52 protein-coding genes, 3 tRNA genes and 1 riboswitch (2 of these 56 cut by a window edge) are annotated in these 55,822 nt (G+C 70.0%); of the genes, 34 read left to right on the top strand and 21 right to left on the bottom strand.

Translation table 11 applies throughout. The annotated features are described in order from the left end of the window. From ABZ470_RS02425 to ilvC, 10 genes are all read left to right on the top strand, one after another. Nucleotides 1-350: the final stretch of an AAA family ATPase gene (locus tag ABZ470_RS02425; protein ID WP_362909455.1), read on the top strand. The gene continues 739 nt to the left of window position 1, outside the view; only the last 350 of its 1,089 coding nucleotides appear in the window; its start codon lies off the left edge, out of view; its stop codon occupies nt 348-350. Further along, nucleotides 347-913, top strand: a complete 567-nt coding sequence (locus ABZ470_RS02420; protein WP_352010220.1) for a hypothetical protein — start codon at nt 347-349, stop codon at nt 911-913. Before ABZ470_RS02425 ends, ABZ470_RS02420 begins: the two co-directional genes overlap by 4 nt. A 171-nt stretch (nt 914-1,084) precedes the next feature. Then, nucleotides 1,085-2,590, top strand: a complete 1,506-nt coding sequence (gatB, locus tag ABZ470_RS02415) for an Asp-tRNA(Asn)/Glu-tRNA(Gln) amidotransferase subunit GatB (RefSeq protein WP_362909453.1) — start codon at nt 1,085-1,087, stop codon at nt 2,588-2,590. 198 nt (nt 2,591-2,788) lie between these two features. Further along, nucleotides 2,789-3,157 carry an SH3 domain-containing protein gene (locus ABZ470_RS02410; protein ID WP_352010222.1) on the top strand — a complete coding sequence of 123 codons (369 nt, stop codon included), beginning with the start codon at nt 2,789-2,791 and terminating at the stop codon, nt 3,155-3,157. A 241-nt stretch (nt 3,158-3,398) separates the two neighbouring features. Next, nucleotides 3,399-5,504, top strand: a complete 2,106-nt coding sequence (locus ABZ470_RS02405; RefSeq protein ID WP_362909451.1) for a VanW family protein — start codon at nt 3,399-3,401, stop codon at nt 5,502-5,504. Nucleotides 5,505-5,554: 50 nt separating this feature from the next. Continuing rightward, the gene (locus ABZ470_RS02400) at nt 5,555-6,463 is read left to right on the top strand and encodes a 2-hydroxyacid dehydrogenase (RefSeq protein WP_352010224.1); all 909 of its coding nucleotides are present in this window, start codon (nt 5,555-5,557) and stop codon (nt 6,461-6,463) included. Nucleotides 6,464-6,823: 360 nt separating this feature from the next. After that, on the top strand, nt 6,824-9,484 hold the full coding sequence (locus ABZ470_RS02395; RefSeq protein WP_362909449.1) for a GGDEF domain-containing protein: 2,661 nt from the start codon (nt 6,824-6,826) through the stop codon (nt 9,482-9,484). 295 nt (nt 9,485-9,779) lie between these two features. After that, a complete protein-coding gene (locus ABZ470_RS02390) occupies nt 9,780-11,543 on the top strand; it encodes an acetolactate synthase large subunit (RefSeq protein WP_352010226.1) in 1,764 nt (587 codons plus the stop codon). Nucleotides 11,544-11,607: 64 nt separating this feature from the next. Next, nucleotides 11,608-12,132: an acetolactate synthase small subunit gene (gene ilvN / locus ABZ470_RS02385; protein WP_184720112.1), complete on the top strand. Its 525-nt coding sequence runs from the start codon at nt 11,608-11,610 to the stop codon at nt 12,130-12,132. A gap of 49 nt (nt 12,133-12,181) precedes the next feature. Further along, entirely contained in the window at nt 12,182-13,162 is a 981-nt protein-coding gene (ilvC, locus tag ABZ470_RS02380; protein ID WP_352010725.1) for a ketol-acid reductoisomerase, read from the top strand. 90 nt (nt 13,163-13,252) lie between these two features. Here the strand turns inward: ilvC and ABZ470_RS02375 are convergent, their stop codons facing one another. Continuing rightward, nucleotides 13,253-14,032: a CAP domain-containing protein gene (locus tag ABZ470_RS02375; RefSeq protein ID WP_362909447.1), complete on the bottom strand. Its 780-nt coding sequence runs from the start codon at nt 14,030-14,032 to the stop codon at nt 13,253-13,255. A gap of 173 nt (nt 14,033-14,205) precedes the next feature. On the opposite strand from ABZ470_RS02375, the gene ABZ470_RS02370 reads away from it, so the two are divergent. Beyond that, nucleotides 14,206-15,591, top strand: coding sequence for an MFS transporter (locus tag ABZ470_RS02370; protein WP_362909445.1), 1,386 nt, complete (start codon nt 14,206-14,208; stop codon nt 15,589-15,591). On the opposite strand, the gene ABZ470_RS02365 is transcribed toward ABZ470_RS02370, so the two are convergent. Then, nucleotides 15,572-16,117 (bottom strand): DUF1707 and FHA domain-containing protein, encoded by a 546-nt coding sequence (locus ABZ470_RS02365; RefSeq protein ID WP_352010229.1) that lies wholly within the window; start codon nt 16,115-16,117, stop codon nt 15,572-15,574. The genes ABZ470_RS02370 and ABZ470_RS02365 overlap by 20 nt on opposite strands. 88 nt (nt 16,118-16,205) lie before the next feature. Between ABZ470_RS02365 and ABZ470_RS02360 the strand changes: the two genes are divergently transcribed. Genes ABZ470_RS02360 through ABZ470_RS02350 form a run of 3 tightly spaced genes read left to right on the top strand, consistent with a single transcriptional unit; the run spans nt 16,206 to nt 20,052 of the window. Next, the gene (locus tag ABZ470_RS02360; RefSeq protein ID WP_362909443.1) at nt 16,206-16,733 is read left to right on the top strand and encodes a PadR family transcriptional regulator; all 528 of its coding nucleotides are present in this window, start codon (nt 16,206-16,208) and stop codon (nt 16,731-16,733) included. Further along, nucleotides 16,730-17,437 (top strand): ABC transporter ATP-binding protein, encoded by a 708-nt coding sequence (locus tag ABZ470_RS02355; protein WP_362774174.1) that lies wholly within the window; start codon nt 16,730-16,732, stop codon nt 17,435-17,437. Before ABZ470_RS02360 ends, ABZ470_RS02355 begins: the two co-directional genes overlap by 4 nt. Then, nucleotides 17,434-20,052, top strand: coding sequence for an ABC transporter permease (locus ABZ470_RS02350; protein ID WP_362909441.1), 2,619 nt, complete (start codon nt 17,434-17,436; stop codon nt 20,050-20,052). Before ABZ470_RS02355 ends, ABZ470_RS02350 begins: the two co-directional genes overlap by 4 nt. Before the next feature lie 51 nt (nt 20,053-20,103). Here ABZ470_RS02350 and ABZ470_RS02345 read toward each other — a convergent pair whose 3' ends face one another. Next, nucleotides 20,104-21,048 carry a hypothetical protein gene (locus tag ABZ470_RS02345; RefSeq protein WP_362909439.1) on the bottom strand — a complete coding sequence of 315 codons (945 nt, stop codon included), beginning with the start codon at nt 21,046-21,048 and terminating at the stop codon, nt 20,104-20,106. A 208-nt stretch (nt 21,049-21,256) separates the two neighbouring features. Between ABZ470_RS02345 and serA the strand changes: the two genes are divergently transcribed. Both serA and ABZ470_RS02335 read left to right on the top strand, forming a co-directional pair. Next, a complete protein-coding gene (gene serA, locus ABZ470_RS02340) occupies nt 21,257-22,846 on the top strand; it encodes a phosphoglycerate dehydrogenase (RefSeq protein WP_352010246.1) in 1,590 nt (529 codons plus the stop codon). Between the two features lie 276 nt (nt 22,847-23,122). Further along, nucleotides 23,123-23,314, top strand: coding sequence for a hypothetical protein (locus ABZ470_RS02335; RefSeq protein ID WP_362909437.1), 192 nt, complete (start codon nt 23,123-23,125; stop codon nt 23,312-23,314). 57 nt (nt 23,315-23,371) lie between these two features. Here the strand turns inward: ABZ470_RS02335 and ABZ470_RS02330 are convergent, their stop codons facing one another. Further along, nucleotides 23,372-24,079, bottom strand: a complete 708-nt coding sequence (locus ABZ470_RS02330) for a C40 family peptidase (RefSeq protein ID WP_362909435.1) — start codon at nt 24,077-24,079, stop codon at nt 23,372-23,374. After that, nucleotides 24,067-24,281: riboswitch (cyclic di-AMP (ydaO/yuaA leader) on the bottom strand. (Overlaps the previous gene by 13 nt.) 148 nt (nt 24,282-24,429) lie before the next feature. On the opposite strand from ABZ470_RS02330, the gene ABZ470_RS02325 reads away from it, so the two are divergent. From ABZ470_RS02325 to cimA, 3 genes are all read left to right on the top strand, one after another. After that, nucleotides 24,430-25,476, top strand: a complete 1,047-nt coding sequence (locus ABZ470_RS02325; protein WP_352010248.1) for a 3-isopropylmalate dehydrogenase — start codon at nt 24,430-24,432, stop codon at nt 25,474-25,476. A 182-nt stretch (nt 25,477-25,658) separates the two neighbouring features. Next, a complete protein-coding gene (locus ABZ470_RS02320) occupies nt 25,659-26,753 on the top strand; it encodes a branched-chain amino acid aminotransferase (protein WP_352010249.1) in 1,095 nt (364 codons plus the stop codon). A gap of 450 nt (nt 26,754-27,203) precedes the next feature. Then, a complete protein-coding gene (gene cimA, locus ABZ470_RS02315) occupies nt 27,204-28,784 on the top strand; it encodes a citramalate synthase (RefSeq protein ID WP_362909432.1) in 1,581 nt (526 codons plus the stop codon). Between the two features lie 60 nt (nt 28,785-28,844). On the opposite strand, the gene ABZ470_RS02310 is transcribed toward cimA, so the two are convergent. The 3 genes from ABZ470_RS02310 to ABZ470_RS02300 all read right to left on the bottom strand — a co-directional run bounded on the left by ABZ470_RS02310 (nt 28,845) and on the right by ABZ470_RS02300 (nt 32,941). After that, nucleotides 28,845-30,473 carry a heparinase II/III family protein gene (locus ABZ470_RS02310; protein WP_362909430.1) on the bottom strand — a complete coding sequence of 543 codons (1,629 nt, stop codon included), beginning with the start codon at nt 30,471-30,473 and terminating at the stop codon, nt 28,845-28,847. A 447-nt stretch (nt 30,474-30,920) separates the two neighbouring features. Continuing rightward, nucleotides 30,921-31,535 carry a cysteine hydrolase family protein gene (locus tag ABZ470_RS02305; RefSeq protein WP_362909428.1) on the bottom strand — a complete coding sequence of 205 codons (615 nt, stop codon included), beginning with the start codon at nt 31,533-31,535 and terminating at the stop codon, nt 30,921-30,923. A 449-nt stretch (nt 31,536-31,984) separates the two neighbouring features. Next, a complete protein-coding gene (locus ABZ470_RS02300; protein ID WP_362909426.1) occupies nt 31,985-32,941 on the bottom strand; it encodes a helix-turn-helix domain-containing protein in 957 nt (318 codons plus the stop codon). 71 nt (nt 32,942-33,012) lie between these two features. Between ABZ470_RS02300 and ABZ470_RS02295 the strand changes: the two genes are divergently transcribed. Next, nucleotides 33,013-33,609: an HD domain-containing protein gene (locus ABZ470_RS02295; protein WP_352010254.1), complete on the top strand. Its 597-nt coding sequence runs from the start codon at nt 33,013-33,015 to the stop codon at nt 33,607-33,609. A 62-nt stretch (nt 33,610-33,671) separates the two neighbouring features. Here ABZ470_RS02295 and ABZ470_RS02290 read toward each other — a convergent pair whose 3' ends face one another. Genes ABZ470_RS02290 through ABZ470_RS02260 form a run of 7 tightly spaced genes read right to left on the bottom strand, consistent with a single transcriptional unit; the run spans nt 33,672 to nt 36,713 of the window. Next, nucleotides 33,672-34,076 carry an antibiotic biosynthesis monooxygenase gene (locus ABZ470_RS02290; RefSeq protein WP_362909424.1) on the bottom strand — a complete coding sequence of 135 codons (405 nt, stop codon included), beginning with the start codon at nt 34,074-34,076 and terminating at the stop codon, nt 33,672-33,674. A 41-nt stretch (nt 34,077-34,117) separates the two neighbouring features. After that, on the bottom strand, nt 34,118-34,681 hold the full coding sequence (locus ABZ470_RS02285; RefSeq protein WP_362909422.1) for a hypothetical protein: 564 nt from the start codon (nt 34,679-34,681) through the stop codon (nt 34,118-34,120). A 5-nt stretch (nt 34,682-34,686) separates the two neighbouring features. After that, a complete protein-coding gene (locus ABZ470_RS02280) occupies nt 34,687-35,460 on the bottom strand; it encodes a DUF6286 domain-containing protein (RefSeq protein ID WP_352010257.1) in 774 nt (257 codons plus the stop codon). Beyond that, nucleotides 35,457-35,861 carry an Asp23/Gls24 family envelope stress response protein gene (locus tag ABZ470_RS02275; RefSeq protein WP_352010258.1) on the bottom strand — a complete coding sequence of 135 codons (405 nt, stop codon included), beginning with the start codon at nt 35,859-35,861 and terminating at the stop codon, nt 35,457-35,459. The genes ABZ470_RS02280 and ABZ470_RS02275 overlap by 4 nt, the downstream gene beginning before the upstream one ends. Then, on the bottom strand, nt 35,858-36,046 hold the full coding sequence (locus ABZ470_RS02270; protein WP_352010259.1) for a hypothetical protein: 189 nt from the start codon (nt 36,044-36,046) through the stop codon (nt 35,858-35,860). Before ABZ470_RS02270 ends, ABZ470_RS02275 begins: the two co-directional genes overlap by 4 nt. Then, a complete protein-coding gene (locus ABZ470_RS02265) occupies nt 36,043-36,309 on the bottom strand; it encodes a hypothetical protein (protein WP_352010260.1) in 267 nt (88 codons plus the stop codon). Before ABZ470_RS02265 ends, ABZ470_RS02270 begins: the two co-directional genes overlap by 4 nt. Beyond that, entirely contained in the window at nt 36,306-36,713 is a 408-nt protein-coding gene (locus tag ABZ470_RS02260; RefSeq protein WP_352010729.1) for an Asp23/Gls24 family envelope stress response protein, read from the bottom strand. The genes ABZ470_RS02265 and ABZ470_RS02260 overlap by 4 nt, the downstream gene beginning before the upstream one ends. Nucleotides 36,714-37,046: 333 nt before the next feature. Here ABZ470_RS02260 and ABZ470_RS02255 point away from each other — a divergent pair, with 333 nt between their 5' ends. Beyond that, nucleotides 37,047-37,823, top strand: a complete 777-nt coding sequence (locus tag ABZ470_RS02255) for a fumarylacetoacetate hydrolase family protein (protein WP_352010261.1) — start codon at nt 37,047-37,049, stop codon at nt 37,821-37,823. A gap of 28 nt (nt 37,824-37,851) precedes the next feature. Next, entirely contained in the window at nt 37,852-39,183 is a 1,332-nt protein-coding gene (gene gltX, locus ABZ470_RS02250; RefSeq protein WP_362909646.1) for a glutamate--tRNA ligase, read from the top strand. On the opposite strand, the gene ABZ470_RS02245 is transcribed toward gltX, so the two are convergent. Beyond that, nucleotides 39,077-40,405: an MATE family efflux transporter gene (locus ABZ470_RS02245; RefSeq protein ID WP_362909420.1), complete on the bottom strand. Its 1,329-nt coding sequence runs from the start codon at nt 40,403-40,405 to the stop codon at nt 39,077-39,079. The genes gltX and ABZ470_RS02245 overlap by 107 nt on opposite strands. Before the next feature lie 55 nt (nt 40,406-40,460). Here ABZ470_RS02245 and ABZ470_RS02240 point away from each other — a divergent pair, with 55 nt between their 5' ends. Then, entirely contained in the window at nt 40,461-41,000 is a 540-nt protein-coding gene (locus ABZ470_RS02240; RefSeq protein ID WP_362909418.1) for a PadR family transcriptional regulator, read from the top strand. A 469-nt stretch (nt 41,001-41,469) separates the two neighbouring features. Here ABZ470_RS02240 and ABZ470_RS02235 read toward each other — a convergent pair whose 3' ends face one another. Then, nucleotides 41,470-43,446: a M3 family metallopeptidase gene (locus ABZ470_RS02235; protein WP_362909416.1), complete on the bottom strand. Its 1,977-nt coding sequence runs from the start codon at nt 43,444-43,446 to the stop codon at nt 41,470-41,472. 199 nt (nt 43,447-43,645) lie between these two features. On the opposite strand from ABZ470_RS02235, the gene ABZ470_RS02230 reads away from it, so the two are divergent. The 3 genes from ABZ470_RS02230 (at nt 43,646) to ABZ470_RS02220 (ending at nt 43,943) form a co-directional block, all read left to right on the top strand. Next, nucleotides 43,646-43,717: transfer RNA gene (locus tag ABZ470_RS02230), tRNA-Gln, on the top strand. A gap of 62 nt (nt 43,718-43,779) precedes the next feature. Then, nucleotides 43,780-43,855 (top strand) — tRNA-Glu (locus ABZ470_RS02225). A gap of 15 nt (nt 43,856-43,870) precedes the next feature. Then, a tRNA-Glu gene (locus ABZ470_RS02220) sits at nt 43,871-43,943 on the top strand. Between the two features lie 165 nt (nt 43,944-44,108). Here the strand turns inward: ABZ470_RS02220 and ABZ470_RS02215 are convergent. Both ABZ470_RS02215 and ABZ470_RS02210 read right to left on the bottom strand, forming a co-directional pair. Then, nucleotides 44,109-45,854, bottom strand: a complete 1,746-nt coding sequence (locus ABZ470_RS02215; RefSeq protein WP_362909414.1) for a hypothetical protein — start codon at nt 45,852-45,854, stop codon at nt 44,109-44,111. Nucleotides 45,855-45,905: 51 nt separating this feature from the next. Continuing rightward, on the bottom strand, nt 45,906-46,622 hold the full coding sequence (locus ABZ470_RS02210) for an IclR family transcriptional regulator (RefSeq protein WP_352010266.1): 717 nt from the start codon (nt 46,620-46,622) through the stop codon (nt 45,906-45,908). A 69-nt stretch (nt 46,623-46,691) separates the two neighbouring features. On the opposite strand from ABZ470_RS02210, the gene leuC reads away from it, so the two are divergent. The 4 genes from leuC to ABZ470_RS02190 all read left to right on the top strand — a co-directional run bounded on the left by leuC (nt 46,692) and on the right by ABZ470_RS02190 (nt 49,345). Continuing rightward, the gene (leuC, locus tag ABZ470_RS02205) at nt 46,692-48,071 is read left to right on the top strand and encodes a 3-isopropylmalate dehydratase large subunit (RefSeq protein ID WP_352010267.1); all 1,380 of its coding nucleotides are present in this window, start codon (nt 46,692-46,694) and stop codon (nt 48,069-48,071) included. A 12-nt stretch (nt 48,072-48,083) separates the two neighbouring features. Next, complete coding sequence (leuD, locus tag ABZ470_RS02200; protein WP_352010268.1) at nt 48,084-48,671, top strand: 3-isopropylmalate dehydratase small subunit; 588 nt, start codon at nt 48,084-48,086, stop codon at nt 48,669-48,671. Next, the gene (locus tag ABZ470_RS02195; protein ID WP_352010269.1) at nt 48,650-48,904 is read left to right on the top strand and encodes a hypothetical protein; all 255 of its coding nucleotides are present in this window, start codon (nt 48,650-48,652) and stop codon (nt 48,902-48,904) included. The genes leuD and ABZ470_RS02195 overlap by 22 nt, the downstream gene beginning before the upstream one ends. 141 nt (nt 48,905-49,045) lie before the next feature. Beyond that, nucleotides 49,046-49,345 carry an HU family DNA-binding protein gene (locus tag ABZ470_RS02190; protein WP_352010270.1) on the top strand — a complete coding sequence of 100 codons (300 nt, stop codon included), beginning with the start codon at nt 49,046-49,048 and terminating at the stop codon, nt 49,343-49,345. Nucleotides 49,346-49,420: 75 nt separating this feature from the next. On the opposite strand, the gene ABZ470_RS02185 is transcribed toward ABZ470_RS02190, so the two are convergent. Further along, nucleotides 49,421-49,636 carry a hypothetical protein gene (locus ABZ470_RS02185; protein WP_362909412.1) on the bottom strand — a complete coding sequence of 72 codons (216 nt, stop codon included), beginning with the start codon at nt 49,634-49,636 and terminating at the stop codon, nt 49,421-49,423. 18 nt (nt 49,637-49,654) lie between these two features. Continuing rightward, complete coding sequence (locus ABZ470_RS02180; RefSeq protein ID WP_362909410.1) at nt 49,655-50,410, bottom strand: TetR/AcrR family transcriptional regulator; 756 nt, start codon at nt 50,408-50,410, stop codon at nt 49,655-49,657. A gap of 199 nt (nt 50,411-50,609) precedes the next feature. Between ABZ470_RS02180 and ABZ470_RS02175 the strand changes: the two genes are divergently transcribed. Next, the gene (locus ABZ470_RS02175; RefSeq protein WP_352010273.1) at nt 50,610-52,067 is read left to right on the top strand and encodes an MFS transporter; all 1,458 of its coding nucleotides are present in this window, start codon (nt 50,610-50,612) and stop codon (nt 52,065-52,067) included. Nucleotides 52,068-52,157: 90 nt separating this feature from the next. On the opposite strand, the gene cofC is transcribed toward ABZ470_RS02175, so the two are convergent. Beyond that, nucleotides 52,158-52,844 (bottom strand): 2-phospho-L-lactate guanylyltransferase, encoded by a 687-nt coding sequence (cofC, locus tag ABZ470_RS02170; RefSeq protein ID WP_362909408.1) that lies wholly within the window; start codon nt 52,842-52,844, stop codon nt 52,158-52,160. Nucleotides 52,845-52,910: 66 nt separating this feature from the next. Here cofC and ABZ470_RS02165 point away from each other — a divergent pair, with 66 nt between their 5' ends. The 3 genes from ABZ470_RS02165 to ABZ470_RS02155 form a co-directional block, all read left to right on the top strand. Further along, entirely contained in the window at nt 52,911-53,624 is a 714-nt protein-coding gene (locus ABZ470_RS02165; RefSeq protein WP_352010275.1) for a lysophospholipid acyltransferase family protein, read from the top strand. Nucleotides 53,625-53,644: 20 nt separating this feature from the next. Beyond that, the gene (locus ABZ470_RS02160) at nt 53,645-54,655 is read left to right on the top strand and encodes an NAD(P)H-dependent glycerol-3-phosphate dehydrogenase (protein WP_352010276.1); all 1,011 of its coding nucleotides are present in this window, start codon (nt 53,645-53,647) and stop codon (nt 54,653-54,655) included. A 148-nt stretch (nt 54,656-54,803) separates the two neighbouring features. Beyond that, on the top strand, nt 54,804-55,822 hold the 5' portion of the coding sequence (locus tag ABZ470_RS02155; RefSeq protein WP_352010277.1) for an aminotransferase class I/II-fold pyridoxal phosphate-dependent enzyme. The gene runs 232 nt beyond the window's last position; 1,019 of the gene's 1,251 nt are visible here — the first part of the coding sequence; its start codon is at nt 54,804-54,806; its stop codon lies off the right edge, out of view.

Here is a 55,822-nt window from a genome sequence, read left to right as displayed (position 1 = left end):
TGCACGACCCCGACCACCCGGGCACCCTGCTGGTCGAGGAGATCGAGAACGGCGTGCACCCGACGCGGCTCGGCGAGCTGCTGCGGCGGGTCAGGCAGCGGATCACCCGGCCGGGGGGCGTGGAGCCGCACCGGCAGGTGATCCTCACCACCCAATCGCCGGTGGTGGTCGCCGAGACCTACCGGGCCGACCCGGACGCGCTGACCTTCCTGGACACCGCGGTCCGCGTCGATCCCGACAGGGACCGGGTCTCCCGGGTGACCGTGGCCAAGTCCGTCCAGCCGGACGGCGAGCCGGGCACGTTCGTCTCGCCACGGCAGGTCGGCAAATACCTCGGGACGGCGGCATGAGCCGTCCGCTGGTACCCGGCCTGATCGCCAGGGGAGAGGTCGAGGAGGGCTTCCTCGGCATCGTGATCTCCCGCCAGCTGCGCGAGCTGACCTGGATGTCCCCGCACACGGTGGACGTCGGGGCCACGGAGGTCGTCTCCTCCGGCAGGGAGGGCGTGGTCACGGCGCTTGAGGAGCTCGCCGCCGACTGCCACCTGCTGTTCACCCACGAGAGTGAGCGTGAGCGCGGCAAGGGCGACGGCGTCCGCTACCACTCGCACTACCTGGTGCCCGTCATCGGCCTGGGGGAGACGGAGCGGTGGCTGCTGGCCGACCGGGCGATGTGGGCCCGGCTTGAGGGCAGCGACCTCGGCCTGCTCCCCGCCCGTCCCCGTGACGCGGACAGGATCACCGACCCGGAGGCCGTGCTGGCCGCGACCGTTCCTCAGCGGGGCAAGCCGATCGGCGACTACCTCCAGTACGCGGGGCGCAACATGGACCTCGCCGTGCTGGCCCAGGTCCCCGGATACGCCGACTGGGTCGCCGAGACGAGGAACGCACTGAAAGGACTTGGTTACCTGTGAGCGGGAGGAGTCCCGGCACAGCGGGCGGAGCGGCGCGCAGGACGCGGGCGCTCCGCGGAGTGAACGAGGAGGGTGATCGACCGATGAGCGCGCGAGAGCCCGACGCAGCGGGCGGAGCGGCGCGTGAGGTGCGAGTCTCCCGCCCAGTCAACGAGGATTGGTGAACAATCGATGAGCACGGAAACGCTGATGCCGTACGACGAGGCGCTTGAGCGCTTCGAACCGGTGCTGGGCCTGGAGACGCACGTCGAGCTGGGCACGGCCTCGAAGATGTTCTGCGGTTGCCCGACCACGTTCGGCGCCCCGCCCAACACCCAGGTGTGCCCGGTCTGCCTGGCGCTGCCCGGGGCGCTGCCGACGGCCAACGCCGCCGCGATCGAGTCGACGATCCGCATCGGCCTTGCGCTCAACTGCTCCATCGCCGAGTGGTGCCGCTTCGCCCGGAAGAACTACTTCTATCCGGACATGCCGAAGAACTACCAGATCAGCCAGTACGACGAGCCGCTCTGCTTCGACGGCTACCTCGACGTCGAGGTGGACGGCAAGACCGTGCGGATCGAGATCGAGCGGGTCCACCTGGAGGAGGACACCGGCAAGTCCACCCACGTGGGCGGCGCCACCGGGCGCATCCACGGCGCCGACTACTCGATCGTCGACTACAACCGCGCGGGCATCCCGCTGGTCGAGATCGTCACCAAGCCGATCCCGGGCACCGACCGGCTCGCCCCCGAGGTCGCCCGCGCCTACGCCACCGAACTGCGTGAGGTCATGCGCGCGCTCGGCGTCTCCGACGTGCGCATGGAGGAGGGCTCCATGCGGTGCGACGTGAACGTCTCCCTCATGCCGCGTGGCGCGACCGAGTGGGGCACCCGTACCGAGACCAAGAACGTCAACTCGCTGCGCAGCGTCGAGCGTTCGGTCCGCGGTGAGATCTCCCGTCAGGCCGCGATCCTGGCCGACGGCGGCGTGATCATCCAGGAGACCCGGCACTTCCACGAGGACACCGGCACCACCACCTCGGGGCGTTCGAAGGAGGAGGCGCAGGACTACCGCTACTTCCCCGAGCCCGACCTGGTGCCGATCGCGCCGGACCCCGCGTGGGTCGCCGAGCTGAAGGCCGCGCTGCCCGAGCTGCCGCGCGTACGGCGCCTGCGGCTCCAGCGGGAGTGGGGCGTGTCCGACCTGGACATGGAGTCCATGCACAACATCGACGCCATCGACCTGGTCGAGGCGACCGTCGCCGCCGGGGCCCCGCCCGCCGACGCCCGCAAGTGGTGGATGGGCGAGCTGGCCCGCAGGGCCAACGAGGCGGGCGTCCCGCTCGGTGAGCTGGCGATCACCCCCGACCAGATCGCCAGGGTGTGCGCGATGGTCGCCGGGGGAGCGCTGAACGACAAGCTGGCCCGCCAGGTGCTCGAAGGCGTGCTGAACGGCGAGGGTTCCCCCGACGAGGTGGTCGCCGCGCGCGGCCTGCAGATCGTCAACGACGAGGGTGAGCTTTCGGCGATCATCGACCAGGTGCTGGCGGACAACGCCGCCGCTGCGGAGAAGGTCCGCTCCGGCAAGATCGCCGCGGTCGGCGCCCTGGTCGGCGGCGTCATGAAGGCCAGCAGGGGCAAGGCGGACGCGGCCCGCGCCCGTGAACTCCTGCTGGAGAAGCTCGGCGTCTCCGAGTAGTCCCTGCCGGAGGCAGTCAGGTTTCGGCCGGCTTCGGCCGACGAAAGGCCCCACCGATTTGGTGGGGCCTTTTTGTTATCTGGAAATCACTTTCTCCCACTAAATGTGCATTGACTGGGGTTGTTAACTTCTTGCACAGTAATCACATTAATCTCCCCCTTCTCTCTGGTGCCGCACAGCCCGAGATCGGAGAATTCCATGAAGAGACAACTGGCGCTCCTCGCCGTGCTCTCGGCCGCCGTCTGCGGGACGTCGGCCGTCGTCACCCCGGCGCAGGCCGCCGTTTCCGCCGTCACGAGCGCCCGGGCGATCGACGCCATGGTGATCGCCAACGGCGTCCGGCTGAGATCGACCCCCGGCGGAAGCTGGGTGGTCGGCTACCTCTACTACGGGGATTACGGACAGATCCTCAGCGTCAGTTCGGGCACCTGGTGCCAGTTCAGACTCGGCGGAAGGTCGGCCTCGGGACTACCCGCGGGAACCGTCGGATGGGCCTCCTGCTCATACTTCGCCACCGAGGACGGAGTGCGTTTCTCGCAGACGGCCGTCGACGCGCTCGGCGCCTGACAGGGGCCGAGCCCGCCGTACGGACTCATCTCCAGGCCCCGTACGGCGGGCCCGGCTCGGGGTGCGGAAAACCACTCCGACGGTGCCGGAAAAGGCGGGAAAGGGCCCTTGCGAAGCACGAACCATGCCGCAAACCCGCCATGCCGAGGTGATTTGTTACCGCTCACCAAGGGTGCCCGCGGACGGTTGTGGTTTAGGGTTGCCGGAAGCAGAGGTCACGAAGCAGGAGGAGCCTGAGGAAGTGCGGAACGGAGCGTCGACAGATCCGCCGACCGACCCGTTCGCGGCGGTGCCCCTGCCCTCGCATCCCGTTCCCCCGGGCGCCCGTGACCCCGCCCAGCCGCCGGGAAACAGGCCCAAGGGGCGTTCGAAGCTGCCCCCCGGCGTCTCCCCCGACATCTTCGGCCCCACCGGTTCGCCCGGCCTGCTCGGTCCCGCCGGTTCTCCCGGCCCGCGCGGCGCCGGCGGACAGCAGGGCCCCATGAACCCCGGCGCACCGGGATCCCCCGGTTCGCCCGGCCTGCCGCCGCCCGCCCCCAAACCGGAGCCCTGGCGGATGGCGGCCCCCCAGGACAAGGCCGCCCCGTCGCGTCAGGAGCCCGTACCCGGTGACGCGGGACCTCCCCGGGGAGGGTCACCCCGCACCGAGGGGACACCCGCACGCCGTGGCGGACGCGGGCTGCTGCTGACCCTGCTGCTCCTGCTGGTGCTCGGCTGCCTCGCCTACGGCATCCCCGCGATCGTCATGGCGGGCAAGATGCTGCCCGGCACCAACGTCAGGGGCGTCGACATCGGCGGGCTGACCGCCACCGAGGCCGCCGAACGGCTCAGGGACAAACTCGCCGCCCCCGCCACCAGCGCGATGACCCTGCGAGCCGCGGGCAAGGAGTACACCCTCGACCCCGAGGAGGCCGGGCTGGAGTTCGACGTCGTCGCGACGATCGACCAGGCGCCGAGTGACTTCCCCTCGCCGGGAGAGGTCTGGCGGGCCCTCACCGGGACCAATGACCTGAACCCCAAGATCTCCGTCGACCCCGAACTCATGAAGAACGCCGTCAAGGGACTGGCGAGAAGGATCGACCTCAAGGTCAGGGACGGCGAGGTCACCTTCAAGGGCACCCGGCCTGTGGCCGTGGCCCCCAGGGACGGCCGCAAGCTGGAACAGGAGGCGGCGGCGGACGCCATCGCGAAGGCCTTCCTCGGCTCGCCCGGAGCCGTCGACCTGCCCGTCTCGGTGATCAAGCCGAAGGCCACCCCCGAGGCGGTCGAACAGGCCAAGACCGCGGCGGCCAAGGCGCTCTCCGGCCCGGTGACCCTGGTCCGCGGGGACAAACAGGTGCGAATGACGGTCGAGACCCTCGCCGCCCACCTGTCCTACGAGCCCGGGCCGGAAGGTGAGATGCGTCCCGTCTTCGACGCCAAGGGCGCCGTCGCCGACCTGGAGAACGGTCTCGTCGACCCCGGCCTGGCCCCCAGGGAGCCCACCTTCGAGATCGTCGGCGACAAGCCGAAGCTGGTCCCCGGGCACAAGGGGCAGGGTGTCGACACCGGAAAGCTCGCCGACGACATGGCCGCCATGCTCGCCAAGGGCGGCGAACGGAGCGTCCAGGTCACGCTCACGACCGTCGAACCGAGACTCTCCGAGGCGCAGGCGCGTGCCCTCGGCATCAAGGAGAAGATCAGCGAGTTCACCACCCCGTACGTCTGCTGCCCGCCCAGGGTGACCAACATCAGGACCCTGGCCAAGATCATGGACGGCTACATCGTCAAACCCGGCGAGACCTTCTCCCTCAACGGCGTCATCGGCGAACGCGACACGGCCCGGGGGTTCGTCCCGGCGCCGATGATCCAGGGAGGCAGGCTGATCGACTCGGTCGGCGGGGGCATCTCCCAGTTCGTCACGACCATGTACAACGCGGTGTTCTTCGGCGGCCTCGAAGACGTCCAGCACGTGCCACACGAGTTCTACATCTCGCGCTACCCGGCGGGCCGTGAGTCCACGGTCTCCTGGCCGGAGCCCGACTTCCGCTGGCGGAACGACTCCAAGTACGGCGTGCTGGTGAAGACCTCCTACACCGCGAGCGGTGTCACGGTCGCCTTCTGGAGCACCAAGCGCTACGACATCGAGTCGATCTCCTCGGAACGTTACAATCTCACGCCGTTCAAGAGCGTGACCGAGAGCGGCCCGGGCTGCATCCCCATGGAAGGCCAGCAGGGCTTCACGATCGACGTCTGGCGGATCTTCAAACAAGACGGCGAAGAGATCAAACGCGTCAAGCAGACCACCGTCTACCGCCCCGAACTAAACCTGAAGTGCGTGGCGGGCGGAACACCCCAGACGGAGTGATTTGCGGCGCCGAAGGCGCCGCAAAGAGGCACAGCGCAATAATCGGGGCCATGAGAATCTGGGTCCCCTCGCAGGCCGCGGCTGATGTTCTTCGTGATCTCCCCGATGTGGAGTGCGTCGTCTACGACGGGACCGGGCCGACGCCCGAGGGGATCGGGGAGGTGGAGGTCTGGGTTCCGCCGTTGATCCCGCCCTCGCTGGTTCCCGAACTGCTCGGTCGGATGCACGGGCTGCGGTTGCTGCAGACGGTCACCGCCGGGGTCGACGCCTACCGGCCCCACCTGCCCGAGGGCGTGGTGCTGTGCAACGCGCGGGGTGTGCACGACGCGGGTACCGCGGAGTGGGTGGTCGGGGCCATGATCGCGGTGCTGCGGGAGTTCCCGGGGTTCGCCGCGGCCCAGGGGCGGGGGGAGTGGACCTACCACCACACCGGGGTGCTGGCCGACTCGACCGTGCTGGTCGTCGGGTACGGCTCGATCGGCCAGGCGCTCGAACGGCGGCTCGAAGGCTTCGAGGTGGACGTCGTACGGGTCGCGCGGACGGCGCGGGAGGGCGTTCACGGGCAGGACGAGCTGCCCGAGCTGCTGCCGAAGGCGGATGTGGTCGTGCTGCTGGTGCCCGCGACCCCCGCGACCACGGGACTGGTCGACGCGGCCTTCCTGGCGTCGATGCGGGACGGCGCCCTGCTGGTGAACGCGGCCAGGGGCGGGGTCGTCGACACCGACGCGCTCGTGGCCGAGCTCGAACGGGGCAGACTGGTCGCCGCACTCGACGTGACCGACCCGGAGCCGCTTCCCGCCGGTCACCCGCTGTGGTCGGCACCCGGGGTCTTCATCACCCCGCACGTCGCGGGAAGCACCCCCGCCTCGGGGCGGCGCCTGCTGAGGTTGCTGCGCTCGCAGCTGCTGAGACACCTCGCCGGAGAGCAGCTTAAAAACGTGATCACCGGTTCGTACTGACCGGGAAAGGATTCCCGACCGTGGCTGCCTCGTGACCTGGGGTGCGTACGGTGAATTACTGCGAGTCCGATCGCTCGCGCGGTTATCGGATCGGTGACGACTCCGGCGTTGTCACCATCCGCGTCAGCCGGAGAGCACACACTGATCGTGTGCCGTCGTGGGACGCGGAGGACGAAGGACGACGCGTTCTCGACGGCAACGCGGGCACGGCAAACGGAGACCGCCGCGCACGCGAGACGAACCGAAACCGATGGGCAGACGACATTGATCCGCTGGCGTGACCCCCGGGTAGCGCTGACCGCCGCGGCCTTGACCGGCGTGGCGGGGCTGGTTGCCGCCTTTCTCAGTGGTGCTGCCGTTGTGATCGTCGGCGCGGTCGCGGGCGTTACGGCCGCGGCGTTCGCCGCGTTCTCGCTGTTCGCCGCCGCGCGCCGTCCGTCCGACCGGGCCAGCGCGCTGGCCTGGCGCTGGCTCGCCGCGGGCAGCGCCACCTGGCTGGTCGGCATCGCCGTACGGCCGCTGGCCGACGGGACGCCCTTCGTGGTGACGTTCGCCGATCTGGTCCTGCTCGCGGGCACCGCGATGCTCGCCGTCGGCACCGGTCTGTGCGCGGTCAGACAGGCGCGTGGTCAGGCGCTGTTACGGGACCTGGCCGACGCCTATGTCTGCGCGGCCTCGCTCTTCGTCATCGGCTGGGTGTCGTTGTTCGGCCCCGCCTACCGCGACGCGGGTGACGCGGGGACTTTCGCGGTCACCCTCGCCTCACCGTTGCTCTGCCTGGTCCTGGCCTGCGCGGTCGGCCCGGCCGTCGTGCCCGCCAGGCGTTCGGCCTGGCCGGTCGGGCTCGCGGCGCTGGCCGTACTCGCGGCGGTCACCGCCTCGGAGACCGTCACCGCGCTGGCCAGACTGACCGGTGACGAGCCGCCGCTGGGCCAGGTGTGGCTGGCGCCCGCGGCCTTCCTGCTGCTCGCCGCGGTCGCGTGGAGTGACCGTACGACCCGCCCTGACATCTCCGGCGAGGACCGGGACGGGGCGGCGGGCGACGCCATGGCGGAGGCCGTGGCGGAGCCGGGGGAGCAGCAGGAGGCCGAGTCCTCTGCGGCGGAGGGCGAGACGGAGGAACTGGTCGGGCAGACGGCCTCCTCGCTGCTGTCCGCCGCGCCGCTGGTCCTGGTCGTGGTCGCCGCCGTGGTCGTGCTCCTGCGGGTGCTCGGCGGTGGCGTCCAGGGGCCGGTGCCGGTCCTGGCGCTGGTCTCGGTCTCGGTCGTCGTCGTCCTGGTGCTGCGGCTGTTCGTCGTGCTGATGGAGACCGGCCGGATGCGGCGCCTGGTCGATCTCGGGGAACGGCAGCTGCACGACTTGGCGGAGAGCACCGGGGACGTGGTCCTGGTGTGCGACTACGAAGGCGTGGTGCGTGAGATCGGCGAGGGCGTCGAGACCACGTACGGCTACCGCCCCGAGGACATCGTGGGCAGGAGGATCTTCGACTACATCCACCCGGAGGACGTGCCCGCCATCCAGGTGGCGATGCGCGCGATGAGCCTGGACGAGGAGCCCGCCGAGAACGCGGGGACCTGCATGGTCGCCTGCCGGGTCAGGGCGTCGGACGGCACCTGGCGGCCGACGGAGTCGGTCGCGACCCGCCGGGTCCGCGGCGAGGAACTGCTGCTGGTGACCACCAGGGACGTCAGCGACCAGGAGGCCCTGCGCAACCAGGTCGCCCATCTGACCTTCCACGACGGTGTCACCGGGCTGCCGAACCGGGCCTACTTCGAGGAGCGAACCCGGGAGGTGCTGGCCCGTCCCGGCGCGGGCGCCGCGGCCGTGGTCTTCCTCGATCTGGACGGTTTCACCGCGGTCAACGACTCGGTCGGCCACGCCAGCGGCGACTACCTGCTCGGCCAGGCGGCCCGCAGGCTGCGCGCGGCCGTACGGGCCGACGACACGCTGGCGCGGTGGGGCGGGGACGAGTTCGCGGTGCTGCTCGAAGGGGCGACGGACGCCCAGACGGCGGTCGACCTGGCCGAGCGCCTGGTCCGCACGGTCTCCTCGGAGCCGTTCCGGGTGGCGGACCGCGACGTCGCGCTGACCGCGAGCGTGGGGGTCGCCTTCGCCGACGAGGACGTCTCCTCGGCCGATCTGATCCGTAACGCGGACGTGGCGATGGCCCGCGCGAAGGAGCTGGGCGGGCGCCGGGTCGAGGTGTTCGCCGCGCACATGCACACCGATGTGGTCAGGCGCCTCGAACTGGCCGCCGACCTGCAGCGGGCGCTGCTGGAGAACCAGTTCGCCATCGAGTACCAGCCGGTCGTCGACCTGGCCACCTCACGGGTCACCGCGGTCGAGGCTCTGGTGCGCTGGTGGCGGGGGAGCGCCTTCGTGCCGCCCGAGCTCTTCCTCGGCCCGGCGGAGGACACCGGCCTGATCGTGCCGTTGAGTGAGTGGATCCTGCGTGAGGCCTGCCGGGAGGTCGCCTCCTGGCACGCCTCCTCGTGGAAGATCGGCCTGTCGCTGAACCTGTCGGCCCGCCAGATCATGGCGCCGCGCTTCGTGGAGAGCGTCGAGTCGGCCCTGTCGGAGAGCGGCCTGCCGCCCAGCGCGCTGACCCTGGAGGTCATCGAGGAGATGCTGGTCGAGGACGCCGAGGAGACCGTCAACCGGCTCTCCGAGCTGCGTGAGCTGGGTGTACGGCTGGCCATCGACGACTTCGGCACCGGTTACGCCTCGCTCGCCCTGCTGCGGCAGCTCCCGGTCGACATGATCAAGATTGACCCGTCGTTCGTCTCGGGTCTCGGACGCGACGAGACGCTGACCCTGCTGACCCGCACGATCGTACGGCTCGGCCACGATCTCGGCCTGATCGTGGTCGCCGAGGGCATCGAGCGTCAGGAACAGCTCGAACTGCTGCGCGAGATGGGGTGCACCAGGGGGCAGGGCTTCCTGGTCGCGCGGCCGATGGCGGCGCGCGGGGTCGACTCGCTCATGCACACGGACATGCCGAGCATGCCGAGTGGCGTCTGACGGACCGGCCAGCTTTGAAGGCCGTTTTACCTGGTCAGCGACCGGGGGTGGGAAAGGCGCCGTCCAGGTTCCCGTATTTTTCCGTCTCGTATCGTGAGATCGCCGTCCCATGAATTTGACGTGGGCCCGGTACGTCGGCCATGGTGGACCCATGCATCACCGTGGGATTCTCGTAGTACTTCGCCGGCGCGCGGGCCGATAGCGAAGCACCTCGTCCTGCGCGCCGCCCCAGATCCGCCATCCCCGGCGGGATGGGGCATTTTTTATGCCGTTGTAGAGATCGACCCCATCAAACATGCTCAGCCACACAAGGAACGAGCCGATGACCGAACAGATGACAGGAGCCCAGGCCCTCGTGAGGGCACTGGAGAACGTCGGAGTCGACACTGTGTTCGGGATTCCGGGCGGCGCGATTCTTCCCGCCTACGATCCCCTATACGACTCTGTCAAGGTCCGGCACGTGCTCGTACGGCACGAGCAGGGCGCCGGACACGCCGCCCAGGGCTACGCCCAGGCCACGGGCAAGGTCGGGGTCTGCATGGCGACCAGCGGCCCGGGAGCGACCAACCTGGTCACGCCGATCGCCGACGCCTACATGGACTCGGTCCCGATCGTCGCCATCACCGGCCAGGTGACCAGCGCGGCCATCGGCACCGACGCCTTCCAGGAAGCCGACATCTCCGGCATCACCATGCCGATCACCAAGCACAACTTCCTGGTGACCGACCCGGCCGACATCGCCAGGACGATCGTCGAGGCCTTCCACATCGCGGGGACGGGCCGTCCCGGGCCGGTGCTCGTGGACATCTCCAAGGACGCGCTGACCAACAAGACCGTCTTCCAGTGGCCCCCGGTGATGCAGCTCCCCGGCTACCGCCCGGTGACCAGGCCGCACTCCAAGCAGATCCGCGAGGCGGCCAAGCTGATCGCCGAGTCCAAGCGTCCTGTCCTGTACGTGGGCGGCGGCGTGCACAAGGCAGGGGCGGCCGGGGAACTGCTGGAGTTCGCGGAGCTGACCGGCATCCCCGTGGTCACCACGCTGATGGCGCGCGGCACCTTCCCCGACAGCCACCGCCAGCACCTGGGCATGCCCGGCATGCACGGCTCGGTGCCCGCCGTCGGCGCGCTGCAGCGGGCCGACCTGCTCATCGGACTCGGTGTCCGTTTCGACGACCGCGTCACCGGCAACCTGGACAGCTTCGCGCCGTACGCCAAGATCGTCCACGCCGACATCGACCCGGCGGAGATCTCCAAGAACCGGCACGCCGACGTCCCGATCGTCGGCGACTGCAAGGAGGTCATCACCGAGCTGATCAACGCGGTGCGCAACGAGAGCCGCAAGGGCGACTACAGCGAGTGGTGGAGCCAGCTCGACGCCTACCGGGAGACCTACCCGCTGGGCTACACCGAGTTCGAGGACGGCTCCATCGCCCCGCAGTACGTCATGCAGCGGCTGAGCGCGGTCGTCGGCCCCGACGCGATCTACACCGCGGGCGTCGGCCAGCACCAGATGTGGGCCTCCCAGTTCATCGGCTACGAGAACCCCGGCTCCTTCATCAACTCCGGCGGCGCGGGCACGATGGGCTTCGCGGTCCCCGCCGCGATGGGGGCGAAGATGGGCAGGCCGGACACCACGGTGTGGGCCATCGACGGCGACGGCTGCTTCCAGATGACCAACCAGGAACTGGCCACCTGCGCCATCGAGGGCGTGCCGATCAAGGTCGCGATCATCAACAACGGCAACCTCGGCATGGTCAGGCAGTGGCAGACGCTCTTCTACAACCAGCGCTACTCCAACACCAACCTGCAGACGGTCCGCCGCATCCCCGACTTCGTGAAGCTCGCCGAGGCCTACGGCTGCGTCGGCCTGCGCTGTGAGCGCCCGGAGGACGTGGACGAGGTCATCAAGAAGGCCATGGAGATCAACGACGTGCCCGTCGTGATCGACTTCGTCGTCCACGAGGACGCCATGGTCTGGCCGATGGTCGCGGCCGGGACCAGCAACGACGACATCAAGTTCGCCCGTGACATGGCGCCCGTCTGGGACAGCGAGGACTAGCGGTGGGCGAGCGGACCGACAGGCACAGCGGTGTTCCGGCGGACGGCCGGGCGAAGGGAATGGCATGAGCAGGCACACGCTCTCCGTGCTGGTCGAGAACAAGCCGGGCGTGCTCGCGCGCGTCGCGGCGTTGTTCAGCCGTCGCGGTTTCAACATAGACTCGCTGGCGGTCGGGCCGACCGAGCACGAGGACATCTCCCGGATGACCATCGTGGTCAACGTCGAAGACCTCCCGCTTGAGCAGGTCACCAAGCAGCTCAACAAGCTGATCAACGTGCTCAAGATCGTGGAGCTCGACCCGGCTCAGGCCGTGCACCGTGAACTCACCCTGATCAAGGTGCGGGCCGACGCCGAGAACCGTTCGAGCGTGCTTGAGTTGGTCAACCTCTTCCGGGCGCGCTGCGTGGACGTGGCTCCGGACGCCGTGACGATCGAGGTCACCGGCACTCCGGACAAGCTGCAGGCCTTCATCAAGCTGCTGGAGCCGTACGGCATCAAGGAGCTTGTCCAGTCGGGCATGGTGGCCATCGGCCGCGGTGCCCGTTCCATCACCGACCGTTCTCTCCGGGCCCTGGACCGGAGCGCGTAGACCGTACGAGCCGTACGGGAAAACCCGAAAGGTTAAGAGAGTGACTGAGATCTTCTACGACGACCAGGCCGACCTGTCGATCATCCAGGGCCGGCACGTGGCCGTCCTGGGCTACGGCAGCCAGGGCCACGCCCACGCGCTCTCCCTGCGCGACTCCGGCGTGGACGTCCGGGTCGGCCTGCCCGAGGGCTCCAAGAGCCGCGAGAAGGCCGAGGCCGACGGCCTGCGCGTCGTGTCGCCCTCGGAGGCCGTCGAAGAGGCCGACCTGACCATGATCCTCGCGCCGGACCACATCCAGCGCCACCTCTACGCCGAGCACGTGGCCCCGAACCTCGTCGAGGGCGACGCGCTGTTCTTCGGCCACGGCCTGAACATCCGCTACGGCCTCATCGAGGCGCCGGAGGGCGTCGACGTGGCCATGGTCGCCCCCAAGGGCCCGGGTCACCTCGTCCGCCGCCAGTACACCGCCGGGCGCGGTGTGCCCTGCCTCGTCGCCGTCGAGAAGGACGCCAGCGGCAACGCCTGGGACCTGGCCCTGTCCTACGCCAAGGGCATCGGCGGCACCCGCGCGGGCGCGCTGAAGACGACCTTCACCGAGGAGACCGAGACCGACCTGTTCGGTGAGCAGGCCGTCCTGTGCGGTGGCGTCTCCGAGCTGATCAAGGCCGGGTTCGAGACCCTGATCGAGGCCGGCTACCAGCCCGAGGTCGCCTACTTCGAGTGCCTGCACGAGATGAAGCTGATCGTCGACCTCATGTACGAGGGCGGCATCCACAAGATGTACTGGTCGGTCTCCGACACCGCCGAGTACGGCGGCTACTCCCGTGGCCCGCGCGTGGTCACCAAGGAGACCAAGGAGGAGATGCGCCGCATCCTCGCCGAGATCCAGTCGGGCGAGTTCGCCAAGGAGCTCGTCGAGGAGTTCGACAGCGGCCAGAAGAAGTTCACCGCCTACCGCGAGGAGCTGGCCGAGCACCCGATCGAGAAGACCGGCGCCAAGCTGCGTCCGATGATGAGCTGGCTCAAGTAGCGGGGCCCGTCAGAGCGGTCGCCGTACGGCCCGCGTCCCCGCGACGGTTCACGTCACGGGGGCGCGGGCCGTACGCGTCTCCCGCCGGGGTCAGTGCCTGGCGAAGTCCTGTGTCCAGTAGACACGGCCGCGCGGGCTGGTGGCCATGCCGATCCCGATGTGGGTGTAGGAGCAGGTCATGATGTTGCGCCGGTGACCCGGGCTGTTCATCCAGGCCTTGACCACCTCGGCCGGGGTCCGCTGGCCCCAGGCCATGTTCTCCGCCCACGCCGACAGCGGGCTGAACCCGGACGCCTTGATCCGGTCGGTCATGGTCCTGCCGTCCTTGGACGTGTGGTTGAAGTAGTTGTTGGCCGCCATGTCGGCGGAATGCCCCTGGGCGGCCGAACGCAGCCGGGAGTCGTCCCTGAGGGCCGGGCAGCCTCCGGCCCGTCGTTCGGCGTTGGTCAGCCGGAGCACCTCCTGGACGGCCTTGGGGACACCGCACGACAGGGCGGCGTTCTTCGAACGGCCGGTGTTGCCCTGGTCGTCGGTGACGACGGCGTAGTAGACACCGGAGACGCACGGCGCCGTCACGGTGACCCGTCCGTTGACGCCCCGCAGGGAGGCGCTCCTGACGGTGGGGTCGGTGCCGGTCCTCTCCTGCATGATCCGGATGCGGACCAGGGCGCTGCCGATGCAGCCGACCCGGATGGCGGAGGCCTGGATCTTCCCTGCGGAGGACACGGCCGGGGCGGCGGCGTAGACACGGCACTCGGCCTGCCGTACCTGCGGCGCCGTCACGGCCTCGGCACTCTGGGCGGTGGCGCTCGGCGCGCCGAGCGCCACCAGGCCCCCGGCACAGGCGAGTATCCCCAGAGGTCTGCGCATGGTGGTTCCTCCAGATCGTTGGGCGCTGGATGGGTTCCGCATTCTGCCGGGGGCGTGCCGTCCGTGTCACCACGTCGCGGCCGACGATCACGGTCTCCGGCCCGCGCGACGATCCGGAAACGTTTCCGCCCTCCGGGAGCGTCACCCGGGAGACCGTGCGCTTGAATGTGGCCATGGTCACGCCGGCACCCGTCCCCGCACCCCTGATCGTTCCCCGTGCGGTGCGCGTCGGCTACGGTGTCGGCTCGGTCTGCACTGGAACGTTCTCCACGGTCCCCGGTCTGCTGCTGCTGTTCTACATGACCAACGTGCTGGCGGTTCCCGCGTGGGCCGCCGGGCTCGTGGTCTTCCTGCCCAAGCTGTGGGACATGGTCCTCGACCCCTGGGTGGGGCGCCGCTCCGACCACACGGTCTCCAGGTTCGGCGCGCGCCGTCCCTGGATGCTGCTGGGCGCGCTCACCCTTCCGGTGACGTTCGCGCTGATGTTCGCCGGGCCGCCGCTCACCGGTCTGCCCGCCGCGCTGTACGTCGCGGTCTGCTATCTGGCCACCGCGACCGCCTACGCCTTCTACGAGGTGCCCTACAAGGCGATGGCCGCGGAGATGACCGACGACTACCACGAGCGTTCCGCGCTGCTGCAGTGGAAGATGGTCTTCGTCGGGGGAGCGATCCTGCTGTCGGGCTCCGTCGCTCCGGCGGTCGCGGGCGACGAGGTCTCCGGCTACCGGCTGATGGGCCTGCTCGTCGCGGCCGTGTTGCTGGCCTCCATGCTCGCCTCCTTCTTCGGTACGGCCCGCGTTCCCGCCCCCGAGGCCCCCAGGGCTCCCAGGATCCCCGGGGCGCGCGGAGCGGGACCGTCGATCAGGGCCCAGTTCGCCGAGGCCAGGTCGAGCGGGGCGTTCATGCCGCTGCTCGCGCTGGGCTGCGCGCAGATGTTCGCCGCGGGGGTGCTGCTCGCGGGCGCGCCGTACTTCGCCACCTACATCCTGGGAGATCCGGGGGCCGTCACCACGCTCTTCATGTGCGTCGTCGGGCCGTTGCTGGTCACGATGCCGCTGTGGGTGCGGCTGTCCCGGCGCTACGACAAACGGGGTGCGATGGCCCTGGGGTCGGCGCTGTTCGCGGCGGGCGCGGCGGGAACGGCCCTCTCGGGAAGCTTGGGGCCCGTCTACGCACATCTGTGCCTGCTCGTCGTCGGTGTCGGCTACGCCGGGCTGCAGCTGCTGCAGGTCTCGATGCTGGCCGACGTCGTGGCCCACGACACGATGGTGACCGGCGGGCGCCGCGCCGGGTCGTTCACCGGGCTCTGGGCGGCGTGCGAGACCGTGGTCTTCGCGCTGGGCGCGCTCGTGCTCGGCTGGCTGCTCGGCGCGGCGGGCTTCGTCGAGTCGGGCCCGACGAACCCGGTCGCGCAGCCGGAGGCCGCGGTCGCGGTCACCCTGTACGGCGGGACCCTGCTGCCCGCCCTCTTCGCCGGGATCAGCCTGCTGCTGGCCAGGCGCTACCCCCTGACCGCGCGGACGCTCGCGGCAGGAGGGGTCACCCCAGCTGGGGAGTGATCACCAGGAAGACGCAGTCGCCGAAGGACACGACGTCTCCGGGACGGACCTTCGCCGGGCCGACCAGCCGCCAGTCGTTGAGCCGGGTGCCGTTGAGCGAGCCGAGGTCGACGACGATCCAGCCCTCCCCGTCGCGGCGCAGTTCGGCGTGGATCCGGGAGACGGTCAGGTCGGCCAGGACCAGGTCGCAGGCGGAACCCCGGCCGACCACGTAGCGGGTGCGGTTGTCCCCGGGCAGCGCGAGCCTGGGCAGCCTCGGGCGCCGCCAGGCGGACTCCACCCGTTTGGTGAAGTCGGAGGCCGAGGCGACGATCTCGGTGACCATCCGGCGGAAGCGGCCGCGTTGCGGTAGATCGGCGACCAGGTTCTCCAGCTCGCCCTGACTCTGGGCGCGCAGGGCCATGTCCACCCGGCCGAGGAACGTGTCGTGCGAGAGGTGACCCTCGACGGCGCGGTCACGAAGCTCGTTGATCGCACGATCGCGGTCCCCGTCGGAGGCGCGGGCCGGGGGATGCGTCGAGCTCATCCCCCGAGTATCCGCCCCAACGGTGGAACCTGTCCAGAATATGCGGATCTCTTGCGACAACCATACTCGGTATGCATACTCGGTATTCATGGCGATCAAGCAAGGACTCCTCGCTCTGCTGAGCCGGGGACCCCGCTACGGCTATCAGTTGCGGGCCGAGTTCGAGGCGTCGACGGGGGCGACCTGGCCGCTCAACATCGGCCAGGTCTACACGACGCTCTCCCGCCTGGAGCGTGACGGCCTGGTGACACCCGGCGAGCAGGACGAGCAGGGCCGGGTCGTCTACACGATCACCGAGGCCGGTCTGACCGAGATGGCGCGATGGTTCAGCACCCCCGTCGCCCAGTCGGACCGGCCTCGGGACGAACTCGTCATCAAGCTCGCCATGGCGGTCGCCGCCGGCGCCGACGTACGGCCTGTCATCCAGGCCCAGCGCGTGGCGACCATGCGCACGCTGCAGGAGCTGACCCGGGCGAAACGGGCGAACGCGGAGAGTCCGGCGCAACGGCTGGTCATCGACTCGATGATCTTCCAGGCGGAGGCCGAACAGCGCTGGCTCGACCACTGCGAGGCCGTGCTCACGGCCTCCATCCAGACGCAGGAGAGACATCGATGAGCACAGAACCGGTCCTACGGCTCGCGGACGTGACCCGCGTCCACGGCGAGGGGCCGCAGGCCGTACGGGCGTTACGGGAGGTGAGCCTGGACGTGGCGGCGGGGGAGCTGATCGCGGTGATGGGGCCCTCCGGCTCCGGCAAGTCCACACTGCTCAACCTCGCGGGCGGCCTCGACACCCCGACCTCGGGCGAGGTGGCCGTCGAGGGCACGTCGCTGACGGGCATGCGCGCCGCGGATCTCGCCGGGCTCCGCCGCCGCCACGTCGGCTACGTCTTCCAGGACCTGAACCTGATCCCCTCGCTGACCGCCGTGGAGAACGTCATGCTCCCGCGTGAGCTGGACGGCGTCAGGGCGGCCCAGGCCCGGCGGGAGGCGAGGGAGGTACTGGCCGAGGTCGGCCTCGCCGACGTCGCCGACCGCTTCCCCGACGAGATCTCCGGCGGCCAGCGCCAGCGGGTCGCCATCGCCCGCGCGCTGGCCGGCCAACGGAGGCTGATCCTGGCCGACGAGCCGACCGGCGCCCTCGACACCCCGACCGGCGACGAGGTCCTCCAGCTCCTGCGCACCCGCTGCGACGCGGGAGCGGCGGTCCTCCTCGTCACCCACGAGCCCCGCTACGCGGCCTGGGCCGACCGGGTGGTCTTCCTGCGCGACGGGGAGATCGCCGACATGACCTCCGCCCCCATGGAGAGCGCCCGATGAGCGCCCTGTTCGCCGCGCTGCGGATCTCCCGCAGGGACATCTGGCGCGCCAAGGCGCGCAGCGCGCTCATCGTGGTCATGATCGGCCTCCCGGTCCTGGCCGTCACCGCGGCCCTCACCCTCTTCGCCACCCGTGAGCTCACGCCCGAGGAGCAGGTCCCCATGCTCCTCGGCGCGGCCGACGCCCGGCTGGTCGACACGGGGGAGAGCCGGCCGATCCGGCAGGATGTGCTCGGCGAAAGCTGGGAACCGTACGGCGAGCGGCGGGCGGAGCCGAGATCCCAGGAGCGGATCCAGGCCCTGCTCGGCCAGGGGGCGCGAGTCATCCCGGTACGTTCGGCCGACGAGGAGTACTCGACGGGTGGCAGGTACACCCCCATCGGCGTCGTCGAGCTGGACCTGCGGGACCCGATGACGAAGGGCATGTTCCCCCTGATCCAGGGACGCTACCCGCGGAGCGCCGACGAGGTCGTGGTCACCGCCTCCAGGAATGTCCCCGTCGGGGCGACGATCCGCTACACCCGCCGCGGCGTGACGAAACACGTGGTGGGCAGGGTGGTCGAACAGCGGACCGAGTACGGCGGCTCGCTCATCGGACTCCCCGGCTCGCTGTTGCCGGCCTCGTCCGGCGGGTCCGGCACGGACGACGCCTGGCTGGCCGACCTGCCCGCCCCGCTCACCTGGGCGGGGACGCTCCGCCTCAACCAGGCCGGGATCGCCGCGATGTCGTCGGCGGTGCTCGCCGACCCGCCCTCGGTGGGGAAGGGCCCGGGACAGGCCCTCGCCTTCCATTGGGGAGGAACGGCATGGACCACCTCGGGGATGGTCTCGGCCGTCTCGGGGATCGTGCTGGCCGTGATCGAGGTCGTGCTGCTCGCGGGCCCCGCCTTCGCGGTGGGCATCCGCCGTCGCCGCAGGGAACTCGCGCTCCTGTCCGCCCAGGGCGCCTCGGCCCGGCACCTCAAACTGGTCGTGCTGGCCGACGGGCTGACCCTGGGACTGGTCGCCGCCGTGCTCGGCCCGGTCCTCGGCGTCGGCGCCGCCAGGGTGATCGCGGCCGTCATGGGGATCTGGCCCGCCGGTGAGCTGGGGCCGTTCGAGGTGCCCGTCGGGCAGATCGTGCCGGTCGCCGTGCTCGGCCTGGTCAGCGGGGTCGCGGCGGCCGTGGTGCCCGCGGTGCAGGCGGCCGGGACGGACGCGGTCACGGTGCTCGCGGGCAGGCGTCCCACGGCGCGTGACCGGGCGGGCCGTCCACTGGCCGGCCTGGTCCTGCTCACGGCGGGGACCGCGGCGATGCTCTACGGGACGGTGAGCATCGAGGCGTGGATCTATCTCGGTGGGGCGCTGGGCCTGCTCGGCCTGGTCATGGTGACGCCCTGGCTGGTCAGGTGGATCGGCGGGCTGGCCGGAGGGCTCCCGCTTCCCCTTCGGCTGGCCGTCAGGGACGCCTCCCGCAACCGGGGCCGTACGGCTCCCGCCGTGGTGGCGGTGCTGGCCGCCGCCGCGGCGTTCAGCACGGTCGCCGTCGGCGCCACCAGCAGCGTCGCGACGGGGGAACGGCACTACCGGACCGGCTACCCCCAGGGCACGACCGTGATCTACGGGGACGACGTCCCCAAGGAGACCTGGGAGCGGATCAGGCCGCTCGTCGCCGAGGTGTTCCCGAGGACGACGCCGCTCGCGACGTACCAGGCACTCGACGGGGAGGGCGGGGCGCTGGACTTCGCGCTGGAGCGCCGTTCCTGTCGGAAATGCTTCACCTTGTGGGGGCCGCTGGGCACTCTGCCAGTGGGCGGCCCAGACCTGCTGCGCCTCCTGCTGGGCCGTACCGACCGGGCGGCGGAGGTCGCGCTGGCCGAGGGCAAGGTGGTGATCTTCGATCCGGCCGTGGTCAGGAACGGGGAGGTCCGGTTGGCCGTCCGGAGGCTCCCGGTGGGGGGCGAGAAGCCCGCGGTCACCATGCCTGCGGTCGGCGCCACCGTCCAGGGGCCCGCGCTGGTGCTCGGGGTGGCGCCGGAGGCGGCGGTGACCAGGGCGGGCTACGTCCCCGGCCTCATCGGGTTCATCGTTCGCCCGGAGGACGGCCGTCCCGACCCGGAGCGGGAGCGGCGGCTCAGCGAGGCGATACGCGTGATCACCCCCGACGTCACGGTCACGACGGCGGGGAGCGTGGACTCCGGCAGGATCGATCCCACCCTGTGGGTCATGGGGGCGCTGGCCTCGCTCGTGGTGCTCGGCGGTACGCTCGCCGCCTCGGGCCTCGCCGCCGCCGACGCCCGGCCCGACCTGGACACGCTCTCGGCGGTCGGGGCCAGACCTCGCACCCGCAGGGCGGTCGCGGCGGGGCAGGCGGTGTTCGTCGCGGGCCTCGGGGTGCCCCTCGGCCTGCTGGTCGGCCTGCTGCCCGGGTTCGCCATGGCGAGCCAGTCGGTCGTGCAGCGCAACGACTACCGGGAGGTCGGGTTCAACGGGGTCGCCTACCCCAAGCTTGAGATGGTCCTCAGCGTCCCGTGGCCTCCCCTCGTCGCCGTCGGGGTCGGGCTGCCGCTGCTGGCGGGACTGATCGCCCTGGCCTTCGCCAGGACCGGGGTCACGCTGACCCGGCGGCTGGGTTAGTCAGGCGGACAGGTGGCGGCCCGTTCAGGGGCGGGCCGCCACCTGTCCGGTTCAGTCGGTGGTGCCCGCGCAGACCACGTGGGCGCCGATCTCGATCATCCGCTGCTCGCTGCGGGCGTCGGCGACCCTGGCCATCAGGATCGGCGCCTCGCTGGCGGCCAGCTGCGGCAGCCGGGCGCGCACCCCGCGGTGGATGTCCCTGACCACGTCCTCGGCCGCCGACATGTGCACCTTGACGTGCAGCATGATCCCGGGGGCCCCCGAGGAGGTCTTGGCCTCGGAGATCCACACGTGGTGCACGAGCGGGTAGTCGGCGAGCACGTAGGAGATCGCGAAGCGCAGCGCGGGCAGGATCGGGTGTGTGCAGCGCCCGTAACCGGGATCGACCATCTGCATCGGCCCCGACAGGTGGGGACGCGGCGCGGGGATCCACGGTTGGGCGGCGGGCGCGGGCGGCACGGGGGCCGGGCCGGTGCGCCGGCCCGCCGCGGGGGTCGCCATGGGAGTCACCGAGGGGGTCACTGTGGGAGCCACCGGGGTAGCCGGAGCCACGGGGACGACCGGAGGCACGGAGGCACGCGGGACCGTGGCCATCGCTCCGGTTGCGTAGGCCGTCGGGGCCGCGCTCGACAGCGCGGGCGTCGGGCCGGTGCGGGTGGAGAGCAGGTGGCGCTGGAGATCCTCGATCGGTACGGCCGCCGCCGCCGGACCGGCGGCGTCGATCACGATCTCGCGCACGCCGGTGGCACGCTGGATGTCGAGGATGGTGTCGGCGTCGCACGCCGACAGGGCGTGGTTGCCGCGGTGGCGCGCGTAGGTGCTCTGCGAGGTGTAGCCGAGCAGGACCCGTTCGCCGGTCTGGGTCGTGCCGAGCACGACGGAGCGATCAGGGCGCACGGCCACGAGGAGCCCGTATTCGGCCAGCGCCGTCAGCAGCCGGTGCGGGCTGCCGTGTTGCGAGAGTACGTCGCCGAGAGCGGGGTTCCCGATGCTCATACACGGAACCTTAGGTAGAGAACCACGGCTTATCAGGGTAATCGCGAAGTTTTATCTAGATCAAGACCAAGATGAATTTTGTAGGCATAGAAGGTGTACGAAGTGGGTAACCGTCTCGGATCGCGGGACACTCGTGAACGCGTTCACAAGCCTCGATAGACTACGTGAGGTCCGTCCGCAGCCTCCACGTCTCCAAAGGATCCAGCCCGTGAACAAGCCCGTCGTACTGGTCGCAGAGGAACTCTCCGAGGCAGGTCTCGCCGTCCTGGGAGCCGACTTCGAGGTCCGCCACACCGACGGCGCCGACCGCGCCAAGTTCCTGCCCGCCCTCGCCGACGTGGACGCGCTCATCGTGCGCAGCGCCACCCAGGTGGACGCGGAGGCGATCGCCGCCGCGCCCAAGCTCCGTGTCGTCGCCCGCGCGGGCGTCGGACTCGACAACGTCGACGTTGAGGCCGCGACCAAGGCAGGCGTCATGGTCGTCAACGCCCCCACCTCCAACATCACCAGCGCCGCCGAGCACACCGTCGCGCTGATCCTCGCCTCGGCCCGCAACGTCGCCCAGGCCCACGCCGCGCTCAAGGGCGGCGAGTGGAAGCGTTCGAAGTACACCGGCGTCGAGCTGGACGAGAAGGTCGTCGGCATCCTCGGTCTCGGCAAGATCGGCCAGCTGGTCGCCCAGCGCCTGCAGCCGTTCGGCGTCGAGCTGATCGCCTACGACCCCTACCTGCAGCCCGCCCGCGCCGCGCAGATGGGCGTCAGGCTGGCCTCCCTCGAAGAGGTCCTGCGCGAGTCCGACTTCATCACCGTGCACCTGCCCAAGTCCAAGGAGACCGTCGGGCTCATCGGTGACCGCGAGCTGCACCAGGTCAAGCCGTCGGTTCGCCTGATCAACGTCGCGCGCGGCGGCATCATCGACGAGGGCGCCCTCTACTCCGCGATCAAGGAAGGCCGCGTCGCGGGCGCGGGCATCGACGTGTTCCCCAAGGAGCCCGTCACCGACAGCCCGCTGTTCGAGCTGGACCAGGTCGTCGTCACCCCGCACCTGGGCGCCTCGACCCACGAGGCCCAGGAGAAGGCCGGCACCCAGGTCGCGCGCAGCGTGAAGCTGGCCCTGGCCGGCGAGTTCGTGCCGGACGCCGTCAACGTCCAGGGCGGCGCCGTCGCCGAGGACGTCAAGCCGGGTCTGCCCCTGGCGGAGAAGCTCGGCCGCGTCTTCACCGCCCTCGCCGGTGAGGTCGCCACCAGGCTCGACGTCGAGGTGCGCGGTGAGATCGCCTCCCAGGACGTCCGCGTGCTGGAACTGGCCGCCCTCAAGGGCGTCTTCACCGACGTGATCGAGGACTCCGTCACCTACGTCAACGCCCCGCTCCTGGCCAAGGACCGCGGCGTCACCGTCGAGCTGGTGACCAGCGCGGAGAGCCCCGACTGGCGCAACGTGGTGACCGTCCGCGGTGTCCTGGCCGACGGCCGCGCCGTCTCGGTCTCCGGCACGCTCTCCGGCCCGCGGCAGGTCACGAAGATCGTCGAGGTCAACGGCTACCAGATGGAGATCGAGCCGACCGACCACCTGTCGTTCTTCACCTACGACGACCGCCCCGGCGTCGTCGGCGTCGTCGGCCGCATCCTCGGCGACCACGGCATCAACATCGCCTCCATGCAGGTCGCCAGGGACGCCAAGGGCGGCAAGGCCCTCATCGCGCTGACCGTCGACTCCGCCATCCCGGCCGAGGTGATCGACCAGATCGGCGGCGAGATCGGCGCCGACAGCGGCCGCTCGGTCGACCTGGCCGACTGATCCCGGAGCACGGTTCCCACGGCCGCCGTCCCCGTTCGCGGGGCGGCGGCCGTCTGCTTTTCCGGCCGAGCCTCGTCTCAATATGTGAGAAGCCTGCACGAGGGGTGAGACAGATTGCGGAGGGCCGGTTATTATGGCTGGTAATGCGCCAGGTTCTCGTACTTATTACCTGCCGCGGCGAGGCCTGACACAGGGGCGGGCCGGCAACTCGCCGCGGTGTGATGGCGTTCGTCGGCCCCGGTTTCCCGTCGATCCGTGATCCGGATCCGCGATCCGATGAGGACCCGTGACCAGGGTCCAGGCTCCCCTTCCTCCTTCAGCCAGCTCCGTGCGAACGAGACGAGAAGCGTCATGTACGACATGTATCCCTGGAACCGTCCCGAGGACAACGAGAACGAGGCCGCCCAGGCCCTGCAGACCGCGCTGGACCGCCGCGACAACGGCGGAGTGCCCCCGCACTCCTCCTGAGCCGGGTCCCTCCGAGGCCACGGGCGGTGCGGCGCCCGGGACCGGGAGAGGCGTGGGTCAGCGGGCGAGGGCCGTACCGGCCTGGGTCGACTGCCTGATCGCCGTGTCCAGCTCGGCCCGCTCGTCGGCGAGTTCGACCCCCTTGGGGTCCGGCCGTACGGCTCCCGCGAAGCTGGCGCGGCGCCAGGCCTGCAGCTTCTCCACCTTGACCACGTCGCCGCTGCGCGGGGCGTGGACCATGTAACCGGGCTTGGTGATCATGCCGACGTGACCGAGGTTGTGGAAGAAGACCAGGTCACCGGGTTTGAGGTTCTTCCAGGAGATCTTCCTGGCGAACGCGGAGTACTGCTGGGTCGTCGTGCGGGGCAGCCGGATGCCCGCGGCGCCGTACGCGCGGAGCATCAGGCCCGAGCAGTCGAAGCCGCCCCTGCCCGTGCCGCCCCAGACGTACGGTGTGCCGCGCTTGGACATCGCCCAGTTCAGCGCCTTCTTCCAGGCCGGGACCTTCCGCGCGGTCCCGGAGAAGCCGGCCGGGGCGGGTTCGACGGCGGGAGTGGTGAGCGGGGTCCGGGAGCTCTCCGCGGTGGGGGCCGGGTGCGCGAGGGCGAATCCGGCGGCGGCGAGCGCGAGGAGAGGAGTGGGGGAGGAGGTGGTGAGGGAGGAGTCCGCCAGTGCGACGGCGGGCGTCGCGAGGATGGTCGAGCCGGTGACGATCAGGGTCAGGACACGGGGGTAGGTCTTGCCGTTCAGGACCGTTCCTTCCATAGGGCCGGCCGGGTGAGCTGTCGGGCTCGGGCGTGGAGGTCGCCCTACGGCGCGTGGTGGCGCCGACTCGCCCCGAGGGGCCTCGTGGAAAACGCCGGAAACGTGCTCCGCCAGACGGAGTGCGGCTCGGACGCCCCGTGGACCCCGGAAGTGGTTCCCCGGCTCCGCGCGGACCGAAAGAGGGGGATGGCCTGCGCGAATTAGGCGACGATACGAATGGCCAGGACCTTAACGAAACGGTCAAAAGATCGCAAATAGGACAAACTTTTCAGGGCCTTCCGGGGCGGGAAGTGTCCGAGGGGTGAGATCGGTGGTTCGATTGTCGAGACAGAGCAGATAGGGTGCCCGTTATGGATTCGCGCAATGTTCGTCTGGCCGTCATCCCTGGAGACGGGATCGGGACCGAGGTCGTCACCGAGGGCCTGAAGGTCCTCGAAGCCGTCGGAACGAAGGTGGAGACCACCACCTACGACCTGGGTGCCGGCCGGTACCACAGAACCGGTGAGGTCCTTCCCGAGGCGGTCCTCGACGAACTGCGCGGCTACGACGCGATCCTGCTCGGCGCGGTCGGCGACCCCAGTGTGCCGCCGGGCATCCTGGAGCGCGAGTTGCTGCTCAAGCTCCGCTTCGAGCTCGACCACTACGTCAACCTGCGTCCGGTCAAGCTCTTCCCCGGCGTCGCGACCCCGCTGGGCGGCTCCCGCCCCGAGGACATCGACATGGTCGTCATCCGTGAGGGCACCGAGGGCCTCTACGCGGGCGCCGGTGGTGTGCTGCGCCGCGGCACGCCGTACGAGATCGCCACGCAGGAGTCGCTGAACACCGCCTACGGTGTCGAGCGCGTCGTCCGCTACGCCTTCGAGAAGGCGCTCAGCAGGCCGCGCAAGAAGCTGTCGCTGATCCACAAGACCAACGTCCTCACCTTCGCCGGTGACCTGTGGTCCCGTACCGTCGACCGGGTCAGCCTTGAGTACCCCGACGTCGCCACCGACTACTACCACGTCGACGCGGCCTCGATGTTCTTCGTCACCCAGCCGGAGCGGTTCGACGTGATCGTCACCGACAACCTCTTCGGCGACATCATCACCGACCTCGGCGCCGCCGTCGCCGGTGGCATCGGCCTCGCGGCCAGCGGGAACGTCAACCCCGACCGCACCGCGCCCAGCATGTTCGAGCCGGTCCACGGCAGCGCCCCGGACATCGCGGGCCAGGGCAAGGCCGACCCGACCGCCACGATCCTGTCGGTCGCCATGCTCCTGGACCACCTCGGCCTGACCGAGGAGGCGGCCAAGGTCGAGCAGGCCGTGGCCGAGGACCTGGTCGAGCGCCAGACCGGGTGGGCGAGCCGTACCACCCACGAGATCGGCGACGACATCACCGCCCGAGTAGCCGGCTGACAAGCCGCCCGCACGACCCCAGACGCGCCCGGTGGCTCAGCAGAGCCGCCGGGCGCGTCTTTTTTGTTCGTCTCACCGAGCAGGCTGCCGGATTTTGGCATATATGCAGTAGTTTTCCGGTGCCTGCTCCGTCCCAGAATGGACCGTAGGTGCACTCCGCCACGAAGAGAAGGACCGCCGCCATGACCACCGCTCAGAAGCTGACCTTCGACGTGCAGCTCTCCGACCACGCTCGCTCCACGGCCGAGCGCGAGCAGGTACTGGCGAATCCCGGATTCGGTCAGACCTTCACCGACCACATGATCTCCATCGACTACACCGAGGGGGAGGGCTGGCACGACGCGCGGCTCACGCCGTACGGCCCGCTCAGCCTCGACCCGGCGACGTCGGTCTTCCACTACGCCCAGGAACTCTTCGAGGGGCTGAAGGCCTACCGGCAGGAGAACGGCTCGATCGCCTGCTTCAGGCCGTACGCCAACGCCGCCCGCTTCAACCAGTCGGCGCTGCGCATGGCCATGCCCGAACTGCCGCAGGAGGCCTTCGTCGAGTCGATCGAACTGCTCGTGCAGACCGACCGCGAATGGGTGCCGACCACCCAGGGCCACAGCCTCTACCTGCGCCCCTTCATGATCGCCACCCAGCCCGCGCTCGGCGTCAACTACCCCTCTCGGACCTACCGCTACATGGTGATCGCCTCTCCCGCGGCGGCCTACTTCGGCGCGGCCAAGGCCGTCTCGGTCTGGCTGTCCACCGAGTACACCCGCGCGGCCCCCGGCGGCACCGGCTTCGCCAAGTGCGGCGGCAACTACGCCGCGGCCTTCGTCGCGCAGCGCCAGGCCGTCGAGCAGGGCTGTGACCAGGTCGTCTGGCTCGACGCCAACGAGCACCGCTACGTCGAGGAGATGGGCGGGATGAACCTGTTCTTCGTCTACGGCGACCGGCTGCTCACCCCCGCCCTGACCGGCACCCTCCTGCCCGGCATCACCCGTGACTCGATCCTCTCCCTGGCCGCCGAACTCGGCCTGACCGCCGAGGAGGGCCGCCTGTCGATCGAGGAGTGGCAGGCGGGCTGCGAGTCCGGCGACCTCACCGAGGTCTTCGCCTGCGGCACCGCCGCCGTGGTGAGCCCGGTCGGCTCGGTCAAGGGCGCCGACCGCGCCTGGACCGTCGGCGACGGCACCCAGGGCCCGGTCACCGCCAAGGTCCGCGAAGCCCTGGTCGGCATCCAGTACGGCTCCCGCCCCGACACCCACGGCTGGGTGCACAAGATCTGCTGACCTCACGGACCCGAGGCCGCCGGCGACCGGGAGCGTCAGCGACGCCACCCGGCCGCCGGCGGCCTGAACCCATGAGCTCCCCCGGCCGCACCCGCGGGCGCGCCGTCGGGTCATGTGGCGTGCGCGCGTGGGCGCCGTCCCACGGCCGGATCCGGGAAAGTCGCCTTCGGGTGGCCGTTCCCGCTGGTCAGAGCTGTCTCCGTGAACGGTTTCCGGGCGCGTCGGCGGGACGGGCGTTCCAGATCCTGAGATCAATGTGTCAAGTGGTGGTTGGGTGTGGCAGACTCCAAGACACCATGTTCTACGGTCTGCTCATTATCGGCAGGCGCGCTGGCTGAAAAAGGACACCGCCAGCGCGCAGACCTCTCACGTCCGTGAGGGGTTTTTTTGTTTCTCAGAGCCGAGAGAGCGCGCGGCGAATCACATCGAAACCCCGCGAAGGAGACTGATATGGCCGACGACCGCTTCCACGTGTACGACACGACACTCCGTGACGGTGCCCAGCAGGAGGGCCTCAACCTCACGGTCGTGGACAAGCTGGCCATCGCCCGCCACCTGGACAGCCTGGGCGTCGGCTTCATCGAAGGCGGTTGGCCGGGAGCCAACCCCAAGGACACAGAGTTCTTCAGACGGGCTCGAACAGAGCTCGATCTGAAGCACGCGCAGCTAGCCGCGTTCGGCGCGACCCGCCGAGCAGGTGTCAAGGCCGCCGACGACCCGTTGGTCGCCGCGCTGCGCGAATCCGGCGCGCCGGTCGTGACCCTTGTCGCCAAGAGTCACGACCGGCACGTGGAGCTGGCCCTTCGCACGACTCTCCAGGAGAACCTCGCGATGATCCGCGACACGGTCTCTCACCTTCGTGCGGAGGGCCAGCGAGTCTTCCTCGACGCCGAGCACTTCTTCGACGGCTACAAGTCCAACCCAGCCTACGCGCTCGAAGTCCTGCGCACCGCCGCCGAGGCGGGGGCCTCGGTCATCGCCCTGTGCGACACCAACGGCGGCATGCTCCCCGACGAACTCGCCGAGGTCGTCGCCGCCGCCGTCGCGACCACGGCCAGGATCGGCATCCACTGCCACGACGACACCGGCTGCGCGGTGGCCAACACCCTGGCCGCGGTGAAGGCGGGCGCCACCCACGTACAGGGCTGCGCCAACGGCTACGGTGAGCGCTCGGGCAACGCCAACCTGTTCACCGTGGTCGCCAACCTCCAGCTCAAGCGGGGCTTCGACCTCGTCCCGAAGGAGGCGCTGGCCGACATGACCCGCGTCGCGCACGCCATCACCGAGGTCACCAACGTCATCCCGAACTCCCACGCCCCCTACGTGGGTGTCTCCGCCTTCGCTCACAAGGCCGGGCTGCACGCCAGCGCCATCAAGGTCGACCCCAACCTCTACCAGCACATCGACCCCTCCCTGGTCGGCAACGACATGCGCATGCTCGTCTCCGACATGGCGGGCCGCGCCTCCGTCGAGCTCAAGGGGCGCGAACTCGGCTACGACCTGTCGCCGGACACCTCGCGCGTCCTCGTCGAACGGGTCAAGGAGCTTGAGTCGAAGGGCTACACCTTCGAGGCGGCCGACGCCTCCTTCGAGCTGCTGCTGCGCGACACCGTCGCCGGTGACCGCAAGCGGCGCCACTTCGAGGTCGAGTCGTGGCGGGTGATCGTCGAGCGGACCCGCGACGGCGAACTGGTCAGCGAGGCCACGGTCAAGCTGCACGCCAAGGGCGAGCGGATCGTCTCGACCGGTGAGGGCAACGGCCCGGTCAACGCCCTGGACAAGGCCGTACGGCTCGGCCTGGAGAAGCTCTACCCCGAGCTCGCGGCCGTCGAGCTGATCGACTTCAAGGTGCGCATCCTTGAGGGCACCCACGGCACGGACGCCGTGACCAGGGTCCTCATCACGTCGAGCGACGAGACCGGTGAGTGGGCGACCGTCGGCGTCGACGAGAACATCATCGAGGCCTCCTGGCAGGCCCTTGAGCAGGCGGTCACCTACGGCCTGCTCAGGGCGGGCCACATCGCCGACTGACCTCACAACCGAGGGGTACGGCCTGGGCCGTACCCCTCGCCGGACGGGCGGAGAGCGAGGTCAGGACAGGGTGGCGCCCGAGACCTTGAAGCTGACCTGGCCCTCGGAGGTCTGCAGCCGCACCCTGCCGCCCGAGCAGGAGACCTCGGGGGAGGCGGTTCCCGGCACCACGACGGTGAGCAGCGCGCCCTCCGTGGCGGGGGACAGGACCGCGGGAGCGGCCTGCTTGTTCAGATAGGTGGGAGAGACCCAGCCCTGGAAGGGGTTCTGCTGGCCGGAGACCACCCGCTGCCCGCCGACCGGCTTGCAGGAGGGCATGGACAGCTGGACCAGCGTCGCCTTCCAGCCGGACTTGTCCTTGACCACGACCCGGCCGCCGCCGTTGGAGACCAGGGACATTTCACGGGCGAAGTGCCAGACGTTGCTCACCTTGGAGCCCCGGGGCACGGTGTCCAGCACCGCCATCACGTCATCGCCGTGGTTGACCAGCACCGACCGGGTCCTCGGCACGCCGTAGGCCCTGTCGGTCAGCCGGTAACTCTGCCTGTCCTGCCCGACCGAGGACTTGCTCAGGGCACTGGCCGTCTTGGGACGGAACCGGGCACCGACCACGGCGGGGGTGTTGTGCGCCTCCGGCGACATCGTCCAGCGCCGGTAGGGGGTCTTCTCGTAGGAGTCGAAGCCCACGTCGACCAGGACGTCACGGCCCTGCGCGTAGTAGGTCACACCCAGGTGGTCCTCATGGCCGTGGAACCTCAGGGCCGGGCCGAACCGGATCGAGTAGAACGCCGACTCCGGCTTGCCCCAGGCGGTGCGCCCGTAGACATAGCCGTTGCCGAAGACCCGGACCGTCTTCTTGGGGTGGTCGTAACCCGAGGGCTGTACGTCTGCGCCACCGTCGCCGATCGGGACCATGAACCCGTTCGGCTGCGTCGAGTGGGCGATGAAGTCCTCAAGAGACTCCCACCGGGAGCGGATCTCGCCGGGAACCTTCCTGCCGCACTCCTCGATGCGCTCCATCGCGAGCTTGAGCCGGTCGTAGACGTAGATCGCGTACCGGGGGGCCTGCTCACGCAGCACCCCCTGGGAGTCGATGTCGAGCTTGACGGTCGTGGTCAGCCGCCTGAGCGCCAGGTTCGACCACGTCGTGTTCTTGAAGCGGCAGCCGATGCCGAACAGCGCGATGTCCTGGTCCATCCCATGGTTGTGCCCCTTCTCGTACAGGGCCGGGTTGGAGAGCATCTTGGCGTGCTCGGCCAGGCTCTTCGACAGCCAGGACTCGTTGACGTGCCTGCTCAGGCACGTCAGGGCCGGGGCGCGCAGGGCGATCGGGTGTTCCTGCCAGGCGTACGGACTGGCCTTCGGCCCCCCGCCCCTGGGGTTGTCCGCCACCCAGTCCTTGGCGATCTCGGTGGCCCGGGCCAGATAGGCCTTCTCCCCGGTCGTCTCGTAGTCGGCGACCAGGCGGCCCATCCAGCGCAGCGAGTGGAAGACCATGCTCCAGGACCGGTTGCGGTACGGGTCGGTACGCCAGTTGACGTCCTTGCCCACCTTCACCGGCGGCAGCCCGACGAACTCGACCTTGCCCGCCATGATGTCCGCCGAGGTCGGCGTCGCCGGCAGCCAGTCTCCCTGGCACTCGGCCGTCCGCTTGACCGTTTCGGCGGCCTGCGCCGTACCGTTCGTCACGCCGCAGGCCAGGGCCAGGACGAACGAGACGGCCAGCGCTGTGCTTCTTTGCGCCGTCCGGCGGCGCCGCGAGGGTCGGGAGCCTTCGAGCCGGAGCTTTTCCTCATCTCTCCGTCGTCGTGCTCCCGCGTTCCTCAGTCCAAGCACCGACGGCGCCCAAACCAAAACCCTCACCCCTAACCGACGGCGCTCGAACCAGAACTCTCGACCCCGGCGATGAGGGGGCCAAGGTCGGCTCCTCACTCCAAGCACGGACGGCGCCAGGCCACGCCGTTCACCAGAGAAGGGGGGCGCTGGACGGCTCTGTCCGCGGGGGTGTCCAGGTCGGGTCAGTTTAGCGGTGAGTCATCGGGGAAAAGCGGGCCCTCTGGTTTCTTTGTGGCTTCTGTGACCTTTTGGGGGTGAGGGGCGCCTGAGGCGCCCCCGGCGGAGCCGTTCTCGTGCCGGTCAGGGGGTGGCGCGGGCGATCTCGGTGCTCACCCAGATGTTCGAGTGGGGGAGGGGCTCACCGGCCCTGACCGCGTCGATCCACTCCGCGGTGGTCGCCACGGCGGCGAAGTTGGAGGCCATCACCACCAGCACGTGGTTGTGCAGCTCCTCGGCCGTCGCGGTGCCCGCGTTGTTGGACAGCGGGAGGGCGCCGGTCGCGTCGGACAGGAACTCCACCTTCAGGCCCAGGTGGGCGGCGTCCCGGGCGGTCGACTCGTCGCAGTTCTGGGTCATGTAGCCGGTGATGGTCACCGTGTCGATCTCCTGAGCGGCCAGCCACTCGGCCAGATCCGTCCCGGCGAAGGACGACGCCAGCGTCTTGTCCACCAGGTGGTCGTACGGCCTGCTCCCGACCTCCTCGCGCAGCTCCCAGGAGGGGCTGCCCTTCGCGAACAGCGGGGACTCGGCCGGAGCGGTGTGCCTGACGATCACCACGGGAACACCGTGCTCGCGCGCCACGTCCATGGTGGCCACGATGTTGGCGAGACTCTCCTGCCGAGGGGGGAAGGCGATCGGTAGATTGCCGGTGAAGTACTCGTTCTGGACGTCGATGACGACTAGTGCTCGCTTCATGACTCCAGCTTGACGGGGCGGACGGTGGCCGCGTGATAGTTCTCTCAGCCATCGACCACAAAAATCCGGCCCTGCCTATTCGCGGCGCCTGCGGCGCCGCGGGCTTGGGCGCTTCGAGCCAACGCTTTCCCTCGTCGCTCATCCGCTTCGCTCCTTCGCTCCTCAGTCCAAGCGTCGGCGCGCCCAAGCCGGGTCTCTTTGCTCCGCCTGGCGGCGCCGCGGGTAGTGCCTTTTTGCTCCGCCTGGCGGCGGCGCGGGGCTTGGGCGCCTCCGAGTCGGTGCTTTCCCTCGTCGTTCGTCCGCTTCGCTCCTTCGCTCCTCAGTCCAAGCACCGACGCGCCCAAGCCGGACACTCTTCATGCACGGCACCGGTAGGGCACAAAAGCCATACCCCTCATGGATGGCACCGGTAAGGCCCAAGCCAGGGGCCTCAAGGGGGAGTCCTTGGGTCAGGCTGGGGGGCCGAAGGCTTGGCGGTAGGTGGTGGGGGAGACGCCTACCTGGCGGCGGAAGTGGGGACGGAGGGCCACCGCGGAGGCGAAGCCGGATCTGCGGGCCACCCGTTCGACCGGTTCGCCGGTGGTTTCGAGCAGGCGTTGCGCGTGCAGGACCCGCTGGTGGAGCAGCCACTGGGTGGGGGTGGTTCCGGTGGCCTGGCGGAAGCGCCGGTCGAAGGTGCGGCGGCTCATCATGGCCCGGGAGGACAGGGAGTCCACGGTCAGCTCCTGGTCGAGGTTGCGCAGAGCCCACTCCAGGGTCTCGCCCAGCGGGTCGCCGGTCTCGGGAACCGGAACGGGATGGTCGATGTACTGGGCCTGCCCACCGGCCCTGTGCGGCGGCATCACCATGGACCTGGCGATGTCGTTGGCCACCTGGTGGCCGTAGGCCCTGCGGACGAGATGGAGACACAGGTCGATGCCGCCCGCGCTTCCCGCCGAGGTCAGCAGGTCACCCTCGTCCACGTACAGCACGTCGGGCTTGACCTCGATGCTCGGATACCTGGAGGCGAGCAGCGGGGCGTAACGCCAGTGGGTCGCGGCGGGCCGTCCGTCCAGCAGGCCGGCCGCGGCCAGCACGAATGTGCCCAGGCACAGTCCGACGACGGTCGCGCCCCTGCGGTGGGCCGTACGCAGCGCCTCAAGGGCCTCGGCGGCGGGCGGCCGGTCGAGCGGGTGCCGCCAGGTCGGCACGATCACCAGGTCGGCCTCGTCCACGGCGTCCAAGCCGTACGGCGCCGACAACGCGATGCCCGCGTCCGTCCGCACCGGGCCGCCCTCGGCGGAGACCGCCCGCACGTCGAACTCCGGCGAGCCGGTACGTCGTTCGCCGAAGACCGCGATGGGCACGGAGGCCTCGAAGAGCGGGATCTCGTCGAACATCACCACGGCGATCGTCCTGAACCCCATGGCGGAATCCTATCGATGGTTGTCTCTCCGGCCACTCGCAGGTCATCGGCGGTCACGGCAGGCTGAATCGCATGAAATACGCCGAAATCGTGGTCCCCGAGACCCCGGCCACCCGCGCGGCCATCGAGGTGGCGACCGCCTACTGTTCGCCCGCGCTGCTGAACCACTCCGTGCGGGCCTACCTGTGGGCCGCGGCGTACGCCGCGATGAACGACATCGCCTTCGACGCCGAACTGCTCTACGTCTCCTCGATGCTCCACGACATCGGGCTGGTCAGGGAGTTCGACAGCCACACGGTGCCGTTCGAGGAGGCGGGGGGCCACCTCGCGTGGGTCTTCTGCGCGGCGGCCGGATGGCCGGTGGAACGGCGGGTGCGCGCCTGCGAGGTGATCGTGCGCCACATGTGGGCCGAGGTGGACGTCGAGAAGGACCCGGAGGGCCACCTGCTCGAACTGTCCACCGGCCTGGACATCTCGGGAAGACGGTCGGAGGCCTTCCCCGAGGAGCTGAGGGCCGAGATCCTCGAACGTCACCCCCGCCTCGGGATCGCCGGGGAGTTCGCCGCGTGCTTCGAGGACCAGGCGAAGCGCAAACCCACCAGCCTGGCCGGCCACTTCGTCCGCAACGGCTTCGCCGCCCGGGTCGCGTCGAACGTCCTGGACCGCTGACGCGCGGCGGCGCCCACGGTGCCCGCGAAGGGCCGTGCTCCGCCGCGCTCACGAGGCGGTGGTCAGGAACCGTTCCTGGGGCCGGTGCTCTGGACGACCTCGAAGGACCACAGGGTGGAACCGGTCGCGGCGGGCCCGCCGTGGCCCTGGCCGTGTCCCTGGCCGTGTCCCTGATGGGGGGCCGCCGCATGGCCGTGACCCTGCTGACCCTGTGCCGCGGCCTCGGTCGAGGCCTGGGCGTGGCCTCGCTGGAAGGCCTGGCTCTGCGTCCAGCGTTCGAAGTCCTCCTCGGACCTCCAGCGGGTGTAGACGAGGTACTGGTCGGTGCCCTCCAGCGGGCGGAGCAGCTCGAACCACTCGAAGCCGTCGGAGGACTCGACCATCCCGGCCCGTCCGGAGAAACGCTGTTCCAGCTCCTCGCGCCGCTCGGCGGGAACGGTCAGCACATTGATCTTCACAACGCTCATGAACCCATCCTGCCCCACGAGGTCAACGCCGGTTCGTGCGACTAGCGCCTCTCCAGGTTCACCCTGGTGACGGCCGGTACGTGCGCCAGTTCCAGGGCTTGGCGCATGTGGGGGATGGCGCGGCGGCCGAGCTGCTCGCGCAGCGCGCTCATCGGCGCGTCCTCGTCGGCGACGACGCGCAGCCGTACGGCGGGATGGGCCTTCGTGCCGACCATCGCGGCGCTGGCGCTCAGGACCGCCGGGTGGGCGCCGACCTCGCCGGCGACCGCGTCGGCGACGGTCGAGCCGCGCACGTCGGTGGTCCCGCCGGAACCGCTCTGCAGGCGGAAGTCGCCCAGCCGGTCACGCCGTCCCTGCACGAGGAGCCAGCGCAGCCCGAGCAGGGCCAGCACGACCGCCGCCAGGGCGATCACCCACCACAGCCACGGTGAGTGCGTGGCGAAGGTGGCTCGTACCGGGTCGTTGACCAGCGGTTCGTCCCCGGGCGCCACCGCCCTGGGCAGGGTGTGCGCGCCCCGGGCCAGCGTGTAGCCACCGAGAAGCAACAGCAGCACCCCCATGATCAACAGGCCGACCCTGTTGCCCCGCCCGGTCTTCCTGTTCACGACGCTCACTCTCCTCGTAGCCGTACACGCACCGGGTAGTCCTTCAGCGGGCCGAGGGCGGCGATCCGTGTGGTCACGGCCCGCTGTACGGCCTCGGCGAGCCCGGCAGGCTCGCGCAGCGGGCTGTGGGCCGTCACCTCGGCGGTCCTGCCCCGCAGCCTGACGCGGGCACGGTCGATCCCGGGCACCTGTTCCGCGGCGTGGGTCAGCGCGCGGGTGAAACCCCTTGGCTGCATGCCGATGATCAGTTCGGGGTCTCCCGTCCTGACCGGGATGAGCCTGGGCCGTCCCGGTATGAGGGCCAGCAGCACCAGCAGCAGGCCGAGCAGGGCGACCACCCCGGCGCCGAACAGCACCCTGGAGTCGTCCCACCTGGTCGTGGACGCCCAGGAGAGCATCCGGTCGTACGGTGTCCAGCGCAGCGGGCGGCCGAGCAACGCGGAGATCACCTCCGCGGCCACGACGACGCCCAGCGCCGTCATCAGCACGGCGGTGATGACGGCGGGGACCACCCGGCGCGGACGGAAGGCCCTGACGGCCGCCCTGTCCGCGGCGTGGTTCCTCGGAACCCGCGCGGGCGGAGCGGTCTCCTCCGTGACCTCCGCGCCGGGTGCGGTGGATGCCCCGGGGGCGGGACCCGTCCCGGGGACAGGAACCGGGACGGGCCTTTCCCCCGAGGTGGGGACCTGTGACCCGGGAATGGGGACGGTGTCGTCCTCCGCCTCCCGGGAGGGACTCCAGGAGGAGCCCGACGAAGGGTCCGAGGGAGGGACGGTCATCCTTCCTCCTCCCACACGGTCTGCCGGGGCGGGCCCTGCTCCTCGGGAGAGGGGACCACCCCGGTCACGTCGAGGTCGATCTGTCCGACGGACAGCCCGGTCAGCGTGTGGACGCGTTCGCCGACGTGCCGCCGGATCTCCTCGGCCGTCTCCAGCAGCGGGGCCGGATAGTCGACGGAGACCTCAAGCTCCAGCAGGGCGAGCCCTCCGTCGACGGTGGAGTGGGTGTGTCTCCCGAAGGTCAGCGGCCCCCGCTCGCGAACCTCCCGCACCCGTTCCACCTCCTTGGCCGCGCAGACCGCGATGCGGGTGACGACCCGCTCCGGGATCTCCGTCCTGCCGCGCAGCTCCGCCGGTACGGCGGGCCGTGCGGCGGGCTGTGCGGCGGCCGGAGCGGTCATCGCCGTCTCGCCGACAGCCGGGACACGTCGATCTCGCCGCCCTCGACGATGCGGCCGATGAGGAATCCGACGGCGCCGAGCACGAGCACGAGCAGGAAGGCGCCGAGGCCGCCGAACGCCGCCGCGAAGCCCAGGGCGATGCCGGTGGTCAGCCCGGCCACCGACCAGATTGGGAACTGGTTCATTGAACACCTCCGATATGCACGTTCACGGCGCGGTCGCCGACCAGGGGCGCGAGCGCGAGCCGTACCTCGTCGGCGATCTCCGGCAGCGGCCGTGTCGTCCGGGCGACTATGGAGACCTCGACCTCGTCCTCACGAAGGGCGACGCCGGAGACGCGCTCCCCCGGCAGGTAGGTCGCCACGGTCCCGAAGGGGCCGCCGGACAGGTCCGCCACGTCGGGGCAGTGCCGTACGGCGTCGGCTATCTCACGCGCGAGTTCGGTCACTGGACGCGGGGTTCCTGATCGGGCTGGTCGGCCTTCTCCCCGTCCTTGTCGCCGGGCAGGTGGACGTCGTCGACCTTGATGTTGACCTCGGTCACCTCAAGTCCGGTCATGCGTTCGACGCCGGTGATCACGTTGCGGCGCACGGAGGCCGCCAGGTCGGGGATGGCCACGCCGTACTCGACGACCAGGTCGAGATCGACCGCCGCCTGCCGTTCGCCCACCTCGACGGACACACCCTGGGTGGCGGTGCTCTTGTCACCGCCGACGATGCCGCGTACGGCGCCCAGCGCCCGTGCCGTTCCGGCGCCCATGTTGTAGACGCCGTTCACCTCTCTGGCCGACAGGCCCGCGATCTTCGCGACGACCCCGCTGTCGATGCTGGTGGTCCCCTTGGGGGTCACCAGGCCTCCCTGGCTCGCGGCGACGTCGGTCCGAGCCTGCGGCGCGGGGTTGCCCTCGCCCCTCGGCCTGTTCACCGTGTTGGCTTCGGTCACGTCGATTCCCTCCCCCGAGGGGAAGACGCTCGGCTTCCCCGGAAGTTACCTATGCCTCTCATACCCCCCACATGGGCACTAACCAGCACATACTTCTTCTTAGAAAAATCCTTTATGTGAGCATTTAGGGTTTTTGTTGATCTTTTTGGAATCGAGTGCTTTATGCGTGCTTTGGGGGAGTGATGGGGGTGAAGAGAGGTACGGACGGTCCGGCGGGACGCGGGGTCCGACTAGCCTTGTCGTGTGCGTATAGCGAGGTTCTCCACAGGTGAGGGTGTCGGGTTCGGCGTGGTCGAGGGCGGGCCAGGCGAGGAGTTCATCTCCGCGATCTCCGGGCACCCGTTCGGCCCGATCCAGTTCACCGGTGAGCGTCACTCGCTCTCGCGGGTCAGGCTGGTCGCGCCGATGCTGCCCAGCAAGGTCGTCGCGATCGGCAAGAACTACGCCGACCACGCCAAGGAGATGGGTGGCGAGGTCCCCGACGAGCCGCTGGTCTTCCTCAAGCCCTCGACCTCGGTGATCGGGCCGGGAGAGTCCATCTCCTACCCGACCGGGCTGAGCAGCAGGGTCGACTACGAGGGCGAGCTCGCGGTGGTCATCGGCAGGCTCTGCCGTGAGGTCCCCGCGGAGCGCGCCCATGAGGTGATCTTCGGCTACACGTGCGCCAACGACGTCACCGCCCGTGACCTGCAGAAGAAGGACGTGCAGTTCACCCGGGCCAAGGGGTTCGACACCTTCTGCCCGCTCGGCCCGTGGATCCAGACCGAACTCGACGTGACCGACGTCGGCATCACGACGACGGTGAACGGCCAGGTCAGGCAGAGCTCTCGCACCTCCAAGCTCATCTATGACATCCCCACGCTGATCGCCCACGTCAGCGCGGTCATGACCCTCATCCCCGGCGACGTGATCCTGACCGGGACACCGGAAGGGGTCGGCCCGCTCGACGTCGGCGACGAGGTCAGCGTCGCCATCGAAGGAATCGGCACTCTCACCAACCGGGTGGTCTCCCGTGATTAGGGTTCGTTTCGCCCCGTCCCCCACCGGCATGTTCCACGTCGGTGGCGCGCGTTCCGCGCTGTTCAACTGGGCGCTGGCCGAGCAGTCGGGCGGCAGGTTCGTGCTGCGCATCGAGGACACCGACGCGGCCCGCAACCGCCCTGAGTGGACCGAGGGCATCATCTCCGCGCTGGCCTGGATCGGCATCAACGAGGAGAGCCCCCTCTTCGAGGGGCCCTACTTCCAGTCGTCCTACGCCGAGCAGCACAAGGAGGCCGTGGCCAAGCTGGCCGCCGACGGCCGCGCCTACTACTGCACCTGCACCCGCGAGGACGTCAAGGCCCGCACCGGCTCCGAGCACCAGGGCTACGACGGCTTCTGCCGCGACCGCGGCCTGACCGAGGGCGCCGTACGGTTCCGCACCCCCGACGAGGGCGTCACCGTGGTCGAGGACCTCGTCCGCGGCACGGTCGAGTTCCCCAACAACGCGATGGAGGACTTCGTCATCGCGCGCGGTGACGGCTCTCCGCTGTTCGTCCTGGCCAACGTGGTCGACGACGTCGAGATGCGCATCAGCCATGTGGTCCGCGCCGAGGAGCACCTGTCCAACACCCCCAAGCAGCAGCTGCTCTGGCAGGCGCTCGGCCTCACCCCGCCCGTATGGGCGCACGTGCCGGTCATCGTCAACGAGAAGCGCCAGAAGCTGTCCAAGCGCCGCGACAAGGTGGCCCTGGAGTCCTACCGCGACGAGGGCTACCTGCCGGAGGCGATGGTCAACTACCTGATGCTGCTCGGCTGGGGGACCGGCGAGGACCGGGAGATCATGCCCTGGTCGGAGATGGTGCCGAGGTTCAGGCTGGAGGACGTCAACCCGTCCTCGGCCTTCTTCGACGAGAAGAAGCTGCGGGCCTTCAACGGCGAGTACATCAGGGCGCTGTCCCCTGAGGAGTTCGTCGCCCGCTGCGAGCCGTGGCTCGAACCCGGCTGGGACCGCGAGACCTTCGCCAAGATCGCCGAACTGGCCCAGACCCGCATCTCGGTCCTGTCGGAGATCAGGGACAACGTCGACTTCCTCTTCCTGGACGAGCCCGTCTTCGACCAGGCCTCGTGGGACAAGGCCATGAAGACCTCCGCCAAGGAGATCCTCACCGGCTACCTCGCCCGCCTGGAGACGGTCGCGATGGACCCCGACTCGCTCAAGGCCGCGCTTGAGGAGGTCGGCGCGGAGCACGGCCTCAAGCTGGGCAAGGCCCAGGCCCCGGTCCGGGTGGCGATCACCGGCAGGACCGTCGGACTGCCGTTGTTCGAGTCGATCGAGGCCCTCGGCCGGGAGCGGTCCGCGGCCCGGATCCGCGCCGCGCTCGCCAGGCTCGAAGCCTGAGGCTCGAAGAGGAGACCGGGACGAGGACGAGCGTGAGGGCGATGGCGGCACCCGCCGCCATCGCCAGCCAGACCCCGGTCACCCCCAGCAGGGGCCCCAGGAAGTAGGCGCAGGAGAGCTGGACCGCGAAACCCGTGAGGGTCGCGGCCAGCAGCCTGCCGCCTCGCCCGCTCGCCTGGAACGCCCCGCCGACGGCGATCAGGCCGCCGAACGGGACGAGATACAGCGGCATCCAGCGCAGGAAGCCGACGGCCGCGTCGGTAACGTCGGGATCATCGGTGAACAGACCGGTCACACCCCGCGCGGAGAGGGCCAGCACGACGCCGACGACCAGACCCGTCAGCAGTCCGTACGGCAGGGCGGGGCCCGCCTCGCCCGAGCGGGCCGTCTGGATGGTGCTCGCCTGGCGGAGCGCGTAGAACGCCATCACCCCGGCCAACATGATCTTCAGGCCGATGCCGTAGCCCGCCAGATCGGCCACCCCGAAGCCGCCGACCACCCCGACCATGACCATGCCGACGAGCGCCCTGGCCAGGAAGTCCCCCGACAGGGGAAGCCCGGCCCGGAGGATCTCGGCGGCGTCGCGGCGGTTCGGGCCCTGCCGCGCGTCGCGGGGCGTGCGTCGTAGGAGGAGGGTCAGGGAGAGCGCGAGCGTCACCGCGCGGGCCAGCACCGTCGCCCAGGCGGCCCCCTGGACACCCAGGCCGAACGAATAGATGAACAGCGGGTCGAGGGCGATCACCAGAACGTTGCACAGCAACGCGACACGCATGGGGGTGGTCGTGTCGCCCCGCCCCTTGAAGATTCCGTCTGTGAGCGACTGGGCGTAGAAGACGGGAATCCCGGCCAGCGAGACCAGGAGGAATTCGGCGGTCAGCGCGGCCGTCGCCGGATCGTCGGTGAAGAGCGCCGCCAGCGGCTCCCGCGCCAGGACCCCGGGCACCGTGACCGCCAGGCTGACGACCGCCCACAGCAGCCACGCCGTACGGACCACGGGCGTGAGCGGTCCGGACCCGTCGCGCCTGCCGACCACGATGGTCGTCCCGGTCCCGACCGCCAGGACGACGCCCAGGGCGAGGTGTTCCACGGTGGTCGCGATCGTCACCGCGGCCACGGCCGGGCCGCCGAGGCCCGAGACCCAGAACAGGTCGATCAGGCCGACCGCGACCACGGCGGTCAGCAACTCCACGTAGACGGGCAGGGCCAGGCGGATCAATGACATCACTGTACCTCTTTTCGAGCTATATCGTTTAGAGGTATAGCGATACGATGCACCCATGGCAAACGGTGATCTGTCCCTGTCGATCCTCGGCCTCCTGGGGGAGGGGCCGATGCACGGCTACGAGCTCAAGGGCCGCATCCTGGAGATGAGCGGTCACCTACGGCCCGTCAGCGACGGAGCCCTCTATCCGGCGATCGCCCGCCTGGAGAGGGCCGGGCTCGTGGCACGACACGAGGAGGAGGGGACGGCGGCCGCCCGCAGGCAGGTCCTCACCCTGACCGAGGAGGGCCGGGCGGAGCTGTGGCGCAGGCTTTCCGAGCCCGCCGATCTCGACATCAGCGACCAGACCCGCTTCTTCGGGCTGCTGGCCTTCCTGGCCCAGCTCCCCGACCCCGCAGCCCAGGCGAGGGTGTTGCGCCGCCGTCTTGACTTCCTGGAGACCCCGGCCGGGTTCTTCTACCGGGACGGCAGGCCCCTACGCGCCGAGGAGGTCGCCGACCCCTTCAGGCGGGGCATGCTGCTGGTCGCCAGGGCCACCTCCGCCGCCGAACGACAGTGGCTGAGAGAGGCCCTGGCGACCCTGGAACGGCCCTGACGTCCGGTCGGTCAGTGGGGCGTGCGGTCCGGAACGGTGATGGGGAAGAAGGGGCTGACCCCGTACTCCCGAAGCCACAACGCGGCAGAGGCGCCCGTCCGAGCCGGATCGAGAGACCCGGCCCAGACTCGATCCAACCCCCCACGTCGCATGTGAGGGGTTCGTCTCATGCTTCCCCGGTGCCGCGTGTGAGGGGTGTCGGCTTGGGCGTGTCGGTGTCTGGACCGAGGAGCGAAGGAGCGAAGCGGGTGAGCGACGAGGGAAGACACCGACCCGAGGCGCCCAAGCCCGCGCCGCCGCAGGCGGAGCAAAGAGACATGGCTTGGGCGTGTCGGTGCTTGGACTGAGGAGCGAAGGAGCGAAGCGGGTGAGCGACGAGGGAAAGCACCGACACGAAAGCGCCCAAGCCCCGCGACGCCGAAGGCGGCGCAAAGGGACACAACCCGCGCCGCCGCAGGCGGAGCAAAGGTTAACGCAGTCCGCGACGCTCCAGCAGCGGCTCGATCCGTGGGTCGTGTCCCCGGAAGGCCCGGAAGGCGTCCATGACGTCCATGGAGCCGCCGACGGACAGCAGGGCCGACCTGAAGTGGTCGCCGTTCTCGCGCCTGAGGCCGTCGTTCTCCTTGAACCACTCGACGCTCTCGGCGTCCAGCACCTCGCTCCAGATGTAGGAGTAGTAGCCGGCGCTGTAGCCGCCCACACCGCTGGAGAAGATGTGCGCGAAGTAGTTGGTCCGGTAGCGGGGGCGGACGAGCTCGAAGGCGATTCCAGCGCTTTGCAGGGCATGCGCCTCGAAGGCCTCGGGGTCCTCGACGGTCTGGCCGGGCGCCAGCTTGTGCCAGGCCCAGTCGAGCAGCGCGGCGGCGAGATACTCCACGGTCGCGAAGCCCTGGTTGAACTTCTCCGCGGCCTTCATCTTCTCCAGCAGTTCGGCGGGCACCGGTTCGCCGGTCTCGTGGTGCCTGGCGAAGTTGGCGAGGACGGAGGGCCAGGTCGCCCACATCTCGTTGACCTGGGAGGGGTACTCGACGAAGTCCCTGGGCACCTCGGTGCCGGAGACCCGGGGGAAGCGGACGTCGGAGAACAGTCCGTGCAGGGCGTGGCCGAACTCGTGGAAGGCGGTGGTGACCTCGTCGAAGGTCAGCAGCGTCGGGCCCTGCGTCGGCTTGGTGATGTTGAGGTTGTTCATCACCACCGGCAGGTGGCCGAACAGGTGCGACTGGTCGACGAGGTTGTTCATCCACGCGCCGCCCCGCTTGGTCGGCCGCGCGTACGGGTCGAAGAGGAACAGGCCGAGCTGTGAGCCGTCGGTGTCGAACACCTCGAAGGTCCGCACGTCCGGGTGGTACCCGGCGAGGTCGTCCCGCTCGGTGAAGGTGATCCCGTACAGCTCGCCGGCGGCGTGGAAGACGCCGTCGCGAAGCACCCGGTCCAGTTCGAAGTAGGGGCGCAGTTCGGCGCCGTCGAAGTCGTAGCGCGACTTGCGCACCTTCTCCGCGTAGAACGACCAGTCCCACGGCTCGATGGGGAATCCGGCCTCCTGCGCCAGTGCCTCGGCCTCCCGGCGGGCGTTGGCCACCGCGGGGCCGACGAGCTTGCCGAGCATCTCCTCGACGGCCTCGGTGGTCTTGGCCGTCTGGTCGGCCACGGAGTAGGCGGCGTGGTCGGAGTAGCCGAGCAGGGCGGCGCGTTCCGCGCGCAGGGTGGCCAGCCGTACGGCCAGGCCGAAGTTCTCCGGCGCCCGGTTCACCGAGAGCTCGTAGAGCCTTCTGCGGGTGTTCCGGTCGGTCAGTTCGGCCAGGGCGGGCTGGTTGGTGAAGTTGAGCAGCGGCAGGACGTACTCGCCGTCCTTCTCGATCGCCTTGATCGCGCTCTCGGAGAGCCCGTCGAGTTCGGCGGGGTCGCCGACGACGAGGGCGGAGGCGGTCGAGGCCTTGAGCAGGTTCTGGGAGAAGGAGGTGGCGAGCCGGGTCAGTTCCTCGTTGAGCTCACGCAGCCGCAGCTGCTCGGGCTCGGACAGGTCGGCGCCCGCCCTGACGAAGTCCACCCGGTACTTCTCCAGCAGCCACGCCTCCTGGGGGTCGTCGGTGGTGACCTGCTTGATCCGCGCGTAGAGGGCGCGGTTCAGTCGGATGGCGTCGTCGTGCTTGGTCAGCTTGGGGAAGATCTCGGTCTCGATCTCCCGGATGCGGTCGGTGGCGTCCGAGGCGGCGACGCTGGAGAAGACGATCGTCGTCCTGTACAGGATCTGCCCGGAGCGTTCGAGGGCCTCGACGGTGTTGGCGAACGTGGCGGGCTCGGGGTTGGCGGTGATCGCCTCGACCTCCCGGAGCTGCTCCGCCATGCCGTGTTCGAAGGCGGGCAGGTAGTGCTCCTCCCGGATCCGCGCGAAGTCCGGCAGCCGGTACGGCAGCGCGCTGGGAGCGAAGAAGGGGTTCTCAGCCAAGGTAAGGGCTCCTCACGTGAGACCGGATCGGACCGGATCGGATCGTCTGCAGCAGCGTCGCACAGCCCCCTGCCCGGGGACAGCGGAGGCACCGGGGAGGCCTCCCGCGACCGGGGCGGCCAATCGTTTTGGCCTTGACCCCCAACCTGGGCTATTCTTTCGGAGTCGCCAGCGAGCCCCGCAAGGGGGTCAAGGGCGGTGGGGTATGGTGTAATTGGCAACACGACTGATTCTGGTTCAGTTATTCTAGGTTCGAGTCCTGGTACCCCAGCTGCGTCTCCCTTCAGGAGACGCCGCGGATTCCGTCTCAATGGGATCCGACGACAGTGTCACGGTCCCGTCGTCTAGTGGCCTAGGACGCCGCCCTCTCAAGGCGGTAACGCCGGTTCGAATCCGGTCGGGACTACCACTGTCAGCATCGCAAGGCTCCGTCGTCTAGTGGCCTAGGACGCCGCCCTCTCAAGGCGGTAGCGCCGGTTCGAATCCGGTCGGGGCTACCCAGGTGAACCCTCGGAAGCGCAGGCTTCCGGGGGTTTTCTGCTTTTCAGGAAAAGCGGTCCGCGGAAATACGCGTCCGCGGGTGATCGTTCCCACCGGGAGAATCGTCTTCGCGTGGAAAAAAGACCGCGATGCGCCCCGAGACGGGGCGCACCGCGAGGGCGTCAGTTGTGGCTTGAACGGGCCTTGAACAGGGCCCGTTTGGCCGCCTTGCCGACCTGGCGGTCGGGGTGGGCCTTGCCGATCGCCTCCAGGAGCTCCTCCAGATGGGGGTGCGGCACCTTCCAGATCACGTCGAGCAGGTTGACGAGGTTCGGCACGTTGCCGATGTCGTCGAGGCTGCTGACGAACTCGGGGCGGCCGAGGCCCGCCGAGATGGTCAGCATGTCGAGGATGAGCCAGTGGGTGTCGGCCTGGGTGGGCGGCGGGGCGTCCTCGACGCCGAGCTGCGCCAGGTGGGTGGCCGCGTAGGGGCGCAGGGAGGGCTCGTCGAGGGCCTCCTGCCAGGCGGGCACCGCGATCTCGCCCAGCGAGCCGACCATGCTGGCCGCCTGGACCCTGACGAGGGCGTCCGCGTCGTCCTCCGCGGCGGCCTCCAGCAGCTCCCTGGCGGCCTTGCCGGGCTCGCGGAGCTCCATCCAGGCGGCGAACTCGGCGTCGGCCTCCTCCTCGGGCAGCTCCGCGCTGAAGGACAGCAGGTCGAGGGCCGTCATCGCGTCGATGGCGGGGCGGGCGTCCAGTTCGATGTCGGCGTCGTCGGCCAGGTGGACGACGCCCTCCATGCCGAGCGGCGTCAGCCGTACCTGGTCGTGCTCGACCTCGACCATGCCGTAGCCGGCGAGCCAGTCGAGCACGGGGGCGAGCGGGTCGCCGTACTGCGCGACCGCCGCGGCCCAGGCCTGCGCGCCCTGGTCGTCGTACTCGGCGACGGCCTCCTCAAGCTCGGCACGCAGTTCGGCCAGGCCCTTTGAGCCGGTCGCCAGCAGCACCCTGACCAGCAGCGCCCTGGTCAGGCCGGACAGGGCGATCGTGGCATCCTCGTCGTCGAGCTCGGGGTCGCCGTAGTCGATCGAGTGCAGACCGGCCAGCCAGGCGTCCAGGACGTCGTCGTCCTCCTCGAACGGCCATTCGGCGGTGTCGGGGTCGGCGCTGACGGTGTCCTCGCCCTCCGGCTGGAGGAAGTCGAGGTCGATCGCGAGGTTCCAGATGTTCCAGAGCGCGGGCACCGAGTCGGCCAGCGAGGCACCGTCCGTCTCGGGGACGGGAAGGCCGAGGGCGCCGAGGGCCTCAATGATCTCCGCGTCGGTGAGCAGGCTCGTCTCGCCGACCTGGCGTTCGGAACCGACCCACACCGCCAGATCGCGGGCCTTGACGATCAGCTTGACCTCCCGGGCGGCCGAGGCCAGCTCGCTGTCGGGACGGAGCCGGATCGTGTCCAGCTCCGCGAGCTCGTCCGCGAACGGCTCGAAGTCTCCAAGTCCGTCGATCTCGTCCTCTTCGTCCTCGTCGTCGTACTCGTCGTCCTGTTCGGCGGCGAGGTCCTCCATCGCGTCGACGAAGTCGTCCTCGATGCGGTCGAGTTCGGCGAGCAGTTCCTTGAGCGAGGAGGATCCCGCGCTCAGCTTCCCGGTCTCGGACAGGAAGGTCAGGTAGGCGCGGACCGCGGGCACCATGCCGTCGGCGGCCGCGTCCGGGTCCTCGACGACCTGGGGCATCCGGTCCAGCAGAACGGCGCGCAGGTCGGCCCGCTTCCACCGGCCGACGTCCGTCGAGGCGATCAGCCGGTGCCAGAGGGCGACGGAGCCCACCAAGTTGGAATCGCTGCCGGGCGCGTTCTCACGCGCCCAGAGGATGAAGTCTTGGAGCAGGGGACGCAGTTCAGCGGCGGCTGCCTCAATGCGATCTGTCACCTACCCAGCCTAGGGGGCCGGAAGGGTGCTCGCCTCCTCATATCGTACGGCTCAGTTGGCCCGTCGCATCGACTCGGTGATCCGCTCGGCGGCGGAGACCACGGGGGCGGCGTGCAGCCGTCCGGGGGTGCGGGTCAGCCGCTCTATCGGGCCGGAGACGGAGACCGCGGCGATGACCTTGCCTCCCGTGCCCCTGATCGGCGCCGAGACGCTGGCCACCCCCTGCTCGCGCTCGCCGACGCTGTGCGCCCAGCCCCTGCGGCGGACGCTGGCCAGGGTCGCCGCGGTGAACTTGGCCCCGCGCAGGCCGCGGTGCAGGCGGTCGGGCTCCTCCCAGGCGAGCAGGATCTGCGCGGCGGACCCGGCGAGCATCGGCAGGGCGGAGCCGACGGGGACGGTGTCGCGCAGCCCGCTGGCGCGCTCGGCGGCGGCGACGCACACCCGCTCGTCGCCCTGGCGCCGGTACAGCTGGGCGCTCTCGCCCGTCAGGTCACGCAGCTGGGTCAGCACCGGTACGGCGACCGCCAGCAGCCTGTCCTCACCGGCCGCGGTGGACAACTCGGACAGCCGGGGGCCGAGGACGAAACGCCCCTGTGTGTCACGGGAGACGATGCGGTGGTGTTCGAGGGCGACGGCGAGCCGGTGGGCCGTGGGCCGGGCCAGGCCGGTGGCCTGGACGAGCTGCGCGAGGGACGCCGGGCCGGCTTCAAGGGCGTTGAGCACGAGAACGGCCTTGTCGAGTACGCCGACTCCGCTAGAGTTGTCCATACACCGATACTGCCGTCTCGACATATGAGAAAGCAAGTGGGGTGCGGAAAGCGATCGCAAGGAGGCGACATGGGGCGCACGCTGGCGGAGAAGGTCTGGGAGCAGCACGTGGTGCGACGTGCGGAGGGAGAACCCGACCTGCTCTATATCGACCTGCACCTCATTCACGAGGTGACCAGCCCGCAGGCGTTCGACGGCCTGCGCATGGCGGGGCGTCCCGTGCGGAGGCCGGAGCTCACGATCGCCACCGAGGACCACAACGTCCCGACGGTGCTCGGCCCGATCGCCGACCCCGTCTCGCGCACCCAGGTCGAGACGCTGCGCAAGAACTGCGCGGAGTTCGGCGTCAGGCTGCACCCGATGGGCGACGCGGGTCAGGGTGTCGTGCACATCATCGGCCCGCAGTTCGGCCTGACCCAGCCGGGCATGACCATCGTCTGTGGTGATTCTCACACCTCGACCCACGGCGCCTTCGGCGGCATCGCCTTCGGCATCGGCACCTCCGAGGTCGAGCACGTGCTGGCCACCCAGACGCTGCCCGCCTACCGGCCGAAGACGATGGCCATCGAGGTCTCGGGCGAACTGCCCGTCGGGGTCACCGCCAAGGACCTGATTCTGGCGATCATCGCCAAGATCGGCACCGGTGGCGGCCAGGGCTACATCGTCGAGTACCGGGGCGAGGCCATCCGCAAGCTCTCCATGGAGGGCCGGATGACCGTCTGCAACATGTCGATCGAGGCGGGCGCCAGGGCGGGCATGATCGCCCCCGACGAGACGACCTTCGAGTACCTCAAGGGCAGGCCCCACGCCCCCACCGGCGAGAACTGGGACGCCGCCGTCGAGTACTGGCGGTCGCTGTCGACCGACGAGGACGCCGTCTTCGACACGGTCGTCGAGATCGACGCCTCGACGCTGACCCCGTTCGTCACCTGGGGCACGAACCCGGGCCAGGGCGCTCCGCTGGGCAGCGCGATCCCGGCTCCCGAGGACACCGGCGACCCGGGCGCGGCCGCCCGCGCGCTCGAGTACATGGGCCTGACCGCGGGGACCCCGCTGCGCGAGGTCGCGGTGGACACGGTCTTCGTCGGCTCCTGCACCAACGGCCGGATCGAGGACCTGCGCGCCGCGGCCGAGGTGCTGCGCGGGCGCCAGGTCGTCACCCGCACGCTGATCGTCCCCGGCTCGATGCTGGTCAAGCTCCAGGCCGAGCAGGAGGGGCTGCACGAGGTGTTCAAGGCCGCGGGCGCCGAGTGGCGCGAGGCGGGCTGCTCGATGTGCCTGGGCATGAACCCCGACACCCTCGCCCCCGGCGAGCGCAGCGCCTCGACCTCCAACCGCAACTTCGAGGGGCGTCAGGGCAAGGGTGGCCGTACCCACCTGGTCTCCCCGCAGGTCGCCGCCGCGACCGCCGTCACCGGAAAACTGACCGCGCCCGCCGACCTGGTCTAGGAGAAACTCGCAATGGAAGCCTTCACCGTCCACACCGGCCGGGCCGTACCGCTGCGCCGCAGCAACGTCGACACCGACCAGATCATCCCCGCGGTCTGGCTCAAGCAGGTCAGCAGGACCGGGTTCGAGAAGGGCCTGTTCTCCGCCTGGCGCGAGGACCCCGGATTCGTCCTGAACGACCCGGCCTACCAGGGGGCCTCGGTCCTCGTCGCCGGTCCCGACTTCGGCACCGGCTCCTCACGTGAGCACGCCGTCTGGGCCCTGCAGCAGTACGGCTTCCGCGCGGTGATCGCACCGCGTTTCGCCGACATCTTCCGTAATAACTCCACCAAGATGGGGCTGCTCCCGGTGGTGCTCTCGGCCGCGGAGGTCGAGGCCCTGCAGGCGGCGGCCGAGGCGGACCCGACCCTTGAGGTCACCGTCGACCTGGCCGAACGCCAGGTGCGCTGGGCGGGGGAGACGGCCGGTTTCGAGATCGACGACTACACCCGCTGGCGTCTGATGGAGGGGCTCGACGACATCGGGCTGACCCTGCGCAACGCCGACGACATCGCGACATACGAGAATGGTCGGCAGCCATGGCTGCCGACGACCGTCTGACACGTTCAGAAGACGACCTGGCCCGGCGGCTGCGCGACGCGCACCGCCGGGTTCGTTTGTTGACCCTTTCTCCGGAGCGGCGGGAGCGTCTCGCCAGACGCCTGCTGTCGATCTGTGACCTCGCAAAGCACGATCTCCACCGTGCAGCGGGGCGTCTTGATTTATTCCTTCTCGACCTTGATGCTCTGGTTTCAGATACGCCAAGTGCTGGAAACATTGCGGAAGGTGATTGAGTCGTAGGGCTCCGTCCCCTAATTTCAAGCGGGCAAGGGGTTTCTCGCTCTGTTGAGACCTCGGGCCGTGACAACCGGGTGAGACGGGCTACCTGCCCCACGACCCACTCCCAGACATCGGTAGCAGGGGGAGCAACCTTTATGAACAAGAAGGAACTCGTCGAGGCGATCGCGGATCGCGTCGGTGACAGAAAGACCGCGACCGAGGCCGTCAACGCGGTGCTCGACACCATTCAGCGGGCCGTCGCCAGCGGCGACAAGGTCTCCATCACCGGATTCGGCGCCTTCGAGATGGTGCACAAGCCCGCCCGTTCCGCGAGGAACCCTTCGACCGGCGCGGAGATCAAGGTCGCCGAGAGCTGGGGTCCCAAGTTCCGGCCGGGCTCCGACTTCAAGGAGCTCGTCAACGTGGAGGGAAAGAAGGCCGCGAAGAAAAGGTAGGACTCGCCCGGGCGCCGGGACTCCCGTCGCGGGGGCCCGGCGCCCCGCCTTTCACGCGACGGCCGTACGGTCCCGTCACATGGGGGCGGTGGGAGGAACCGGGAACGTGGACAGCGTGACGTAGGTGATCCGGTCGCCGTCGAGGACGACGTTCACCCGTTGTCCCGCCCGTAGAAGCCGCAGCGGTCCGGCCTCGAAGGCCGCGGTGTCGAACGGGATCTCCGTCCCGTCGTCGGAGTAGACAGAGCCCGACCTGGTCGTCGTGTCGAAGATCCGTACCGTCGCCTGCACCCGGTCATGGTAACCCGGTCACCCGGAGGGACGCGGGTGGTCGGCGGCGTAGGACGCCAGCCCCCGGATGATGATCTCTATGCCGAGGTCGAACCGCTCGTCGTTCGTCCGCTGGAGCATGACGTCGGCGAGCTCGACCATGTTCGGGAAGCGGTCGGGCGGCAGCTCCCTGAAGTAGCGTTCGAGCGTCTGCCTGATCTCCGCCCAGGACCTCTCGACCGCCGGCCGTTCCCCGTCCTCCTCGGCCTCCTGGCGCCGGTCGTCCCAGACGCTCTCCTCGAAGGCGAAGCCGTTCATGAAGGTGGAGATCATGTCGCCCGCCGCGCCCGCGAGGTGGTCGGGGAGGCCGCCCGCGCGGAAGACGGCCAGGAGCTGCTCAAGGTGGGGGAGCGCCTCGGCGCTGAAGGGGAAGCCGGTCATGGCGATCCTGGCCATGTCACGGTGCTCGTGCAGCTTGGTCCGCCCGGTGCGGGCGTACTGCCTGATCTGCTCCTGCCAGTTCTCCGGGTCGGGGGCGGGCAGCTCCCAGTTGCGGAACATCCGCAGGTACATCAGTTCGAGCAGCTCGTCCTTGCCGCTGACGTGGGCGTAGAGGGCGGAGACCGCGACGTTCAGCTCGGCCGCGACCTGGCGCATGCTGAGCTTCTCGTAGCCCACGCGGTCGATCACCGTGTAGGCGGCCTCGATGATCCGGTCACGGGTGAGCGGGATGCGGGCCGGACCCGTCCTTCTGCGTGCCCGATCCCACGGCAGTGCGGGCAGCTCGTCACTCATGACGCCAGTGTAACGCCAGGGTGAACACTGCTCATCACATCGAACGCCGCTCGTTTTCACGACATATCTTGTCTTCGGCGACGATGCGACATATCTTAAGAACACCGCACTGAGTGGCGAACGCCGTTCTTTGAGAGAACGATGCTCGTGTATGGTGAACGCTGTTCATCTCAATCCCTCCAACCGCTGGGAGCCCCCCATGACCACAGACGTGTCAGAACCACTTCGGAAGGCGGCCGAGCCGCCCCTCCACCGGTGGCGCTGGGTCGCGCTCGCCGTCATCCTGCTCGGCGAGGTGATGGACCTCCTCGACGCCATGGTCACCAACATCGCCGGGCCGACCATCAGGAACGAGCTCGGTGGTTCGGCCTCCGTCATCCAGTGGCTCGGCGCCGCCTACACCCTTTCGATGGCGGTCGGCCTGATCACCGGCGGCAGACTCGGTGACATCTTCGGCCGCAGGCGGATGTTCGTCATCGGCGCGGCCGGGTTCACCCTGGGGTCGCTGCTGTGCGGCCTCGCCCAGTCACCCGAACTGCTCATCGGCGCGCGGGTCCTGCAGGGCCTGTTCGGCGCCGTCATGCTGCCGCAGGGGCTCGGCATGATCAAGGAGATGTTCCCGCCGAAGGAGATGGGCGCGGCATTCGGCCTGTTCGGGCCGGTCATGGGCCTGTCCACGGTCGGTGGCCCGATCCTGGCCGGATGGCTGGTCGACGCCGACTTCTTCGGCACCGGCTGGCGCATGATCTTCCTGATCAACCTGCCGCTCGGCCTGGCCGCCGTCCTGATGGGGATGCGCTTCCTGCCCGAGTCCCGTTCGCCGCACCCGCTCAAGCTCGACGTCCCCGGCGTGCTGCTGGCCTCCCTGGCCGGTCTCCTGCTGGTCTTCCCCCTGGTCCAGGGCAGGGAGAGTGACTGGCCCGCCTGGGCCTTCCTGATGATGGGCGCCTCCGCCGTGCTCTTCGTGCTCTTCGGCTGGTTCGAGGCCAGGAAGAGCCGGACGGGCGGTGACCCGCTGGTCGTCCCCAGCCTCTTCCGTAAGCGCGCCTTCACCGGCGGCCTGGCGACGGGCCTGGTCTTCTTCTCCGCCATGTCCGGTTTCGCGCTGGTGTTCAACCTCTACACCCAGATCGGCCTGGGCTACTCCACGCTCCAGGCGGCCCTGGTGATGATCCCCTGGTCGCTGGGCATGGTCGCCGGGTTCGGGGTGGCGCAGGCGGTCGCGAAGTTCGGCCGCAAGGTCCTGCAGGGCGGCATCCTCGTCATGGCGCTCGGCGTCGTCGGGGTCCTGCTGACGATCGCCCAGGCCGGCACCGGTGTGACCGCCTGGCAGTTCGTTCCCTCCCTGGCGGTCACCGGGCTTGGCATGGGCCTGCTGATGGCGCCCTTCTTCGACATCATCCTGGCCGGCGTCGAGCAGCACGAGACCGGCTCGGCCTCGGGCACGCTGACCGCGATCCAGCAGCTCGGTGGCGCCGTCGGTGTCGCCCTGCTCGGCACGGTCTTCTTCGACCAGGCCGCGGCCACCCTCAGGCCCGACTTCGTCGGCGCGGCGGGCACGGTCCTGTGGGTGGTCGCGGGGATGCTCCTGCTGACCTTCGTCACGGCCTTCCTGCTGCCCAAGCAGGCCAGGGAGGGGGAGAACGCCGGGCACTGACCCCGCCACGGCGCCCCGCCCGCGGGGGCCCGCCGTTCGGAGCCGGAGCGCCTCCGGCCCGGAACGGCGGACACGGCGGACACGGGCGGGTCAGGAGGAAGAGGGAGTCCCCCCAGCGGGGGACTCCCTTTCGATCTTCTCCACCACGGCGAGGGTGCGGGGACCGACCCCGAGGGACAGGGCGCTGCGCAGGTCGTCCGGGGTGTCCACGTCCCGGCGTACCGAGGCGACCCCCTCAAGACAGAGCTCCTTGGCGCCGTACCGCAGATGACGCTCACGCGACTCGCCGCCGAAGCCCGGGGTGAACGGGACGCCGGGCCGTACGCCGTAGAAGGTCGTGCCGATCTCGGCCGCGTCGGGCAGGAACGCCTGGTCGAACTCGCCGGCCGCGGCCAGCACCAGGGCGAGTTCGGCGGGCCGCAGCGCGGGCAGGTCGGCCTGGAGCGCGCCCACGGAGCCGGCGGGCGCCAGCCGTACGGCCTCGGTGGCGCCGTGCCGCAGCGCCGCGTTCAGGCCGGCCTCGGGATCGCCCACCACGTGGGCGCCGATCCCGGCGAGCGCGGGCGCGGCCACGGGATCACTCGTCACGACCACGACGCGCGCGACCGTCGCGCAGGCCAGCGCGGCCTCGACGGTGTCGCAGGCGAACGCGACGGCCAGGGCGGCCCGGTGCGGGCCCGCCGCCCTCGACAGCCGCGTCTTGGCGGCGACCAACGTCTTGACCGGCACGACGAGGGTCCAGGCTGAACTCTGCGGAGCAGGCATAGCCTTAAGCATCGCGCCTCGACATCCTGTACGGCCAACCGGGACACTTGGGGCGCATCACTGCTTACGGAGGAGTTCATGAGACGTCCTGGATGGCCTTCCCGGTTCTGGGTCGCCCTGGCCGTCACGATCGTCAAGCCGATCTCGTGGCTCCTGGTCAGGAAGGACTGGCGCGGGGCCGAGCGGCTGCCGCCGACCGGCGGGGTCATCCTGGCCGTCAACCACCTGTCGTGGCTCGACCCGGTCCTGGTCGCCCACTACCTCTACAACAACGGCCGCTGGCCGACGATCCTGGCCAAGGCCGGACTGTTCTCGGTGCCGCTGCTCGGGCGCGCGGTGCGCGGGCTGATGGCCATCCCGGTCCACCGGGGCAGCGCGGAGGCCTCCCGCTCGCTCGCCGAGTCGGAGCGCAGGATCGCCGAGGGCGCGTGCGTGATGTTCTATCCCGAGGGCACCTGCACCCGCGACCCCGACTTCTGGCCGATGGAGGGCAAGACCGGCGCGGCCAGGCTGGCGCTGGCGACCGGCGCGCCGGTGATCCCGGTGGCGCACTGGGGTGCCCAGGAGATCCTGCCCTACGGCGGTAAACGGCCAAGACTCTGGCCGCGTAAGACCTTCCACGTGCTGGCGGGGCCACCGGTCGACCTGTCGAAGTACGAGGGGCGGCCCCTGCACGCCGACGTGCTGCGCGCGGCGACCGCGGACATCATGGCGGCGGTCACCGCTCAGCTCGCCGAGCTGCGGGGGGAGAAGGCGCCGCCGGCACCGTTCAAGCGGCCCTCGGACCATTGACTTCGACGTACGGTGATGAAATGACCAAGGCGGCTGTATTCGGCACGGGCTCGTGGGGCACGACATTCGCGATGATCCTCGCGGGCGCGGGAGGCAAGACCGTTCTGTGGGGCAGGCGCCCCGAGGTCGTCGAGGCGATCGACCGCCGCCACGAGAACCCCGACTACCTGCCGGGCGTACGGCTGCCCGAGACCCTGCGCGCGACGACCGACCCTGCCGAGGCCCTGGACGGGGCGGACTTCGTGGTGCTGGCCGTGCCGTCCCAGACGTTGCGGGTGAACCTGACCGGGTGGAAGCCGTACCTCCCGCCGGAGGCGGTGCTGGTCAGCCTGATGAAGGGCATCGAGCTCGGCACGACGAAGCGGATGAGCGAGGTGATCTGCGAGGTCGCCGAGGTGCCGAAGGAGCGGGTCGCGGTCGTCTCGGGTCCCAACCTGGTCGGTGAGATCGTCAGGGGCCAGCCCGCGGCGACCGTGGTCGCCTGCGCCGACCGGCGCGCCATGGAACGCCTTCAGGAGGCCTGCCACCTGCCGCCGTGGTTTCGCCCCTACACCAACCCGGACGTCGTCGGGGTCGAACTCGGCGGCGCCGTCAAGAACGTGATCGCTCTCGCCGTGGGCGTCTCGGCGGGGATGGGGCTCGGCGACAACGTCAGCGCGATGCTGATGACCAGGGGACTCGCGGAGATCTCCCGGCTGGGCGAGGCGCTCGGCGCCGATCCGCACACCTTCGCCGGGCTGGCCGGAATGGGCGATCTCATAGCGACCTGCACCTCCCCATTGTCCAGGAACCGTACCTTCGGTGAGAATCTTGGCCGGGGGATGACCCTGGCCGAGGTCGTCGCCGCGACGAAGCAGACCGCCGAAGGAGTCAAATCCTGCGAGTCGGTTCTGGAACTGGCCAGGAAGCACGATGTCGAGATGCCGATCACGGAGGTGGTTGTGGCCGTCGTGCACGACGGGTTGCCTCCCGCCGAGGCCGGGAACCTGCTGATGTCGCGAACCCTCAAACCAGAACGGTACGGCGTTTGACCTCCCTGTCGTCCTCGCCGCCGAGGACACGGGAGAGGGAGCCCGGAGGCGTCGGCCGTACGATCCCGCCGACACCGCGAGGGAGGGAAGCGCCGTCACCCCGCCCCGGGATCGGAGTACCCCCGGCGCGAATCCGGTGAGCCGACGAATGCGCAGACCCAACGGTGAGAACACCCGCGCGGTCCACCTGCCCCCCTTGGCCGACCCCCGGCAGAGCCCGCTCGGCCTGCCGGTGTGGCGCAGCTCCGCCTGGGGCTTCGCCGACTCGGCCGAGTACGCCGAGATGTGCGACGAGAAGAGCTCGGGCTTCGCCCACGGCGGGGTGGACAACCCGACGACCGCCGCCTTCGCCGCCGCGGTCGCCTCGCTCGAAGGGGCCGCGGCGCCCAAGGACGTCGCCGGGCAGGCCTTCTCCTCGGGGATGGCCGCGATCACCGCCGTCCTGATGACCTTCCTGCGGGCCGGAGCGCACATCGTCGCCCCGATCCCCGTGCACGGCGGGACCTACTCGCTGATCACCAACGTGCTCTCCAGGTTCGGCGTCTCGGCGGGCTTCGCGGACTACGGCGACCTCAGCCGGGTGAACGCCGAGGTCAGGTCGAACACGAAGATCATCTATGCGGAGACCCTGTCCAACCCGGCCATGGCCGTCTCCGACATCCGGGGCCTGTACCGCATCGCCCGCAGGGCCGGGGCGCTGCTTGTCGTCGACTCGACCTTCGCGACCCCGGTCGTCTGCCGCCCGCTCGAACACGGCGCCGACCTGGTCGTCCACTCGGCGACCCGGTATCTCGGCGGCCACGACGACTGCGAGGGCGGTGTCGCGGTCGGCCGTCCCGACCTGATCGCGCAGCTCGGCGAGGTCCGTCTCGACACCGGCGGCACGCTCTCCCCCGACGACGCCTTCCTGCTCCGCAGGGGGCTGGCGACCCTCCCGCTCCGGGTGCGCAGGATGTGCGCGACCGCGATGGTCTTCGCCGCCGCGGTGGCCAAGCACCCCGCGGTGCGCCGGGTCGACTACCCGGGCCTGCCGGGACACCCCGGCCACCAGCTGGCCAGGCACCTGTTCGACTCGGGCCCTGAGGGGACGAGGTACGGCGCCTGCGTGACGGTCACCCCGCACGGCGGCTACGACGCGGGCGTCGCGCTGGCCGACGGCCTCAGGAT

Origin of the sequence: Streptosporangium sp. NPDC020072 (genome assembly GCF_040631445.1) — a bacterium.
In the GTDB taxonomy this organism is placed as follows: domain Bacteria; phylum Actinomycetota; class Actinomycetes; order Streptosporangiales; family Streptosporangiaceae; genus Streptosporangium.
The sequence above is the reverse complement of the archived record's forward strand: the minus strand, read 5'-3'. Positions and strand labels throughout refer to the sequence as shown.

Bases quoted from the DNA above. Each gene is read 5' to 3' on its own strand.
- ABZ470_RS02420 (WP_352010220.1), top strand. From the start codon at position 347: ATGAGCCGTCCGCTGGTACCCGGCCTGATCGCCAGGGGAGAGGTCGAG.
- ABZ470_RS02175 (WP_352010273.1), top strand. From the start codon at position 50,610: ATGACCACAGACGTGTCAGAACCACTTCGGAAGGCGGCCGAGCCGCCC.
- ABZ470_RS02160 (WP_352010276.1), top strand. From the start codon at position 53,645: ATGACCAAGGCGGCTGTATTCGGCACGGGCTCGTGGGGCACGACATTC.
- gatB (WP_362909453.1), top strand. From the start codon at position 1,085: ATGAGCACGGAAACGCTGATGCCGTACGACGAGGCGCTTGAGCGCTTC.
- gltX (WP_362909646.1), top strand. From the start codon at position 37,852: ATGTTCCACGTCGGTGGCGCGCGTTCCGCGCTGTTCAACTGGGCGCTG.
- ABZ470_RS02190 (WP_352010270.1), top strand. From the start codon at position 49,046: ATGAACAAGAAGGAACTCGTCGAGGCGATCGCGGATCGCGTCGGTGAC.
- ABZ470_RS02360 (WP_362909443.1), top strand. From the start codon at position 16,206: ATGGCGATCAAGCAAGGACTCCTCGCTCTGCTGAGCCGGGGACCCCGC.
- ABZ470_RS02295 (WP_352010254.1), top strand. From the start codon at position 33,013: ATGAAATACGCCGAAATCGTGGTCCCCGAGACCCCGGCCACCCGCGCG.
- ABZ470_RS02375 (WP_362909447.1), bottom strand. From the start codon at position 14,032: ATGCGCAGACCTCTGGGGATACTCGCCTGTGCCGGGGGCCTGGTGGCG.
- ABZ470_RS02390 (WP_352010226.1), top strand. From the start codon at position 9,780: ATGCTCAGCCACACAAGGAACGAGCCGATGACCGAACAGATGACAGGA.
- ABZ470_RS02325 (WP_352010248.1), top strand. From the start codon at position 24,430: ATGGATTCGCGCAATGTTCGTCTGGCCGTCATCCCTGGAGACGGGATC.
- ABZ470_RS02290 (WP_362909424.1), bottom strand. From the start codon at position 34,076: ATGAGCGTTGTGAAGATCAATGTGCTGACCGTTCCCGCCGAGCGGCGC.
- ABZ470_RS02350 (WP_362909441.1), top strand. From the start codon at position 17,434: ATGAGCGCCCTGTTCGCCGCGCTGCGGATCTCCCGCAGGGACATCTGG.
- ABZ470_RS02320 (WP_352010249.1), top strand. From the start codon at position 25,659: ATGACCACCGCTCAGAAGCTGACCTTCGACGTGCAGCTCTCCGACCAC.
- ABZ470_RS02305 (WP_362909428.1), bottom strand. From the start codon at position 31,535: ATGAAGCGAGCACTAGTCGTCATCGACGTCCAGAACGAGTACTTCACC.
- leuC (WP_352010267.1), top strand. From the start codon at position 46,692: ATGGGGCGCACGCTGGCGGAGAAGGTCTGGGAGCAGCACGTGGTGCGA.
- ABZ470_RS02335 (WP_362909437.1), top strand. From the start codon at position 23,123: ATGAGGACCCGTGACCAGGGTCCAGGCTCCCCTTCCTCCTTCAGCCAG.
- ABZ470_RS02210 (WP_352010266.1), bottom strand. From the start codon at position 46,622: ATGGACAACTCTAGCGGAGTCGGCGTACTCGACAAGGCCGTTCTCGTG.
- cofC (WP_362909408.1), bottom strand. From the start codon at position 52,844: ATGCTTAAGGCTATGCCTGCTCCGCAGAGTTCAGCCTGGACCCTCGTC.
- ABZ470_RS02400 (WP_352010224.1), top strand. From the start codon at position 5,555: ATGAGAATCTGGGTCCCCTCGCAGGCCGCGGCTGATGTTCTTCGTGAT.
- ABZ470_RS02365 (WP_352010229.1), bottom strand. From the start codon at position 16,117: ATGAGCTCGACGCATCCCCCGGCCCGCGCCTCCGACGGGGACCGCGAT.
- ilvN (WP_184720112.1), top strand. From the start codon at position 11,608: ATGAGCAGGCACACGCTCTCCGTGCTGGTCGAGAACAAGCCGGGCGTG.
- ABZ470_RS02240 (WP_362909418.1), top strand. From the start codon at position 40,461: ATGGCAAACGGTGATCTGTCCCTGTCGATCCTCGGCCTCCTGGGGGAG.
- ABZ470_RS02280 (WP_352010257.1), bottom strand. From the start codon at position 35,460: ATGACCGTCCCTCCCTCGGACCCTTCGTCGGGCTCCTCCTGGAGTCCC.
- ABZ470_RS02410 (WP_352010222.1), top strand. From the start codon at position 2,789: ATGAAGAGACAACTGGCGCTCCTCGCCGTGCTCTCGGCCGCCGTCTGC.
- ABZ470_RS02245 (WP_362909420.1), bottom strand. From the start codon at position 40,405: ATGTCATTGATCCGCCTGGCCCTGCCCGTCTACGTGGAGTTGCTGACC.
- leuD (WP_352010268.1), top strand. From the start codon at position 48,084: ATGGAAGCCTTCACCGTCCACACCGGCCGGGCCGTACCGCTGCGCCGC.
- ABZ470_RS02330 (WP_362909435.1), bottom strand. From the start codon at position 24,079: ATGGAAGGAACGGTCCTGAACGGCAAGACCTACCCCCGTGTCCTGACC.
- ABZ470_RS02345 (WP_362909439.1), bottom strand. From the start codon at position 21,048: ATGAGCATCGGGAACCCCGCTCTCGGCGACGTACTCTCGCAACACGGC.
- ABZ470_RS02195 (WP_352010269.1), top strand. From the start codon at position 48,650: ATGGCTGCCGACGACCGTCTGACACGTTCAGAAGACGACCTGGCCCGG.
- ABZ470_RS02275 (WP_352010258.1), bottom strand. From the start codon at position 35,861: ATGACCGCTCCGGCCGCCGCACAGCCCGCCGCACGGCCCGCCGTACCG.
- ABZ470_RS02270 (WP_352010259.1), bottom strand. From the start codon at position 36,046: ATGAACCAGTTCCCAATCTGGTCGGTGGCCGGGCTGACCACCGGCATC.
- ABZ470_RS02355 (WP_362774174.1), top strand. From the start codon at position 16,730: ATGAGCACAGAACCGGTCCTACGGCTCGCGGACGTGACCCGCGTCCAC.
- ABZ470_RS02370 (WP_362909445.1), top strand. From the start codon at position 14,206: ATGGTCACGCCGGCACCCGTCCCCGCACCCCTGATCGTTCCCCGTGCG.
- ABZ470_RS02180 (WP_362909410.1), bottom strand. From the start codon at position 50,410: ATGAGTGACGAGCTGCCCGCACTGCCGTGGGATCGGGCACGCAGAAGG.
- ABZ470_RS02165 (WP_352010275.1), top strand. From the start codon at position 52,911: ATGAGACGTCCTGGATGGCCTTCCCGGTTCTGGGTCGCCCTGGCCGTC.
- ABZ470_RS02300 (WP_362909426.1), bottom strand. From the start codon at position 32,941: ATGGGGTTCAGGACGATCGCCGTGGTGATGTTCGACGAGATCCCGCTC.
- cimA (WP_362909432.1), top strand. From the start codon at position 27,204: ATGGCCGACGACCGCTTCCACGTGTACGACACGACACTCCGTGACGGT.